The following is a 57,671-nucleotide window of genomic DNA, read 5'->3' as shown; positions in this document are numbered from 1 at the left end:
CCCTGCTGCTGGATTCCGGCTAATGACACCATCATCATAGGCATCACGTAAGCAGGCTCTAAGATGATTTAAGTCTTTGCGGGTAGTTTCTTTAGCATATGCAAGATCATTCAAGTAGGTTTGGATTTTGTCACGGGTTAAACTTTCCATCTTAACATGGCCTAACCCATGCTCCTTAAAATGCCGCCAACTATTATGGTATGAATCAAGTGTAGGTGGACTAACGACAGATGCTTTATATAAGCGATACCATTCCTGAAAATAATCCACAAATAACATTTGGGACTTCGCATATGTCTCACCGTTAATAAAATTAGTTTCCATCTGCTTTAACCAAAGTTGCGCGTCCTTAGATGACACAAAACTTTTAATTTTACGGATCCGACCTCTGCCAGATCCATTAGTATATGTCGCTTGATATGGTTTGGCATGCGAGGGAAAGTTCTTAACTACACTCACAACTGCATCAACTCAGTCAACCGTTCTTCATTAATTTCTAATAACGACCATCTTTCATTTCTAATAGCTAATGGGTGAACTCGCTTATGTTGTCCATTAGTTAACTCGTATATTCTGCCAAGCAGTCCGACATTTTTTACTTGTTTTAGCAAAATTTTTAAACGGTCAGTTGCAACTTGGAAACGATTTGCCAGCGAGCCGATCGCTAGGATAACGATCTCAGATTCATTACAGACCTTGATCAGTTCTTCCATGCCATCGTCCAGAAATGCCTCGGCTAAAGTTCGTTCGTTAACTGTCTGTAATGGCTTTGTAAACAGGTTGGCAATGATCACACCGCCATACTTGCTCATCTCTATCACGGCATTCTTGACTAGCATAGAAGTTAGGTTGTCCTGGTATAGTTCTTCCTGGCCAGGATAGTTGCAAATAACCATCGCCATTGGCTGTTTAGCGTCCCAGACATATTTCTTCCAATAGATGTGCTCATCTTTTAGCCGTATCTCGATCTGTAAAGTGCCTTTATCTGTCCTTTTCTTTGCTGTTGTCATAATCACTTATCCCCCTCAATTTCTTTCAAAATTTGACTGCTGACAGTCAACACTACCTCCACTAAGACCTTAACCCAATCCATCTACTTTTCTGCTCCCTTGTCTTGATTTTCAAAAATTTCAGTCCTTAAGATCTCATCCTTTTCATTGAGCACGCCAAGTAACAAGACATGTTCTTGCTTGGCATCCAACATGATAAATCCTGTATATTTACCAAAACCATAAAAATAGACCATTACCCAATCTGGCAATGGCCCTCGCAAATCTAATTTTAAGAAATCAATTTCATCTTTGGCTAACAAATATGCCTCAGTTGAAATGTCTTCAAGATTTGTTTTCTGCTTTGCTTCGTTAGAAAGCATCTCATACAGCCTTGTTTCTTGCTCTTTTCTATCAATCAAATAAAAATCTCCTCTCGTTGCTCTCTTAAAGAAATGAACTTTCCACTTGAACCAATAATTAAATGATCAAAGAAACGAATTCTCATATACTCACATGCTTGCTTGAGTTCTTTTGTAAAATTGATGTCTTGCTTTGAAGGTGTCGGATCTCCGCTAGGATGATTATGAGCGATGATTACACTGGTTGAATTTGATAACAATGCATTCCTAATTACACTTCTAGCAAAAACTTGTGCTTCTGTTACTGAACCAATACTTATAATTGAAACGTTAACTGGTTCAGACTTTGTATTTAAACATGCCACTATTAGATGCTCATCTGGCTTATCTTCGATAATCTTTGCAAATAAATCATATGCACTAAGAGAAGTATCACATACTCGATCTTTGTACAAGAATCCTCCTTCCTTAACCAACTTAACCGATACACATGAGACTCTTTTCGCCATCTTTTTCACGTAAATCACTCCCTACATCATTTAGTATTCTTCTGGTAACATCATCACAATCCTTTCACTATCGTCAATCACCCAAATTTTTAAATACTTTATCGCTCCACCTCTAAAGCTATATTCATCGATAAATAATGGTCGCTCTTGGCGATAAATAATTTTGTTATTGTCTTTTTCTTGAAAGAACTCAAAAATTTGTAAATAATCTAATTTAATTCCGCTTTCATTTTTTTGCTCAATTAAATTCCAACATACCAGTTGTTGGAACATAGAAACTTTTTCTTTAATACCTCCTGTAATATATTTATTTTTCTCCAATTCAAACACTATGACACAACCTTCCGACAAAATAAAAAGCCCAATCATGATTGACTAGACTTGAATTATTTATTTTTGCTTTATTTTGGATTCTTTTTACCTTTGATAAACTTATTGACTTTTTCTTAAATGTCAAACTTGAAGAAAACTGCAGCTCCACCAATTTACCCGTGTTGGCAAGTTGTTCTTTCAAAGTAGTCCAAACTTAGCAAGCCCTCATATTGTTTTAGGCTTTGAATTCGACCAACTACTAAAATAGCTGCAGAAATTACAATAAATATTGTTCCTAGAAGGTACTCACTATTAAGAATTAATTTATATCCTGGATACGAAATACTGTACATATAGCCTCCACCGCATAGAAGTTACCCACAAATAATGAAACAATCATAATTAGGACACCAACCACATCCAAGTTACGTAGTACCTTAGTCAAAAATTAATTTTTATTTTGCGCTTAACTTTTCCCCGCTATTTTCCTTTTTTTCAACATAGCCGTTAGCTATTAATTGATTCTTAAACCATGTATCATACATCAAGCCAAACCAAGCACCCTCGGCTAAGTTAACAATAATTCCCAATGCTGATCTCTCTAAAATAACATTAACTACAATCGATATTACGAATGGAACTGCAACTTTTTTAACGAAGCCTTCGGTTTTGTATACATTACTAAACAAAGCATAAAACAATGTGAAGATACCACCCAGCCAATTGAAACCGTTTTTTACTTCTCGTACATCCATCTTGCCATTTATTTCTTTTTCAAAAACCATGTTTTCTTTTACACGACCACTAAAATCAAATAAATCTGATAAATCCATAACCCTTATCCCCTTATTATTCTATTTTTTTGTTATCTTTGATTGACTTTTTAACCCACTTCTCAGAATAGCCATACTTCCGAGCCAAAGCCATGGAATTATTACCATCATATTGCTTGGCAACCGTTCTAGCAGCTCTTTTACGATCATATAAATGAGTTGGTATAGTCAGCTGAGAACCACGATATTGTTCATAAATTTTTAGCATTGGCTCAACACCCACGAGATTCGTTAACTCCAAATAAAATTCCTGTAGAGCGTCCGTATCGACCTGCGTAACATCATGATTATTTATCACTCCTATTCCCGACAAGATTAGCCTCCTCTCCCACGCATATAACAATCACAATATCAATAATAGTCAATTGATATACCGTTCGGTACTTAACAAGTAACTTATCTTAGTAAGTATCTTTTGCACTGAACTAGTATTAATTTCCCCTCCCTCCCAAAAATGTACGTTAAAAAAGCGCTAGGAAGTTTTCTCACCTAGCGCTACAAATTTATAATATATATTTCTAATTTAAGTCCTTAACAGTCAAGCTTTTGTAAGAGTTCACGACGTTTCTCTAAAGCATTGTCAGGAACGAGTCCCAAATAATATTTACTCGTGATGCTGGTATTTGCATGTCCCAACAGCTTGGAAATCTGGACCATATCAGCACCTTTTTCTAGTAATAATGATGCCAGCGTATGCCGAACAGTATGGATTGAATAGGCTCCAGTTATACAAAGCTTATGCTGTAGCTGTTTGTAGCACGCCGTAATGCTGCTAGGTCGTGGTAATTTTCCATTTTTGTTTCTAAAGAAAAGGGCCTGTTCATTTACCAGCTGGTGTTCAGTATAATAGGCATTACGTAAATTACACCAGCGCCTTAATTGTTGCATCACTGTAGCAGATACAGGAATAACTCGTTCTGCGTTCTTAGTTTTTGTTGGCCCTACCCTGCCCTGGCTCCACGCTTGGGTGATAGTGATTGTATGTGCAGTAAAGTCAACACTATGACATGACAACCCCAAGACTTCTCCTACGCGAATACCGGTATGCATGATCAACAAAACGATCAAACGGTTAACATCCTTCAATTGGTATTCATAGTCTTCTAGAAATGAACGTAGCGCTTGAAAGTCAGCTGCCCTCATAACTTTTCCGCTCGCATCTTTTTTCTGATGTAAGTCAGTGCCGCCAATTACCACGTCATCCATTGGATTATAATTTGTGTCACCAACTCTGACCGCATAACGAAACATAGCTCGGAGGTGGTTCGCGTCTTTCCTTAAGGTCTCGTGGCTATACATTTGACCCAGTTGATTGAAACCGGCCTGTAACAGCGGCTGTTTTACATCCTTGAGTTTTAACTTAGGAAAGACTTTACGAATGTGTGCCATAGAGCTGAGGTAGGTGTTCTGCGTCCCCTGCCTTACGTTCTTTTTTTGAATCTTGACCCAAAAATCAAAGTAATTAGCAAGAGTTAATTGTTGACGGTAAAGAACATGACTGTCTCCATAGCTTAGAGCCAATTCCGCTAAATATGCGGTAGCTTCTGCTTTTGTTTTAAAGCGACGCGTATATCTAACACGATTTAAACCAGATCCTCTGCTATAAGAAGCAATAAATTGCCCACCTTTTTTCTCAATTTTACTGATAACGTTTCTATCCTTTCATCAAAAACCAGCTAAAAAGTTCAACATAGCTGGTTCTTTTTTATTCTAAAAATAAGAAGCCCAGTTTCGACTTCGATTTCTTAAATACTTTTGCAGATCCGAATTCAAGATTCGTGGTTGCTGTGACTTACCGACATATAAGCGTGGCAAAGCTGGATCTAACAACCATTCTTGTACTGTGTTACGATTTACTTTTAGCAAGCGCATAACACCTGGTACTGTTAAGAGTTCATCATTCAATGGCTGCATCATCATCACTCCTATTCTCAGCTAGGCCAACCACGTAGTTCGTCCCATTACTCTTGACAATCGTTGGTCGAGCCACTTTAAAAATCGATTGCCAAACTCTTGCGGCATGAGTCCAGAAGCCTTTACTAGTTTGAACAGTTTGCGCGTCAATTTCTTTTTTTAATGTCTAAGCTACAAACTTCTTAAAGAAATCTGACTTCTTTAGTCGATTGCCCGCCTGAAGATGATACCTATCTTGCAGAAAAAGTTGAACAACGTCGCGATACTGATCAAAGTATTCTTTCTTAGCTCGATCCATCTCAGAGGTAGTTGACAGTGCATAATCGTTTTGGCGCAGCTCCTTTAAAGCTGGATAGCAGCAAAAGCAATGTGTGGTATTTCTTGCTGTAGTCGCTCAGTTAAATGGATATCTGCCTGCTTGCCTAAAAAGGAGTTCGGGAATGGTAACAGATAAACCCTACGCTCAAAACCTAGCGTCCGTTCCGGAACAGGCAGCTGGTTAAAGCCTATCGTGATTTTTGCTGTTAAGTTCACTTCGACAGGTTGCTTGTACTTGCGAGCGACCATCTGGCTATTTCCACTGATCAGTGCCTTAACTCTATTGTATGGAAAAGAGCCGTCGCTTTCATCAGAAATTAAACTAATTTTTTTTAATAACGGCTCTAAGCCGAAGGTTCCTCCAAGTTCGCTTAAAGCAGGACTAGCCACATTTTCTGCTCCAACTAGATTTCTAATTATCGACATGAATACACTCTTTCCAGATGCACCTGGAGAAATGCACCATAACATGGCTGCAGCTTCTTTACTTTCAATATCAAATTGTAAGCCAAACCACTGTAGAACGAACGACCTAACACCTTCAAATTGATCATCATTAAAAGTTGTACTCAAGAAACCGTCTAATCTAGGAGTTTGACCATCTAGCGGCTGATAACCAATCTTTATTGTACAGTTTTGTGATGGATCAAACGCTACAAACTCCAGCTTCTTTAAGTCTAATGCCTGTTCTTTAAACGCTAAAAAATGGTGATCAAAATCTATCCCGTCCTTCTTATCCACCGTCCGAACAAGCAAATCAACTACTTTTGATTCCAGATAGCTGTTCCAGGCGTTTACATCGATACAACTAATGATTAAAGCAAGTATACGCTTTAATGGGAAAACTGCATCTACATATATCCCGTCATATTTATTATAAAGAAGCAAACTTTTTTCGTTCGTGACGTAAACCATACGCATAGTAGTCGATAAAAACTGAATGATTAACCTAAGTCTAGCGGAGCGTCCGCTTTTGGACGAAGAAGGGAGTTAAAGTAGTCAGAGATTTCTTGATCTAAGTCAGCAGTATCAACAGGTGTTTTCATAGCAGTCTTCTTTGGCACACCTACCACGATATTTGCGAGGGGGTGTTCCCCGTGCATCGCAGCCTGCTCCAATGCCGTAATATTGAAGTTAACATTTTTTACGAGAAAGGAATGAATCAAAAAATCCTTCATCTCAATTTCAAGCGCAGTGAAGCTGGCAATTTTTGAGCAATTAATATCAGTCATTATTTTTATCCTCCAGGCTTTCCTTATGTGTTTGAGCAAAAGTGCTTGCATTGATCCAGTCCTGTGGAATCAAAAATATGTCGCGTACATTCTGATAAACTAATTCAGTACTATGATTCGTATATTGTTGGGTAGTAAAAAGAGTCCATCTGCCGATCAATGCCGATAGCTTCAACTCCATATCGACGTCCTTACCATCTTTTTGCCCATTAAATCCAACCTGATTAAATAATGATGAAAACAACATCGAAACGTCATAGCGGTTTTGCAAATTTAGCGTAAAGGCCATTATCTGATTGTTAAAATCTGTTGTCTTCAAAATAAGCTTTTGGTCCGAAGACCGGTAAATTTCATCGATGCGTAGAATTGCCCTCACATACGGTTCTGATGGCGTATTTAAAAATTTGAAAATGTTGTCAATTGTATTGTTCATAAGATGCCCTCCTGCATTTTTTTGTGATTTAGATTAGTAGTTATCCGTGATCCAGTCGAACTTAGTGAGTGTATCGAACCCGCGTCGATTCGAATAAAGATGCACTCTAGCTTGATACTTTCTTAGGATCTTAAAGCCATTAATTTCACTTGAGTTAAAGCCAAAAGCGCGCCATGAACTCATTGATCATATCCATCGAGCCATCTCTGAGCACAAACGAAAGATGGTCGAAGTTTCGCGTATACCCTTGTTCGTCTTTTAAAATTCCCCGAACAATTAAGACTTTGCTCGATCCTTTATAACTCCAGTAAACGTCGCCAACTGTGAAGACTAAACTGTCAGTCGTATTAAACATTTTTAAATCGGTTCTTTCTAAGACATCGTTGCCATACTTAATGGATAGGGCCCTATCACTATTACATCCAATGGCTACAACTAGATTAACACTGGCAGTTGTCACCAAAATCGTGTTCTTTTTTTTTTTGAAACATTCATTACTGACAAAATTTCACAGCAAGTTTTGCTTGCTTAATTTTTTGTAAAGTAAGCATCCACCAGCATAGCTGGTGGCTTTTTTATAACCCTAAAAGGCTTGGGCCAACGCAAATAGCCCCTTTAAGGGGCCCAACAAAACACTACCAACCGCTAACTCATTTATTTACTTTTTCTTTGATCTTTTAAATGGATCTATATACTCTCTTTTGCTAATACTATCATTGAGTTGATTCTCTGCTTCTTGCTCTCAAATATATTTTTGAATTGTTTTTTGATTTAAACCAACTGTACTAACATAATAACCACGCGCCCAAAAGCTTCGATTACCATAGTTATATTTTAAATTTGCATGTCTCTCATGAATAATAACTGCGCTTCTACCTTTCAAACATCCCATAAAACTTGAAACACTCATCTTAGGTGGAATACGCACTAACATATGAATATGGTCTGGCATTGCATGAGCCTCTATAATTTCAACATCTTTTAATTCACACAATCGACGTAGAATTCGGTCAATATCTTTCTTTAACTCACCATAAACATTTTTCCGTCGATATTTTGGTGTAAAAACAATGTGATACTTACAATTCCATCTTGTACGTGATAAGCTATTACCATCTTGTAGCAAGATAAAAACTCCCTTTCGATATAGTTTTGGTTGGTAGCCAAACTATATCGAAAGGGAGTTTTTTACGCTAAAGCTTTTTTCACCCCCACAAGTAAAACTTGTGGTTTATTCGCATGTATTAATAATAAACGTAAAAGCTTTGCTTTACGTTTACTATTCTATATCAAATTCTTGTTTAAATTTTTCTATTCTCTGATTGGCTTCCTCAACTAATTTTATATGCTCTTTAATTACATTGAGCTCCTGAATTATCTCAAGGGGCTTTTCCCCATTATTTTCGGATAGGTCAACTCTATTTTTTACTTTTAGCTTTTGCCTTACGGCTATAATCTCACCGGGAATCTTATCCACTAAGTCATTGATTTCATCAGACAACTCTTTAATGCGTGGCGTTTCATACGTTGGAAAAAAAGTTTCGCCAAGAATTTTACCTACTATTCTTGGATTAGCTCGCTTCAAAAGGCAATGTAACTCTGGTCTCCTATTTTTTTCATTACACATACGTCTTTTCCAAGCTCTTGTAACATTCACCTTTGCATCCTCATAAACTTCGCTATAATCAATTGCATATTCTCCCTTTATTCCTAGGTATCTTCTGGCCATTTATAGTTGTGTAGCTTCTGCCCTGCAGCATCCTTCACACAGTGAATCATCCAAGTAAGTAATATGCTTCTATACAAATAATTAACCGGCTTTTCTTGAAATGGTCTTACTTTCTTAATATAATCAACTTTTTTGTCTACCAATCCACCCGCTTTTTGTATTTCTGTAACTTCTTTAACAAAACTCTTGGCACCAGATAAATTTCTATGTTTCATTAGCTCATCTGCTTGATCTTCATCTATGTTAATATTTACAACATTTGCCAATACATTTTTAATTACTTTTTTTAGATCATCATCAGGAAGTTCATTAAGCCAAGTCAATGAAGGTAAGCCCCTTGGATTCTTAGCAATCTTTTGTGGATCCTTAATAAGATAATAATTATTAAAGGCCACAACAAATGACATCACACAATTTGGATCAACTAAATCAAATTTCTTGAAATCTAAATCAGTCTCTCTTTTTTTAGTTCTCTCTACAAATGTCTTAGACATTTGTAGGATGTTCCAACAGTCAAGGGCGGCCTGTTTACCATGTCTAGAAATGCTCCAAAAATAATCTCTAATATCTGGATTGTCCTTTTTGGGAGTATATTTTTTGGGGATACATTCTAAAATGCTTGCAATTTTCAAAAACAAAACCTCCTTACAAAAATACTTTATTTTTATTGTACCATTTCGAGATGCTACCGAAAATAAACAGAAATACCACATATCAAGAGAAGGTCTTCAAAAAACGATTATATAAAAGATCGTCCATATCACCAATGATTATTATCAAGCTCTTAGCAGAGATTTTCTATATACATTTATCATTACCATTAGTTATTGACCTGTACTACAAAAAACACACATGATTCTAAGGTTTCATAATTTTCAGGGCATCTGGGGTTGGTAGGGTATCAATTAAAAAAAGTAATTTGATTAGAACAAAAGCCAGTTATTTAAACACGATAAAAACTAGAAAATATCTAATTTCAAACAATAATAAATCTCTAAATAAGACAACAACACCTAAATCATTCACTCATAGACGCTAAACACGACTTCCTGCCTCAAACAGGAAGAAGTATTTAGCGAAAAAAAGGTCCGGTCCTAAGCGTTAGTGTACTTCACCAAATTTTACTTTGATAAGTCAAAATAATGCCACCTAAATTTTGAAGTTGTTTGTCATTATTTGTCAATTTCACATCACGATAAGTTACGATAAACTAAGTTAGCTTTTTCCAAAAAAGCATAAAAAATCCCTGACTCCGCAAAAGAGTCAGGGATTTTCCTAATATTTTAAATTAAAGTTTTTCTTTTTTAACAACGTTCAACTTGTCATCCAAATCATAAACAACTGGTTGACCTGTTGCCATTTCAACACCCATGATATCTTCATCTGAGATACCTTCGATGTATTTTGTGAGGGCACGAAGTGAGTTACCATGTGCTGCAATGATAACGTTCTTGCCATCTAATAATGTAGGAGCAATCTTGTCTTCCCAGAATGGGATAACACGTTCCAAAGTAACCTTTAAGTTTTCACCACCAGGAATAGCACGTGGGTCTAAGTCTGCGTAGCGACGATCTTGTGCTGCGGAACCTTCATCATCAGCACTCAATAATGGAGGAAGGACATCGTATGAACGACGCCAGATATGAACTTGTTCTTCACCATATTTTTCAGCAGCTTTTGCCTTATTCTTACCTTGTAATGCACCGTAATGGCGTTCGTTCAAGCGCCATGTTTTTTCTTCTGGTACCCATAATTGACCAGATTCTTCTAAAGCAAAATGCAAAGTCTTGATAGCACGAGTCAAAACTGAAGTATATGCTTGATCGAATTCGATTCCTGCTTCTTTGAGCTTGCGGCCTGCTTCTTTAGCTTCTTTTTCACCTTGTTCACTTAAGTTAACGTCTACCCAACCAGTGAAAAGGTTCTTCAAGTTCCATTCACTTTGTCCGTGACGAATAAATACTAATTTTGTCATAACTAGCGAAAACCTCTTTCATTTTTGATTTGATTACAATTCACATTTTACACTGAAACACCGAAAATTCATAGTGCAAACGCTATTCAATCGTGAAAATAATCATTAGTGCTGGAGTTGCTCCACTAGAGCCTCTGTTGCAAGTTTAATATTAGCTGGAGTCGTTGCCAAGTTAAGACGAATAAACCCCTTCCCCGCCTCTCCAAATGCCGAACCGAAACTGACCGCCAGATGCGCCTTCTTCTTGATAATGTATTCCAAGTGCTCCGGTTCTATCACCGCAGAAAGATCGATCCATGCAAGATAGGTTCCCTCGAGATCATACACAACTGCTTTGGGGCAGCTCTTGTGCAAAGTGTCTTTCACATATTCATAGTTGTTTCTGACAACATTCAGCATTCCATCCAACCAAGCGGCACCATTTTTATAAGCTGCCTCACCCGCAATTTTACCGATAATATTGCCAGCAGGAGCTGCAAGACGTTCCATGTAGTGATCATAACGTTCACGAAATTGCGGATTAGGCATCACAACATGACTATTTTGCAAAGCCGCCAAATTGAATGTTTTAGATGCAGAATCAACCACTACCGTGTTGTCACGATAGAATCCATTTTTGACTGCCAAAGCTGATGTAAAAGGTTTTTTACCAACTAGCAAATCATGATGGATCTCATCAGAAACGAAAAGTACTTTTTCTTGCCGGCATAACTCCAACAAATCTTCGAGTTCTTTACTACTCCAGACACGCCCAATCGGATTATGCGGTGAACAATTTATAAATAATTTTACGTGTTCTTTTTTGATTTTCTGTTGAATGTCATTCAGGTCCATGTCATAGCTGGTTGCTTTTTGTTTTAGATTTGATGTGACAAGCCGACGATCATTTCTTTTGATTACATTCATAAATGGATAGTATACCGGTTGCAGAATCATGATGGCATCGCCCGGTTGAGTCAACATGTTAATCAGTGTGCTCAAAGATTGGACAACTCCTGTGCTGAATCTGATCCAATCACGCTGCACTTCTATGTTATGCCGCTCACTTTGCCATTTACAATAAGCCTCGTAGTAACTAGCCGGGGTTTTCGAATAGCCGTACACACCATGTTCAATTCTTTTTTTGAGTGCAGCTGTTACTTCTTCTGAAACCTTGAAATCTGCGTCCGCTACCCATAATGGCAGTAGATTATCTGTTCCAAACACCTCATCCGTTGCATCCCACTTAACTGAATCTGTATTACGGCGGTCGACCGCATAACGCTTTACAAATTCTTCAACACTCATCAATTCTTTCCATCCTCTCTCAAATTACGATCTTTTTTTAATTTCAATTTACGTTTCTTACTTCTGATCGGTTTTACACCTATTATGTCCAATACAAAGGTAAAAATAGGTATTCCCACGATCAGTCCCCACATTCCTAAAAAATGTTCCGATACAAACAAAACTGCAAAAGTATAAAAAATAGGCAATTCAGTCTTATTAGACATCAGTTTTGGATTCAGTACATATGACTCGATCGAATGGATCACAAGTAGCATGATAATAATATAAATCACGTAATTCGTGCCACCAACTGAATATCCAATGAAACTCATTGGAATTGCTGAGATAATCACTCCCGCAACTGGTATCAGGCTCATTAAAAAGATAAGCAATGACAAACTGAATAGCTGCGGCATATTCATTACTGCCAAGCAGATTGTTGTCAAAGTTGTGTTAACAAGCGCAATGATGAATTGTGTTTCAAGTACAATTCCAAAAGTGTTGACGAATTTTTCAGCAAAAAAATAAATATCCTGAAAGAACCATGCAAATGGTCCCTTCAAAAAGCTCCTCGAAAAATGATACATCTCTTTTTTTTCAAGTGTGAAAAAGAAACTCAGCATCAATGACACTACAAAGGTGAATCCCATCGAACCAACGCTGGTCAAATACTTAAAAATCAGTGTTACACCATTCTTCATCTGCGCCGTTATCTCAGAATTACTGATATAATCATTGACATACCTCATTACCGCATTGGTATCAGTGTCCGGATTCTGGTAAAAGTTAATCACGTACTTAGCCATTGCCTCAGTCTGTGTGAATAATTTAGGCAGATAAATCGTCACCGCAAAATAAAGCAAGCTGATAATTAATAGGTAGACCGCAATTATAATCAGGCGCGATGGAATTTTAACATGACGTCTTATGGTTTTATTAAGGCTAAGCACCAAGAAAGTGAAAATAAACGTTAATAAAATAAGACTCATCATACTTTTCATCAAATACAACACCAAAATGATAACTAGCAGAACAACTGTCCTGCGCAACTTAACATTTGCTAAAAATTTCTCCCACACACCCAATAACATCACTCCTCATAATCACTGCAGCTTCTAACTCTAATTGTACCCAAACTAACAGCAAAAATCTGCCTTTGGCAAAACAAAAACACAATCTTTAAGAATTTTCTTGTTTTGACACACCTAAAACGGCGCGGACCTAGTTTTTTACTAGCCGCACCGCTTATTTTTGTAAAATGTTCACTTAACTTGCTGTAAACCCAATTGATATTGAGCTAGTCTTGTGTCCCGTGAATTTTTCCGTGTCAAAAATCAAATTATCGGCACTCTTTTCACTATCTGTATTCAGACAGCAAGTTTCGAAGAAGCTGTAATTTTTCCTTTATCTCACGTCCTGTGTCAGTGTCAGCCACTGTTTGCCGCTTCAGCTCCTGATTCACTACCCTTTTTGTTGAAAGAATGTCGCGGCCATTTTTGATCGCATCTTCTTTTGAAGTGAATGGATGATGTGTCACTAACTGCAGACCATACGAATTGTATAGCAGAGTATACCCGCCAATACCAGTTGTTGGCTGATAGGCCTTCGAATACCCACCATCAATGACGATCATTTTCTTGTTAGCCATAATCGGCTGATGTCCCTTTTTAACGGGAGTGTGTCCATTGATAATATGCCCTTGATCCGCATTCAGACCAAATTCCTGCAGTAATTTGCGACAGAACCATTCTTCTTTGCGTAAACTGTAGTAGGCATTCTTTTTTTCCAAATGCGTATCTTTATCCGCAACAAAGTAACGGGCAAAAGTAGTCATTGCATGCTTACCAAACAAGGGTGATAAGGGTCCTTGCCACAAATACCACAGCATGTCAGTTGCAAGATCATCGGTTATGTCCGGTTCCCCATAAGCCTTGCGCAATTTCTTTTCAAAAAAATCAAGCAGTGACTTGCCTTCATAGGTTTTGCCATTGAACTTAAACACACGGAATGAACCATCCTTCTCAACAGGAATGCATCCGTGAAAAAGGAGATTGCCGTTATAGCATTTATACATGCTGCCCTTGTCCATCATAAAATCTAAATGTTTGTGCAGTTTAGGAGCATTTTTGAAGGAATCAAGCAGTGAACGTGTGATCTTCTCTTCTTCTGCAGTTAATTTGTATGGATCTTTCGGATCGACCGTCGCGAAACATTCACAAGCCAGCGGATATTTTTTGTTATCAATTATAACTTCGCCCTTCGCATAATCTATTTTGTCCAACAAAGCAACATTCTCCGTGTCAAATTCCGGCCGCCGTTTGCATATTTGACCTTCTAATTTGAACTGGATCATTGCCACCGCTTGGTGGATCTGCGTTATCTGCTTTCTTTCATCTGGTCTAATGACTTCGCTGTCCTCTACTGTCTTAGGCCTGAATGCTTGCACATCCGTATAATTCTGTTCCGCAAACATCGACAAATGCCGCAAATTAATTCCATATGCATCTTCAATAATTGACAGATTGTTATAGCGGGCACAGATGCGCAACAAGTTCATAATACATAGAGCAGACCCAGAAACAGCACCAAGCCAAATGATATCATGATTCCCCCATTGAATATCAACTGAATGATAGTTCATCAATGTATCCATAATCTTATCTGGCGCTGGACCGCGATCATAGATATCGCCAATAACATGCAGATGATCAACCACAAGCCGCTGGATAGTGTAGCAAGTTACGGTGATAAATTCATCGGCTTGATGAAGTGCCACCAAATTATGCAAGATCTGATTATAGTAGTTGCGTTTATCCAATTCCTGCCGATCGTTATACAGCAGTTCTTCCGTTATATAAACATAATTTGGATCCATTGCTTTTCTGACTTTAGAGCGTGTGTATTTGGTGGCAGTGATCTTTAAAACTTCAATCAAACGTGCAATCGTATTCAGATACCATTGGTCCAGTTCATCCTGAGTTGCAACATGTTTTTTGCGATAAACAAGTTTGTCTTCAGGATAATAGATCAAAGTAGCGAATTCTTGGATATTTCTCGGTGTTAATCGTCCACCAAAGTTCTCAATAATTTTTTGTTTTACATTGCCGGAACCATTACGCAAAGTGTGGTCAAATGCATTGTATTCACCGTGAACATCGCTCACAAAATGCTCTGTGGCCTTTGGCAGATTTAAAATTGCCTCTAAATTAGTGATTTCGGTGACAACATCCTGTTTCGCAGGAAACTTTTCACGCAGCAATTCTTCTGTATACGACATTTTTGAATTCTCCTCAGCTTTGATTTTCGCATATCATTGTTACCGATAACATACAATTAGTATACCCAATAATATACACCATATTAGGGTAAATACCAATATTATCTCGGTCTTCTACAAAGCCTTACCAAGGCTTAAATAAGCGTACAAACAATTAACAATACCAATTTCCAAAGGCACAGCAATTAAGTTGCAAAAAAGTGCTTTTAATGATAAAGTGAACCCATCTAATGTAAGGGGATTCATAAGGAGGAATTTTTAATGGTCAACACAAAAATCGAAAGAACCGAAGCCCGTGTGGAAAAAAATACAGAATGGCGTTTGTCTAACGAAGAAAATGCTCATTTTTTGAATGTTATTTTTTCAAAAGAACTTGAAAACGCAATGAAGGACAATCGTAATTTTTCCTTTAGCCGTTTTGAATCCGAACAGCTGAACTATCTGCGTCCCCTAGTTGAAAAATTGGACAGCGATTACGAATTAACCCTTGATAAAAGTGTCATCGGTTCTGACTTTTTACCACTCTCTTCCAAAGATGCCGTTCATTTGCTCAAAAAGGTCAGTGCTTAACACTGTTAAGTTAATTGTAAGCTAAGTTCAAAGAAAGCGATGGACCAATAATTGTTAACATTGAGTATTAATTTGCATAATTCAATTTAAAAGAGGGGCTGTGCCAAAAGTTAACTTTTGGCACAGTTCCTCTTTTATTCCGTGTAAACGCGTTCCTACGTTCAGTCAGGATCAACCTTACCTTTGGCTCTGGAAAAACTGACGCCTAGTGGGCAAGACTTGAAGCTACAAAAACCGTGTCTCCAAGTCCTGGCTTCAGATTGGGAACTTGAGCTTCTTCAGCACCGTCCTCACAGCTAAAACGGTGTAAATAAAACAGTGTTTTCCGCAGATTAAAAATGCCACCGTGAGGCTGCTAGAATCAAATCATTTTGCTGCTAGGTGGCACAATTACTTTCTCTCATTGCGACATCAATTCCAATAATGTCATGTTTTTCCAAACAAACATCACCTAAGTTATTTGGTAGAACTATTCTAATCTTCTAAACACAGACTCAAAGTTCAAGAGAGCATGCACGTTCTTTAGCTCCACATATTCCATTACAATTCAAAAAAGCTCTGCAAAACCGATCTTGCTTTACAGAGCTAATCTTATTATGTTTATTTGTGCTAAAAGTCCTTTTAATATATCCCGCCTTTTTTCATAGTCAGGACAGAATCATCTTTCAAAAAACAAACTTTTTAAGAAAACATCTTCTTTGCTGCTTTAGCTAGTGTCAATGGATCTTTATCATAACGCGGCGTTTTTACCAGCTTATCCATTGAAACACCTGCAAAATGAAAAGCAGCAATCTCACCTGAACGCACAGCACTCTGCTCGGTAAAGATCATTTGATACGGCTGTTCAACAAATTCGCCGGTAAATGCCAGATTTGTCGAATGATCTGGAATAACCTTTGGGCGATCAACCTTGGCCCGGTTGTTGAATAAAGCCGAAGCGTATGGCATATAGACAGGAATACAATTAATAACACTTTCTAGAATTTCTTTCTCCTTAGCCATAATACTGCGCGGTCCTGGGTCAACTTTTGCTAACTGTCCCAGTAACTCTAAAACCATTTCTTTACCATTCATCTTAATATACTGTTTATCAACAAATTCTCCATTACGCCGCGGATACAGAAAGTATCCCCAAATAACGGTTTCGTTCGGCTTCTGTGTTGTAAAATGCGGTTGATGATGAACCACGATCGACATATTAACATCTTTATGTCCCAATGGTGTAATCGGAGTCGTTGAGATAAACGAATTCAGAGCATTTCCCGGCAATTGTGTCGTAATGCGCGTTATTTCATTCAGCAGTAAATGATTTTTGGTCGTTAATGTAAAACTGACCCATTCGCTCGCATTGCGGTCAGCAAAGAATTTATCTGGATTGCCCAAATTATAGAAATGTTCTGTTGCTTTTTTCCAGAGACTCGCCGCTGCCCCATAATCGTTATTTTCAACAGCTGGTGTTGTATAATCACCCAAAGTCGCAGAATCCGTAATAGAACCATTAGTAAAGATAACGGCTGTCTGCTCATCGACTGCAATATCCTCTTTTTCCCCTGTCACAGTATTCTCAATTGTTATTCCTGTCACAGTTATTTCATCTTGCATGGCTGTATTCTTAAATTTCCAATCTATAACACGACGATTTAAAATAATCTTGCATTCCTGTTCTTTCAAATAATTTATCAACGGCAGCATTATGCTTTCATATTGATTGTATCTTGTCCGGTTAACACCCACTAAATGTTCGATTTGAGTGAATTCGTAAATCATTTGATGCATATAGCGCCGCAGTTCTTGTGCCGAGCTCTGTGTTCTAAATGCAAAAGTTGTTTCCCACATGAACCAGAAATTAGTCTTAAATAAATGGGGATCATTCTTAAAATAATCAGCAATAGAAACATTGTCGAGTTTCTCTTCTTGGGAATCAGGCATCGTGATTAGTTTAGTCAATAAGTATCTATCCTTTGTATCCAGACCCAGTTTGCCTGCATCACGAATTCCTTTGTTTCCCTCAAGTAAACGTGCCTTATCAAAAGTTCGATGATGTGCGTCAAAGTCACGCGTATCTTCAGCTGCCGTCATCCCTGGTTCTGTTGCCGATGGAATTCTGCTTAGCAGGTCCATTAAATCAACATATGTGCGGTAGTTAAGCATCCGGCCGCCGCGTGCGACATACCCTTGGCGATTTTCCAAGGATGATTCTTATTCCAGTATTCATCGGTTACATTTGCTGTCTCAGCACCATCATTCGAACCATGATCGTCCAAAGAATAAAAAGTAATCTGTGAGCCCTTCCAATGTCCTTCTTGTATCAAATAAACTGCAGCTGCCATGTTTGCTAAACCTGCTCCAACCATAATTGCTTTATTTTTCATCATACTATTCCGCCCCTCCCACTTGTTATCGCTTTCACTTGCTATTATAGACTCATAGATATAAATAATCCACGTTTAAGATGTTCGGAGTACTCAACACCAAAAAAGGGCACAGACAGCGGCCATTCAGCCATTATCCATGAACCCTTTATCTAGAATACTATTTTTTAATGCATTCTTATTCTTCAGGTGAAACCAAGATTTTTACCTGTTCTTTGTCAACAGCTAATGTCTTAATTCCTTCTTGAACAACATTGCTCAAACCAATCTTTTTCGTGATAATCTTCTCAAACAATTCTTGATGATTCTTCAACATCCCTAGAACAGCTGAAAAAGAATTATTGTAAGCCAGTGTCGTCACGATCCTGATCCCATTCATTATTAAATCATTGGTCAAGTCAATCGTCACCGGCCGACCAAAAAGTGCAACAATTTGAAAAGTTCCATTTCTTCTAGTCAGTTTCAACCCAGAATCAAATGTTGCTTGAACCCCTGCAGCTTCAAAAGTAACATCCACACCATTCGGACAATCTTTTCTAACCTCTTCTACCACATCTACTTTCAATGGATTCAATGTCTTCTTGATTCCCAATTCCCGTGCCTTGCTCAAACGCGACGTGGAAACATCAATAATATAAACATTATCGGCACCCGCTATTTTGGCCAGTAATGCCGTCAGCAAGCCGATTGGTCCAGCGCCCAGAACAGCCACATTCTGTCCTTCGCGCAAACCGCTTCGTTTAATAGCTTCAAAAACGACAGCTGTCGGTTCCGCTAAGGCTCCTAACTCATAGCTCATCCCAGTTGGCATTTTGTGCGCGAAAATCTCTTTAACATTAGCATACTGCGCAAAACCACCATCATCAGAAAAGCCAAGAAAGTTGCCTGCTCCATCCGGTGCAAAAACCCGATTACAAAAATTGTAATCACCTCTGCGGCAATTATCACACTTGCCACATGTGATCAAAGGTTCAACTGCAACAGCGTCCCCTTCTTTCAAGGTGGTCACTGCGGCGCCAACTTTGACAACTTCTCCTGAAAACTCATGTCCCAAAGTTATTGGTAGTGTCCTCTCAGTAAGTGGATGGGGTTCAGTCGGCAATCCCCATGCTTCTAAATACGCATGCAAGTCACTGCCGCAGATACCACAGTACTTGACTTTGATCTGAACTTGATTATCTTTAGGATCAGCTATCGGAATATTTTCAACCCGAACATCCTTCTTACCATAAATTCTTGCAGCCTTCATAAATAACCATCCTCCCTTAGTTGCAGCGATGCACTAAAGTTGGCTATATAATTTGCCTGCCGTGGTACTTCATCAGTCCGATCATTTAAACTCAACGAAGCATTTTCACAATTTCGATTTTACAAGCCCAGTAGACAAGTATGTATAGGGCATTAGTGGAATCGTTTTCTTTTTCACCTCGAATTCTAGTCCTTTTTTCAAATTTTTTCAACTTAAATATTCGTTTTTTAAAATGGTATAATTCGCAATAACTAATATTAATTCCACACTATAACCTTTATTTGATGGATTTCAGAAGAACATACTAATTATAAACTTAAGAATATATTTTTTAAAATTTAGCAGCATTATTTAAATTTGTTAATATGAGAGCGCAAAAAAACACTGAAGACGAGTCTGGGGCAAAAGTTTAACTTTGATCTAATGTTCCATAAGTCAAAATTATCTGGCTAACTTAGAATTACTCATAGCAAAAAATCAGCTATTTCACTATCTAAAGCTAGTGCTCAAATTTATTGACTTATGTCACACTCCCATCTTCAATGTTTTAGTAACAACTTTTTATTCATTTAAAATTGAAAATAACTAACTAAAATTTTTTCAGTAGTCTTAGCGATCTGCGTAACCGTTGGGATGCGTCTGATGCCATTTCCAAGCTGTTTCAATGATTTTATGAATGTCATCAAACTCCGGCTTCCAGCCCAAAACTTTGCGTGCCTTATCCGAAGCAGCAATCAAGGTGTCAGGGTCTCCGCCTCTTCTTGGTGCCGTAACTGCTGGAATCGGCTTCCCTGTGACTTCACGTGCTGCTTTTAAGATTTCCATATTCGAGAATCCCGTTGAAGATCCTAAGTTAAAAGCATTGCTTTCGTTACCATCACGCAAATAGTTTACAGCTAAAATATGTGCATCTGCTAGGTCAAATGGGTGAACATAATCCCGCACGTTCGTGCCATCAGGTGTATTGTAATCATCACCAAAGATCTGTAGCTTTTCGCGGGTTCCCGCGGCAACCTGTAGCACTATCGGCAGCAAATGTGTCTCAGGGTTATGGTCTTCTCCAATACTGCCATCAGGTTTTGCACCTGCAACATTAAAGTAACGCAGTGCAACGAATTTGATTCCGTTAGCTAAGTCAGTCCAGTGCATGATTTTCTCCATTGCCAACTTGCTTTCACCATAAGGATTAATTGGTTTCTGCGGATCAGTTTCTTTAATAGGCATTGTCTCAGGAATACCGTAAGTTGCAGCCGTTGAAGAAAAGACGATTCGTTTGACCCCGACTTCATTCATAACCTCTAACAAACTGATCATTCCAGCTGTATTATTGTCAAAATATTTCAGCGGTTTTTTCATTGACTCTGCGACAAGTGAAAAGGCTGCAAAATGAATAACTGCATCAATTGCTGGATTTTCCGCAAAGACTTTTCTCATAAAAGTTTTGTCAGCAATATCGCCTTGATAGAATTTTGCATTATCATTAACAGCTGCTCGATGTCCCGTAACCAGGCTATCAACGACAACAACCTCATCACCCTTTTCAACCAAACGATCAACTGTATGGGAGCCGATATACCCAGCTCCCCCTAAAACTAAAACTGCCATTAGGCATTTCCTCCTTGGAGCGTACGCATCGGTTTCGCAATCCGTTAAAGCTGCTACGTACGTTTGCTTTTGTTTAATAAGAAGCAATTTTTTTACGGACACATTCGCAATCAGTTTCCATTCATTTTTTGATTACAAATCTATCCGCTAATATTCTACCAGTTATCGACAGCTTTTTGTTAGATTAAATAAAAATTTACAATTAATATGCGGTCGGTACTTCAGGGAGCAGTACTTGTCGTTTGTAGTTTCTTGTGGTTAACTAGAGATTAGAAATCGATATAAGGGGAAAAAATATGGCTGAGTTGGTCTACAAACAAATCATTACTGATCTTAAACAAAAGATTTTTGCAGGAACTTATCCTGAACTGAAACTGCCTGATGAGCGTTCCTTAAGTTCGCTTTATGGAGTCAGCCGCAGTACTATCAAAAGAGCTTTGGGTCGAATGGCAAGTGATGGCATTATTTTTAAAAAACGCGGTGCTGGAACCTTCATTAACCCCTTATACTTGAAAAATGAATCTGTCTTCAATTATGAAGAAGGTTCAAATCTGGGTGTGACCGATAATTTCAAGATGGATGGCAAAAAACCGCAGGTTAAGGTTCTTTCTTTTGAAGTGACCAAGCCGACACGCGAATTGCAGCGAGATCTTTTTTTAAAAAGTGATGACTTCGTCTATAAAATAGTCCGTTTACGGCTGTTTGACGAACAGCCCTTCATGATAGAAACTGGTTATATCCCAATTAAAATCATCCCTGAGTTATCTCATGATATTATTCAGGGATCAATCTTTAACTATGTTCAGCAAGAACACCACCAAGCGGTTACAAAATCATTTCTTTCAGTTTTTGCAGAACCTTCAACCCCACATGACCAGCAACTATTGCAATTATCAGAAAAAGAGCCGACAGGTATCATGGAAGGAATCTTTTTTTTAGATAATGGGACCCCTTTTGAATTCTCGCATATGCGTTTTCATTATAAGTACTTAAAATTTAACACTTTCGTATCTGTTAATTAAAACAGGCACATTATATCTTTTGCCATCGTTCTTCTCGGTTGTCTTACTATTATTAATTGTCTTCAATTTGAGAGTTGAGAATCGGTTCAAACCATTTTTTTAATTCCGTGATTTTAAGCGGATAAAAAGCTGGTTCTCCGATTTTTTTTATATACACCAAAATTATCTGGTCACCCTTGATTTTCTTGTCATGAAGCATTGCACGGTAAAAAGCGGCGGATCCAAGTTGGTTTGCCACAAGCGGTAACCCCACTTGTGCCAGTCGCGCAGTTATTTCGGCAGTTGTTCCGGCTGCAGTCATTCCTTTTTTCTCAAAAGCAGCCGTTATATATGCCATGCCAACTGCAACAGCTTCACCATGCATAAGCTGTCCATCCTCAATCAGCTCTAGTGCATGTCCCAAGGTATGCCCAAAATTCAGTAATTTGCGCAAACCGTTTTCCTTTTCATCACGCATCACGACACTTGCTTTAAATGCAATACTAGCATGGATTAAACTCTCAGCTTGCAAAATAATATCCGCAGGTTGATGCACTTTCTGCACGATCTCCCAAAAACTACCACCGACAAGGGCTGCACATTTAACTATTTCACCGTATCCCTCGACCAACATTCGCTTAGGCAGTGTCTGAATAGTACTGGGATCAATCAAGACTAAGTTTGGCTGGTAAAAACTGCCCACCATATTTTTACCAGCATTCAAGTCAATCGCAGTTTTTCCACCGACCGAACTGTCAACCTGCGCCAACAACGATGTTGGAATTTGAATCAGCGAAATACCACGCATATAGATAGAAGCAACAAATCCTGCTAAATCGCCGACAACTCCACCACCTAAAGCGACGATACCATCAGACCGTACAAAGTTATTCTGTGCCAGTGAATCTATCAATACTTGCACCTGTTCCCAAGACTTGCTGGTTTCACCAGCAGGAACAGTCAATATAACAACACGATGTCCCATTTCAATAAGCTGTGCTTCAACCTTGTCAACATACAGAGGCCCCACATTATCATCTGTGATCACTGCGATCTTCTTTGGTTGCCATAGTGGCTTAATGAATTCCGCTAAATGCTGCAGCAGACCATCTTGAATCTTCACTTGATAATTCTTAAGTGTTATTTCATTTTTTTCTTCTGACATCTTGTTTCACCTACTTATTGTTTATTACTTGGTGAACTTCAAAGACCTTTTGAGCCATTTTTAGGTAAGTTTTTGGCTTCAATGCTTGTGGGCCATCTGATAACGCCTTGTCTGGCTCATCATGGATCTCAACGATCATCCCGGACGCTCCTGAAGCTGTTCCGGCCAATGCCATAGGTGTTACAAGGTCCCATTCTCCAACCGCATGACTCGGATCAACTATAACAGGGTAATGTGTCAGCTTCTGCAAGACTGGAACCGCTCCTAAATCGAAAGTATTGCGTGTGTACTTGTTATCAAAGGTTCTTATACCTCGTTCTAAGAGCATAATCTGCCGGTTCCCCTCTGAAGCAATGTATTCTGCAGCATTCAGCAAATCATCGATCGTCGCAGACATTCCGCGCTTCAAAGCAACTGGAATGTTCGTTTTACCAACTGTTTTTAGCAGTGAAAAATTCTGCATATTGCGCGCGCCTATCTGAAAAATGTCCGTGTACTTAGCGACCATTTCAACATGCTCATCATCCATAACTTCGGTAATCATATCCATTTCGTTCTCGTCTGCAGCCTCGCGCAAGTATTTAAGTCCTTCTTCACCTAAACCTTGGAAAGAATAAGGTGAGGTTCGAGGCTTGAACGCACCACCGCGAACGATCTTCGCACCACCCTTCTTAGCGACCCGAGCCATCTTTTTCACATGTTCTTCACTCTCAACTGAGCAAGGGCCGGCCATCATAACGAACTCATTCCCGCCAATCACAGCATGCGGCGTATGGATAACTGTATCTTGCGGATGAAATAGCCGACTTCCTTGGACCGCCGCTGGCACATTAGTAATGACTTCTTCAACTGTCTCTAAAATATTGGTCGGCAACTCATTTTCATCTGCTCCTTGAACAGCGACACGATTGTTATTAACAAATATCTGTTTTTGCCCGTTAAATTTCTTCCTTAATTCTGCAATTCCTTCTTCTGCTTTGTTTTTATTAAAAACGATAATCATAGTTGTTTCCTCCTTGTGTTAATATAATATTTTTTTTACTTCTTCAACCGGCATTTTTTTACCTGTCCAAAACTCAAAGGCCAGTGCTCCTTGCCACAAGAGCATTCCAAAACCATTGCATACCTGACAACCATGCTCCTTTGCCCTTTTTAGAAGTACTGTCTCAGCAGGTTGGTAGATAATATCGTAAACAAGCTGTCTGGCTGAGAGGCTTTCCAACATATCTTCTTCGAATGGCAACTTCTGCTCTGTCATCCCGACATTCGTTGCGTTAATCAAAATATCACTTTGTTTCAAGACAGCTCGCATTCTCTTACTATCACTATATGGATAGACATTAAACTCAGTCTTTGATTTTGCTGCCACTGCTGCTACCCATTCCTGCAAACGGGTATAAGTGGCATTCGGACGTTTAAAAATATTTACTTTTGAAACACCATACTTAGATGCCGCTGCAATAATCGAACGTCCGGCCCCCCCAGCGCCGAGAATAGTTACTTTTTTCCCTTTCAGATTCCAGCCGTGCGCCTGCAAGTCTTCAAAAAGTCCTGCTCCATCTGTCGTTTCACCAATCAAACGCCCATTCTCATTTTTTACCGTGTTCACCGCTTTGACCAGCTGGGCTTCTGGCGTGATTCCGTCAAGAAATGGAATAATTTCTTTCTTAAACGGCATTGATAAGTTAATCCCTCTGATGCCTAGACTCTTAATACCTAAGACTGCATCACTTAATTTATCTGGTGCGACTTCAAAGGCAAGGTAACACGCATTCATATCATAGTATCTAAAACTACAGTTATACATTGCTGGCGAGTGGCTATGCTTAGCAGGATAAGCAATAAAACCATATAACTCAGTGTGCCCATCAATTTCCATTGATCCTTCCTCCAGTCCTTCTACCCAATCACAGATAATCTGACTTCGTTGCGTGAATGCGTTTGTTGGTAGACCTGTACGATTCGCTCAACTGTGAAGTTATTTGCTGCAAGGACTTCATCTGCTGCACCGCTCGCTCCGAAATGATCGATCCCAATCACGGAACCATCCAAACCAACAAATTTCTGCCAGCCTAAGGTCGTTCCCATTTCAATTGCAACCCTTCTGCGCACATCAGAAGGAAGGACTTGCTCTTGATATTTAGTCGATTGCTTTTCAAACAACTCCATTGAGGGCATTGAAACTACGCTAACATCTTGCCCTAATTGTGCTAATTTCTGCTGTACCTTAACTGCCAGATGAACTTCTGAGCCCGTCGCTATTAAAATCCCAGCCGGCCGCAAACCTCTTTGTGTAGAGATTACATATCCGCCGCATGCTACTCCGTTTGAAGCCAGTTTATTTGAGCCTGGCAAAACTGGTAATTTTTGTCTTGTCAAAACCAATGCTGTCGGATGATCGAGAGCGGTCACAGCCTGTTTCCAAGCAGCAATCGTTTCATTAGGATCAGCTGGACGTAAAACCACCACATTGGGAATAGATCTTAGACTCATCAGCTGCTCTACGGGTTGATGCGTCGGGCCGTCCTCACCGACTGCAATTGAATCATGTGTAAAAACGTATGTTACCGGCAATTTCTGCAGAGCTGCGAGTCTGATTGCCCCACGCATGTAGTCGGAGAAGACAAGGAAGGTTCCTCCAAAAACACGCATTCCTCCATGAAGTGCCATTCCATTTAGCATCGTTCCTTGAGCAAATTCTCGGACTCCAAAGGCAATGTTTCGTCCGCTTCTATCTTGCGCACTCATCAGAGAACTGTTTTCGATCGTCGTCTTATTCGAGGATGCCAAATCAGCCGATCCACCGACAAACTCATCCATCCGTGCTGCAATATTCTGAATAACCTTATGACTTGTATCACGTGAAGCCTCAGCTCCATTATCATACTTGGCAATGCCATCAGTTACATCTGGTGCTGCTTGTTCTTCCATTGCCGCTTTTAGCTTCTTTAATAGTGCAGGATTGTTATTTTGCAATTCCAGAATTTTCTTGTTCCACTTTTTTTCAGCGTCTCGACCTCGTTGAATGATCGTCTGCTGCGCATAGTCTTCGACCTCTGGTAAAACTGTGAATTCATCAGCTGTCCAGTCCAGATTTTCTCGCAGCTTCGCAAGATTATTCTCTCCTAATGGATTACCGTGAACACGATTAGTTCCAGCATCGGGTGTTCCAAAACCGATCGTCGTTTTCACCTCAATCAATGCGGGTTTATCTGTCTGCTTAGCAGCAATAATTGCTTGGTCGATTGCTTCAACATCGTTCCCATCCATAACCAAAAATGTAGCCCAGCCATAACTCTCAAAGCGTTGTCTGACATTCGTTTTGAATGAGCGGCTTGTCGGCCCATCCAGTGAAATATCGTTTGAATCATACAACACAATCAGCTTCTCCAATTTTTGGTTACCAGCAAAACTGGCTGCTTCATGTGAAACTCCTTCCATCAAGTCGCCATCACTTGCTAAGACATACGTGTGATGATCGATTACCTTAGTATTTTTATTAAATTTTTCTGCCAGATGTGCTTCTGCTAACGCCATCCCGACCGCCATACCCAATCCTTGGCCTAGCGGTCCTGTTGTTGCTTCCACCCCTGGAACCAAACCATATTCCGGATGGCCGGGCGTTTTGCTGCCAAATTGTCGAAAGTGTTTAAGATCGTCGATCGTGATGTCAAAACCGCTTAAATGCAGCAAACTATACAGCAAGGCTGAGCCATGACCCGCAGACAAAACAAAGCGGTCACGATCAAACCACTTCGGATCATGAGCATTAAGCCGCAAGTGCCGGCTCCACAAGGCCCATGCCATAGGGGCAGCACCTAAAGGCAAACCCGGATGTCCTGAATTAGCCCTTTGTACCATCTCAACACTAAGCATCCGCAAATTATTTATCGCAACTTCGTCTCTTTCATTCGACTTTTTTTCCATTTTTTATTCCTCCTGATTCTTTCGTGGCAACGAAAAAAGCTCTCACGGTCTGCACCGTGAGAGCTTCTTCACTCCGAATCACACTAGAATCGATCCCTGATAAAAATAGGAGTCCTATTGCGATTTAGAAAAAAGCCACACAGTGCTTGGTAAATTGCATCCATGTGACTTTCAATAATATTCAACATACGAAAATTACTGGTCACATCCAATGCGGAACGTAATGTCCACATCAGATGCGATGTCGACATTACTGAATAAACCAGTAATAATAAAATCGATTTGTTTGTTTAGCCAATAATTTTTGCATAATTAGATTCTCCTAAAAAATAAAAATTCAATTAGAAACAAGTTGTTACTAAGGAGCATAAAGGGTTGTTTTATAAAAGTCAACCTTTTTGGAAAAGTTTTTTTAAAAATAATAGTAGTCAAGAATTTCTTCATTAGATTCCATTTTAAAAAAATTTCATAATTGGAGCGGTCCAATAATTTAAAAAGTTGACTTTAGCTTAAAATCCAGTATTATTATAGGTGAATAATAAGTTGAACTGCCACAATTTGGATTTTAAATAAAGGAGCTTATTTTATGACTTCAGAAGACTTTTCATCACCACAATATTTAAAAAAACTTGATGCTTATTGGCGTGCTGCAAATTATATTTCAGTTGGTCAATTATACCTAAAAGACAATCCTTTGCTTAAACACCCTTTGGAAGCAAAGGATGTTAAAGTCAAACCCATCGGCCATTGGGGCACAATTGCTGGTCAGAATTTCATTTATGCACATCTGAACCGAGTTATCAACAAATACGATCTGAATATGTTCTACGTTGAAGGTCCTGGTCATGGTGGACAGGTCATGGTTTCCAACTCCTATCTTGATGGCAGCTACACAGAAATATACTCTGATATAACACAAGACGAAAAAGGCATGAAAAAACTTTTCAAACGTTTTTCTTTTCCTGGCGGAGTTGCTTCTCATGCTGCGCCGGAAACTCCCGGTTCTATTCATGAAGGCGGTGAATTAGGCTATTCGATCTCTCACGCAACCGGTGCGATTTTCGACAACCCAGATCTGATCGCCGCCGCAGTTGTCGGCGATGGCGAAGCCGAGACAGGCCCGTTGGCGACCTCATGGCAATCAAATAAATTCATTAACCCAATCAATGATGGTGCTCTTTTGCCTATTCTTGATCTGAATGGCTTTAAGATTTCAAATCCAACGCTGCTCTCGCGTCAGAGTAACGCGGATTTGCAGAAGTATTTTGAAGGGCTTGGTTGGCATCCAATCATTGTTGAAGGCAGTGATCCTGCTAAAGTTCACCCCGTAATGGCTAAAGCAATGGATGAAGCGATCGAAGAGATAAAAGCTATTCAGAAAAAAGCACGCGCTAACAACGATCCCTCACTACCTACGTGGCCAATGATCATCTTCCGTGCACCTAAGGGATGGACCGGTCCAAAGTTTTGGGATAATGAGCCGATCGAAAACTCTTTCCGTGCACATCAGATCCCGATTCCTGTTGATCAAAATGACATGCAGCATGCCGATGCCCTTGTCGAATGGCTCAAGAGCTATCGCCCTGAGGAGCTTTTCAATGAAGACGGCAGCTTGAAAGAAGAACTTGCCGCAATTGCACCTAAGGGAGCCAAACGAATGGCTGCTAATCCGCACACCAACCCTGGAAAATTGATCAAGGACCTCATCTTACCAGATTATCGCAACTATGCTGTTGATAACTCTGTCAAGGGTAAGGTAGTTGCGCAAGATATGACTGTTCTTGGGAAATATTTGCGTGACGTCTTTGAAGAAAATGCTCAAAACAGTAATTTTCGTTTGTTCGGGCCTGATGAGACAATGTCCAACCGCCTTGCACCTATCTTTGAAGCAACTAAACGTCAATGGCTTGAAACTATCAAAGAACCTAATGACGAATTTTTAGCGCCGGCAGGTCGGGTAATAGACTCCCAGCTTTCTGAACATCAAGCCGAAGGTTGGCTTGAAGGTTATGTTCTGACTGGTCGTCATGGTATTTTTGCCAGCTATGAAGCTTTCTTACGCGTTGTTGATTCAATGCTGACACAACATTTTAAATGGTTGCGCAAAGCAACTGACCAATCTTGGCGCAGCGATGTCCCTTCCTTAAACGTTGTGGCAACATCAACTGTTTTCCAACAGGATCACAATGGTTATACACATCAAGACCCTGGTATTTTAGGACATTTGGCTGATAAGAAACCTGAATTTATCCGTGAATATCTTCCAGCAGATGCCAACTCTCTCTTGGCAGTTTTTGATAAAGTTCTCAATGATCGACAGAAGATCAACTTGATCGTTTCTTCTAAGCATCCGCGTCCACAATTCTATTCAGTTGCTGAAGCTAAAGAACTAGTTGACCGTGGTCTTAAGATTATTGATTGGGCTTCCACGGATCAAAATGCTGAACCAGATATTATTTTTGCAGCAGCTGGGACAGAACCAAACTTAGAAACGTTGGCGGCTATCTCGATTCTTCATGAAAAAGCACCTGAACTTAAAGTTCGTTTCATCAATATTGTTGATCTACTTAAACTGCGCAGCCAAAAATTAGATCCGCGTGGGCTAAGCGACGCTGAATTTGATGCCTACTTTACGAAAGACAAACCAGTTATCTTTGCTTTTCATGGCTATGAAGGCTTGATTAGAGATATTTTCTTTGACCGTCATAACCATAATCTGCATGTGCACGGTTATCGTGAAAATGGTGATATCACAACTCCTTTTGACATGCGTGTACTGAATCAGATGGATCGTTTTGATCTCGTTAAATCGGCACTTTTAAGCCTACAAACTGCTGATAAATACGCTCAAATCGTGGCTGAGATGAATAGCACTATTGAAAAACATCATCAGTTTATCCGTGATGAAGGAACTGATCTGCCTGAAGTTGAAAATTGGACATGGAAAGAATTAAAATAACGCACCCTGAAAAAAACTGAATTGACAATAAATAATGGGTTACAATTTATACCTTAATCTCAAGCCTTACTTATTCGTATAAATTATCCCGTAAGTCAAAAATCGGAATAAGCGCTAATTACGAATATAATATAATTTAATTGTAATTAGTTCGTACTTAAGCAGCTAAATACCTTTGAAGAACATATTAGTACGGGTATAGCATGCTTGGTTTGATAATATACAGTATTTCAGGTTGCATTATCAAAATTAATAAATTACAATAGCAAGTAAACGACGAGAGGGACACATATCTGAATAAAACTTTTTTAAGAGAGACTGCGTTTGGTGAAAGCAGTTAAAAGTGTTTTGATATACTACCCTTGAGTAGTGGTACGAGTAAACTCTTTAGTTGAAAATATCGCCGGTTATGTCCGTTATTCTGAATCAGAGTGTAATTAATTCTATTAATTAAAATTGGGTGGTACCGCGCCAAAAGCGCCCCTTGAATATTTTAGATATTCAAGGGGCGCTTTTTATTTTGAACAAGAACACCTAAAAACTTTGCTTAAGAAAAATACAAAGCTGTCTAACTGGGAACAAAAAGGAGATCAAAATGGAAAACAAAGGACATTTAAAAAGGGATCTGTCGTCCCGTCAAATGCAAATGATCGCACTGGGAGGCACAATCGGTGTTGGCCTCTTCATGGGGTCTTCCGCAACTATTAAATGGACTGGTCCTTCCGTCCTGTTGGCTTACGGCCTAGCAGGCTTGGTTTTATACATCGTTATGCGTGCTTTAGGAGAAATGCTCTATGTTGATCCTTCAACCGGATCTTTCGCCAAATATGGGACTGAATATATTCATCCACTGGCTGGTTACTTGACCGCATGGAGTAATGTTTTTCAATACTTGGTAGTCGGCATTAGCGAGGTAATTGCGGTTGGACAATATTTAAATTATTGGTGGCCTGGACTTCCCGGGTGGATCTCCGGCTCGTTAATCGTGATCACGCTTTGCATTGCCAACTTAGTTTCGGTAAAAGCATATGGTGAACTAGAATTTTGGTTTGCCCTGATCAAAGTTGTTACTATTATTTTTATGCTGATTTTAGGTGCCTTAGTTATTTTGCTTGGATTTGGAAACAATTGGCACCCACTTGGTTTCTCAAACCTTTGGTCACATGGCGGTTTTTTCACCGGCGGTTTCAAGGGGTTCGTCTTCGCCCTTTCGATCGTAATTGCTTCATATCAAGGAATTGAGGTTATTGGAATCACTGCTGGTGAAGCCAAAAATCCTCAAGTGACCGTTGTCAAATCTATCAAATCAATCGTAACACGCATTCTTCTCTTCTATATCGGCTCTATTTTTGTGATTGTTACAATCTATCCTTGGAACCAATTAGATCAGGTCGGCTCGCCCTTTGTTGAAACTTTCTCTCGTGTTGGAATTACCGCGGCTGCCAGCATTATTAATTTTGTATTAGTTACAGCTGCGATGTCTGGCTGTAATTCTGGAATTTTCAGTTCTAGCCGCATGTTGTATACTCTAGGACTCAAAAAAGAAATTTCTGACAAATTTGTCAAGCTTTCTAAGCACGGTGTTCCAACATTACCTGTCATTACTATCTCTGCCGGTATCTTTCTTGGAATGATCATTAATGAATTTTTACCGCATTTTGTTAAGGGCAGCTCTAATATTTTTGTCCTTGTTTACAGTTCAAGTGTACTGCCCGGTATGGTTCCATGGTTTATCATCCTTATCAGCCAAATAAGATTCAGAAAAGCTCATGCAGCAAAAATGGCAGACCATCCATTCAAACTGCCACTCTATCCTTTGAGCAATTACTTTGCGATCATCGCCTTGCTATTTACATTGGGATTTATGTTTGTTAATCCGGAAACGCGTATCTCTGTTATCATTGGTTTTATCTTTTTATTTATCGTCTCACTGATATTCTTGCTGACTCAACGCAAAAGAACTTAAAAAAACACTTTGTATATGCTTATAACGGCTGCAGCAGTAAGTGAAAGCAATTAAGTACGGCACAAGTCATAAATCGATAAAATTTTAATAATTCGAGTTGGACGGAGAATTTTGAATTCTGGAACACGTTTATACAGAATAAATAAAAGAGAGTGGGTTAAAATTTAACTTTGATCCACTCTCTTTTTGTTTACGCTAAAACTAAAGTTAGGATTATCCATATAGTGCTTGCATCCATAGTCTCTGACACAAGAAGAAGCAAAGAAACTGCAAGAATCAAGGACTGAGTTGAAATTGCAAACATAGCTAGTTCTTTGCTATGGCTCGACGAAAAACTTTGCTGCGCCTTCCCTCTCTCTTTTCTCAGCTTAAAAAAGCATCAGCTATCTTTTTTCTCGCTTCCTTTTGCGCCACCCTTTGTAACGCCTATGCAGATTACTGATGATCATCAGAACAACAACAACCAATGTTATTATATAGCCCCATACTCCAAGATTATAAACAAAAGGATGGGCCGAACTAGCCTGAACTAATAGAGAAGACCCTACAATGGTTGCCGCTAAAATAATTGCTGTCACGACTTTATTTAGCATGCTTTCAATTCTCTTTAACAGTGTTTCTTGATTTTTGTAATTGAAACGTACTTGGGCTCGCCCTTGTGTTAAAACATCCAGCAACTTATTCACTTTAACTGGAATTTGCGGGGTTGCAACAAAAGCTCTCCAAAAATTATAAGCACTGTTTTCAATTTCATTTTGCAAGTTAAACTTGCGCACCATATATTCCCTTGCAAATGGTCGGGCGACATCGAGCATTGAAATATCTGGATCAAGCTGAACAACTAAGCTCTCTATCAAACCAAAAGCCTTAATTAAAAGCGTTACTTCGGACTTAATGCGTAAATTATTGTCACGGCACAACTGAATCATGCGAAAAAGCAGCGCCGGAAAATCAATGTCTCCTAATCCGCTCTGTAAATAAGGAGTCAAAAAAACCGCTAATTGAGCATAGAATTCCTCTTCATCGACAATTTCCGCTCGATCGCAGATTGCGAGCAGCGCCTGTCCGATATCGCGCATATCCTTTGTATTGATTGCAATTACGACATTCGCGATTCCATCAGCCAAATTGGGCGATAAGCGGCCCATCATTCCAAAGTCCAGATACGTTAGTCGGTACGGTGGGAGTTGCTTCATTTCGCTAACAGAAAACTGTGTTTTGCCTATTTTCTTAGCAAATTTCTGCCTAATCTCTTTTTCTTGGGTAACTTCATTATCCGTGGCTAAGCGTGTAAATAAAATATTTCCTGGGTGTGGATCAGCATGAAAAAAATGATCGGTAAAAACTTGTTTGATAAAGTTCTGAATCAAAGACTGCGCTAAAAAGCTTCGTTCTTCTTTTTGCTTCTGAGCAAGTTCCTTGTCATCTTGGCTGATAGATTCATTGAGCAATTTTTTAATGCTTTTTCCCGGCATGTATTCAGAAACCAAAATTCCCTGAGTTGACAACTCTGCGTAAAAACGTGGCTGCGAATTATTCCTTGCCCATTGTTTAAACGATAGAATTCGTTTCCATTTTTGACCTCAGTCACTGTATCTATTTCATCCAACAAAGCCCTTTTTATCTCGAACAGTGTCTTGCGCATATCAATTACACTTGAATCAGGAGCAAATTTCAGGATCGTCAACGCTTGTTCAAAGAGTGCCAGATCAGTTTCAACCGTTTCTTTAACATTCTTATGCTGAATTTTGACAGCCACCTGTGTTCCGTTTGGCAACTCAGCCAAATGAGTTTGACCAATTGATGCTGATGCAAGCGGTTGTTCTGAAAAGCTTCTAAACAGCTCGTCCACTGAATGTCCAGTCTGCTTTGCGATTGCTTCCTTTACAACAGTAAAATCATCAACTGTAACATTATCTTGCAACTTCTTGAATTCTTCAATGAATTCGGGTGACACAAGGTCCGCACGCGTTGAGAGCATTTGTCCGATCTTAATAAATGTCACACCCAACTCTTCAAAGGCAGTCCTTACTTTCTGCGGATGCCGCTGCCTGACAAAATTAAACAAAACGTCGTATTTTTGAAAAACTTTAATAATTTCTAATAGTCGAGTACGTCGATCTTTTTTTGAAACAGCAGCAACTTTTTTCTCAGTCATTCACACACCTGCTTCTCCTTAAACTCTTTCTCTTACGATAACATTTTTTAGTTAAAAAAACACTCACAGAGCCATTCGTGAGTTCAATTCTTTTTGCATTTTGCCGAAAAAATGTATATGCTTTGAGTAACACACTATTCAACTACTATGAGGAGGTCATGATGACTACTTTATATATCGTGCGTCACGGGCAAAGTGAGGCAAATAAAGCAGGAATCCTGCAAGGAAGTAAGATCGATACCCCACTGACGGCAAAAGGCCGCAAACAAGCACATACAGTTCAACAACAGTTACAAACACTGAATTTTGCTAAAGTATACGCGAGCCCATTACTTCGTGCAGCACAAACTGCCCACATAATCGCGGGTGAAACAACAACAACCTATGACTGGCGTTTAAAAGAATATGATTATGGTGCATGGGATGGTCAGCTATTGAAAGACATTCACCAAAAATATGCCCGTTTCTTTGACAGTCAGCAGAACCTTCTGCCTAATTCCGACAAAGTCTCCCATGGAGAAACCTTTACTGAAGTAACCGAGCGCTTACAGGCTTTCTTCAAAGAACTCGCTGTCAAGCACAATAATGAAAAAATTCTAGTTGTCAGCCATGGTTTTACAATCAAATTGATGCTCGATGCTGTTTTGGGTATCAAGAATCTTGTTAACTTGAATGAACCTTCAAATGCAGGTGTTACCAAAATCGAATTGACACCTGAATCAATGACATTGTTGTATTTCAACCAAGAGTTCTCTTGATCCCATGTTACATTATTTAAATATTCTAAAAACAGGAAGTTCGGGTCTCAGTATTTTGACCCAAATTTCCTGTTTTAACTCTATATTGCGTGTATTATTGTATCTTGATAGGCAGTCTTTCCAGCTTAACCGTATCTTTTCGCTTAGCTTGGGAGTTTACTTGAACTCGCGTGCTACTTCCTTGACCGTCATCTGATTATTTCTAGCCCTTTGAATTACTTCCTTGACATCATGATCCCTAAATGCCGCCACGTCAATTCCTTGACTCGCAATGTCGCGGCGAGCCCTTTTGATCTGTTCTTTCGTAATCGGTCTATCATTAATACTGCTTTGATCACCTGGCCCGCTAGATTGAGGGGGGCCATTAGTTTCATCAGACGGCAAAATGGGTTTTTCATAACTCGAACTATCAGTGGCCGTTGCCGTTCGATAGCCCAGACTAGCAATATGCGATTATTATACGCTTCCAGTTTAACTGCTTTCCTATAAACTTCATCGTAGTATGGCTTATCAATATTACCATACCCTAAAATAGTTGCCAATTTCATGTTAGACGCGGTATATTCATAGTTGCTCGACAAAATGCGTGCTTTTTTATAGTTTTTCTGAAAGATTTTCAGCTCACGCATAGCTTCACCAAGCTCTGTTTCCTTCGCGGAAGCACGCCGTACTAATATTGGCGAGCCATTTTCACTTCCAGCAGCTTCGTTGAATGCTGCTTTCGCATCATCGTATCTTCCCTGCTTAGAAGCCTGGAGGCCAGCCCTGTACTGTTGAATCTGTTTAACATAATCACTGGCTATATCACTGTTTGCTTTCCTCTTCTGTGCGTTTCGAAAATGCTCCTCTGCAGCTCTATACTTTGCTGCCTTGATTGCGCGTTCACCTTGCTGAAACGAGTTACGGTAATATTGTGCTGTTTCAATATGCTTAGTGTATCCGTATCCCACAAAAATAATAGCTATCACCAATGCTGCAATAAGCCACATCCATCTTCTCAAATTCCGCACCTCCCTGCATTGACAATTAGCTATTTCAGTATAACATTTTTTTATGCTAACGCTAAAATGTTCGCAACTTTCTTTCGTTATATTTGACCAACTCTATTCAAAAAAGTTACAATTATTAAAATTTAGTTTTTAGGAGAGTTGCATGAACACATCAGTTTTAATCGACGTTATAAATCAATATGGCTACTTTGGAATTGCGTTTTTAATTGCAATTGAGAATATCTTTCCACCGATCCCATCCGAAGTCATTTTGGCTTTTACTGGTTTTATTACCCTTTCCAGCAAGTTAAGCATTGGGGGAAGTATCATTGCGGCCACTATCGGAGCTATCATTGGTGCGGCTGTCCTATACGCTGTCGGCCGCTTCTTATCTGTTGAACGGCTGCAGAAGATGCTTGCAGGACGTTTAGGGAAAATACTCCGTTTAAAACCAGCAGATATTGAAAAAGCCGCGGCTTTTTTTAACCGCCATGGAAGTGCAGCTGTTTTCTTCGGCCGTTTTGTACCGGTTGTCCGCAGTTTGATATCAATCCCAGCTGGAATGTCAGGTTATCCTTTTGGGCGCTTCGTTGCTTTTTCAACTGCCGGAGCATTGATTTGGAATACTGTTTTGATCTTTGTGGGTCGGTTGTCGGGCCACGCGTGGCCGCACATTGTTGCTTTAATTGAGACTTATGGCAAAATGGCTCTCTTGCTGCTCATCATCGTTGCACTTGTTTGTTTTTTTATCTGGCACAAAAAGAAAAAGTCCAAAAACTAATAATTCTATGCGAAACCAACATCGTGATAGTAAATTACGCAAAGCTAAAACACGTTAATATGGAAACTGCAAGAAAGTATAAACATACTAAAATTAGGGTCTGTGCCAAGATTTAACTTTTGGCACAGACCCTCTTTTTATTCCGTATAAACGTGTTCCATAAGTCAAAATTCTCCGTCTAATTTCGAATTACTCATAGTAAGGTACTCACTATGTTCGTAATTTCGAGTTAGTACTCAAATTTTCCCGACCTTGTACTGCCTTTTTTGAATTATAGTAGGGCATGTGGAGCTAAGAGCGCATACTCTCTTGAACTTCAAGTTGAAATATATAAATTAACGTGTTTCACGTATTGTCCTACCAATATTTTAAAACTAGTAAACATACACTTTTGACTCGTATGGACGAAACTTAGTGCCCAAGTCATCATCGTAGTTGCTGAGCAGTAATGTTTTCTTAGTTTCACTATCATACGAGCGCGTTACATCCTTCGCAGTGAAATTACTGATAACAAGCAAGGTTTTTCCCTCATAGTGACGCTTGTAAGCAAATACCTCCTCGTCTTCTGGATCTAGCTCACGATAATCTCCATACACAATCAGATCACTCTTATGCCTTAGATCGATCAATTTTTTGTAAAAATAGAAAACTGAATCCTCATCCTGCAGCTCCTTGGCCGCATTTATCTCACGGTAATTTTTATTCAATTCTAACCATGGTGTACCAGCTGTAAAACCTGCATTGACTGAGTCATCCCATTGCATTGGAGTTCGTGCATTATCTCTTGATTCAGTTGCCAGATAACGCATCATGGTAGCATGATCCGTCAATTTTTCTTTTTCAACGATTTGATGATACGACTCCAATGATTCGATATCCTGATATTGCTTTAAGTCAGTGAAATGTGCATTGGTCATACCTAACTCCTCGCCTTGGTAAATATATGGTGTCCCTTGCATCATATGAAGGGTCGTTGCCAACATTTTTGCTGACCGTTCACGATATTCAGGGCTGTCATTACCAAAGCGTGAAACTGCGCGTGCACGATCATGATTGTTCCAGTACAAGCTATTCCAACCCTTCCCGTCTAGAGCAAGCTGCCAGCGTGACAGAGCCCTTTTCAAATCAACTAAGTTCACAGGCTTATCATTCCATTTGCCTAAACGCGGATCATCATTAAAAGCTAATGTAACATGATCAAATTGGAAAACCATGTTTAACTCTCCAGCGTCCAAACCTGTGTACTGAACCGCATCTTCTGGTTTAGAACTCGGCATCTCCCCAACACTCATCACATCATACTTCGATAAAACCTTATCGTTCATTTCTCGCAAATAATCGTTCAGTTTAGCCCCATCTGCCACCATGGTTCAACATCACCGTATTCAGCATTCTCTGGATTAGGCGCATCAGGCAGACCTTCCGGCTTAGAAATGAAGTTAATAACATCCATACGGAATCCATCGATCCCTTTATCTAACCAAAAGCGCATCAACTCCCATACTTGCTCACGAACTTCTGGATTTTCCCAGTTTAAATCTGGTTGCCCTTCTGCAAATAGATGCAAGTAATACTGTTTAGTGGCTTCATCGTATTTCCAAGTTGAACCTCCAAAATACGAACCCCAATTATTCGGTGCTTGTCCATCTTGTCCATCACGCCAAATGTAAAAATCACGGTAAGGATTATCAATTGACTTACGGCTTTCTTTAAACCATTCATGCTGATCAGATGTATGATTAACAACTAGATCCATTACTACCTTCAAACCTAGACGGTGTGCTTCACTCAAAAGCTTATCAAAAATTTTCATATCACCAAATTTAGGCTGAATATCACGGTAATCACTAATATCGTACCCATTGTCCTTGTCTGGTGATTTGTAGACCGGATTAAGCCAAATAACGTCAACACCCAATTTTTTAATATAGGGAAGGCGCTGCAAGACGCCAGCTAAATCACCAATCCCATCTCCATTACTGTCCTGAAAGCTGCGCGGATATACCTGATATACAACTGCTTTTTGCCACCATTTTTTCTTCATTGTTAATTCTCTCCCTCAAAAATATTTTTTAAATTTTTATTTCTTATTTTTTACTTGCAAATCCAGTCTGTGGTGTATCTTCCTTTATCACTCCAACAGCAAACACACCTAGCAACATTACTATTCCGGCTACTAATATCATCCCTGGCATTGATTTGTTGATAAGCGGGAAAATAATGAAGCTTGCAAGTGAAGCAATAATTTGCGGTAAGCAGATCCCACAATTGAATAGTCCCATGTATGCCCCTTCATTTTTGCCATCCAACGAAGAAGTAAATATTGAAAAAGCTTCAGTCTGCATTGTCAAATAAGAGATACCTATCAAACAAAATGGAAGGATCAGCAGATATTGATTATGCGTGAAGAAAACACCGATAAACCCTAGAGCTCCACTGAACAAACCAATTCTAAACCAGAACTTTCTTTTAAAGGGACTTGTTTTAGAGAGAACTAGGAAGCCCCAAGCAACTGCTGCTACTGATTGAACACAGGTTAGAATTCCATACCAGTTTCCGGCAGCTTGATATCCTGCTGATGCTGTGTCAGCCGTATTCCACACATTTTTAGCAATTGCTCCAGTTGCATAGGTCCATAGATATTGAAATGCAAACCAATCAAACAGTTGAACGAATGAGACCTCCCAGAATGAACGAGGTGCTTTTTTTACTAATGTCCATAAAGAAGGTTTTTCTTGATGGATACTGGTATCAATATGATGATATTTTGCATAGGAATCAGGATCATATTCCCTAACCTTTATAATCGTGTAAATAGATGTCGCTAATAAGATAGCAGCTCCAATATAAAATGACAGTCTGACGGAAAGCGGCACTTCACCTTGTTTTGCAACATTAGCAACTCCCAACATTGTCAGCAAAAAAGGAAAGATCGTCGCGATAACACCACCTAGATTACTGAATGACTGCTGCCACGACCAAGCTAGATCTTTTTGGTCCTCGTTTACCATATCTCCAATAATCATTTTAAAGGGCTGCATGCAGACATTGCTTGACAGATCCATAAATAGAATTGCAATTGCGCCGAAGGTCAAAGCTGCAATTGAAGCATATCCGAAACCAAATGATCCTGCATTAGGTAATAGGACCATTACTAAGGCCGCGATCGGAGCTCCGATCATCAAATATGGCATTCTACGTCCAAACTTATTCGACCACGTTAAATCTGAATATTTTCCAACTAGCGGCTGAACTACCATTCCAGCCAATGGAGGCAAAATGAAGAAAAAGCCCAACTTAGTCGGATCAGCTCCTATTGTTTGAAAGATCCTTCCCATCTGTGAAGACTGTAACGAAAATGCCATGTTGACCCCGAAAAAACCAAAAGTCATCGCAAAAATAGTTTTCAAAGACAATGAAGGCAGCGAGTTTGTTATCTGAGTACCACTCTTGGATGGAACACTTTTCTTTTTTATTGTTGTTGAAGGCCTTACCTTGCTTTCCATATCTATCCACTCCTATTCATGTAATTTAATGGAACTGCTTTCAATAAGAACTATATCACTTACAGTAAACGTTTACAATAGTTTTTAAAAAATAAAGTAAACGTTTGCTTAAAATTAATTTTATGCTTGAAGTTTTTCATTTTAATTTCAGGCTGCAAGCGGTAGAATTAAGATATATCTATAATTTAAGGGGAAAAGCATATGGGGGTAACTATTAAAGACATCGCAAAAGAAACTGGGTTCTCGGTCGCCACTGTCTCACGGGTCCTTTCAAATAAAGTGGGATTTTTCAGCCAAGACACAGCAGCTGTTGTCAACGCTGCCGCAACAAAACTAGGCTACAAAAAGAATATGGCTGCCACAGAACTTGTTACACAAAAAAGCAGCGTCATTGCTGTTATTGTAAATTCCACTAAAACTAATTTTTCCGATCCGATCATTGAAGGAATTCAACAAAAAGCCGCTGAAAGCGATAAAAGGGTCATTATCCTCTATGCAGGCGATCACGATGCAACATCACAAAGAAGAGCTCTTTCCACTGCTTTAGAACGGCCAATCGCCGGTGTCTTGCTGCTCTCAGTTGATTTATTCGAGGAAAACCTGCAATTATTAAAAACAGCACAGGTTCCCTTCCGCTTTATCTCTATCTCATTCAAAGATTCAGCACTCAACTACGTAGCATCGGATGACCAGCAGATAGGTTACCTAGCAACCAAATATTTAATCAAGATGGGGCACCGCTGTATCGGTTTAGCCGGAATTGATATTGAATCCAGTGCTCATACTGGAAAGATGCGCTTAGCAGGCTATAAGCGGGCGTTGGCAGAAAATAATATTCCTCTCCAAAAAAATTGGATTCAAACGGGGAACTACAGCTATGAAGCAGGACTGCTTGCAATGCAGAACTATAGCAACCAAAAATGCATAAGTGCTGTTATCACTGGTAGTGACCTTGTTGGAATCGGCCTTTTGAACCAGGCTGCCAAACTGCATCTCTCTATTCCAGATGATTTATCGCTTATCACGATTGATGGGACCTATCTCTGTAGAATCGTTCAGCCACAATTAACAAGTGTCACCCAGGATTTCTATCACATGGGCTACCTAGGAGCAGAATACTTGATTAGTGACCAACAACAAAACGCCTTCACAGATGTCAAAATTTCTGAACGTGAAAGCGTTAAAAAATTGACACTTTAAAAGAGCATTTCTGCAAAGTTTGTCTTACCATTAAAAAGAACCGGCAGCATCAAAATGTGCCATACCACAAAAGTTAAATTATAATCTAGCTTCGTTAGTTACTCCATAAATCAAAATCTACGTCTACCTCAAATTACTCATAACAAAGTACTTGCTATATACGTAGTTTTACAAGAGTCGCTATCTAAGAAAAGAATCCAACCGCATAATATGCCGAAACAGAGTGGGCGGGTCAAAAGTTTTTTGACCCCGCCCACTCTGTTTTTTAGTTGAAATATACGCATTAATGTACTTCAACGGTTAGTCTTTTACACTAACCGCGTGATTGCTCGTAATCTGTAGTTAATACTCAAAAGGCTATGGTTACTTCGCCGCTTATTTATTTGTAAATATAATTGCGCGTCTTAGGTAGTGTCCTACCGCTAGGGCCCTTTGAAATCAGGTATTGAATGCAATCAATGTTACCTGATTCAAATGAAGCCGCACAAGCTTGCAAGTACAAGTCCCACATGCGCACAAACCTTTCATCAGCCTTCTCAGTAATAATATCTATATTCTCGTGGAAATTTTTATCCCATATTTCAAGAGTTCGCTGATAATGGCGCCGCAAAGTTTCCATATCAAAAATCTGCATTCCAGCGTCAACAACATGCTGTAAATTCTCTGTCATACCAGGAATGTATCCACCGGGGAAAATATATTGGTTGATCCAACCGTTGAAGGCACCTCCTTGTTGACGAGTAATCCCATGTATTAGTGCAACCCCATCGTCGCTGAGGTAGTCTGCAACTGTTTGAAAATAGGTTCCCAGATTCTCTTTGCCCACATGCTCAAACATTCCGACACTCGTAATGTAATCAAAGGGGCCTTCTTGCAATTCACGATAATCTTCAAGATAAACATGTGCGCGGTCTTCAAGTCCTTCTTCTTTGATTTTCTTTTGAACAAATGTATATTGTTCCTCACTTAAAGTGATTCCCGAAACATCCAGATCATATTCTTTTGCGGCAGTCAGCATCAACGTTCCCCAACCACACCCAATATCAAGCAGCTTTTTGCCTGGTTGCGGATCTAACTTTTTGATAATATGGTGCACTTTGTTCAATTGGGCTTGCTCAAGTGTATCATCATCATTTTCAAAATATGCGCAAGAGTACGTCATTGACGGATCAAGCCATAAACGATAAAAATCGTTACCAAGATCATAATGACTTTGGATATCTGTCTTACTATGTTTCTCTGAATGTGACTGTTTGGGTAGAAAGCGTTTTAACTTGCTGTTATAAAAGAAACTTTCTGCAGACTCATAAGCCGATTTGACCAATGCTTGAATCGACCCATCAATCTGTATGCGTCCATCCATGTAAGCCTCACCTAAAGCAATAGAGGCGTTGCGCATCAATTCCTTAATCGGTACAGCTTCCTTAAAGGTAATCGTCACTTCAGGTGTCCCTTCACCATATTGCTCACTATCACCATCCCAATAATTTACTCGAACCGGAATGCTGAAGGATTTGCTCAACATTTTCTTGTAGAACATCTTATCGATCATAACTTCATCTAACCTCCGCTTTTTACTCAATTACTAACTAAACAATAGTATTTTATCACTTTTCACAATTTTTTTCAGAATTCCGAAGTTATACTTCTAAAATCAGGCCATTACAAAAATTAAATTTTGCTTTCTTACTATACAAAAAAAGAGCAGCTGCCCTGACACACCAAGCAACCCCTCAAGTTAATTATCTTTTACTGTCAAACCGTAAAAACCATTGCTAACAGCGTAACTGCTATCAAACCCAGTACAACTGAAAGCCCCATCGAACGTGATCGATACGCTACTGCTATGACAATTAACGAGGCGATGATTTTTGCCATATTATGTATACCTGTAAAAACGTATCCTGCGCCAGTATCAATAAAAACATCTTTGACAACAAGTGCCGTGAATAAAGAAACTGGCACGTATTTCATCCATTCATTGAACCATTTTGGAATATCACGCGTTGAAAAAATTCGCAAGGGAATAAAACGCGGACCAAATGCGACCAACATAGATAAAATGATCAAAAGCAAATGTTCCATAGTTTTTTCTGTCATAATCAATTATCCCCCGACTTGCTGATTACTCGCCGACTAGCTTTAGGCTTTATTTTTTTCAAAAGAAAACCCCTCTTTTTCCCATGCTTGACTAAGTAATCTTCAGTAGCAAAACCCACAAAAGATGCTAGCAGGGTCGAGACGACCAGCCCCATTGTACTCTTAAGCACAACCATCGAAATAATCGCAAAAACAGCTGCAACAAAACTGACAACAATCGTCAGTTTATTCGCAACCTGCATCACAATCATATATATGAATAAGGCCGTCAATGCGTAATCAACAATTGCAAGGTCAACCGATAAGAGGTTCCCGATCAGACTGCCAACAATGTTGGCAAAAGTCCAGAAAAGAAGTGAGTAATGCTCGACCATCAGCGCGTCCTTAGGTGTCCAACTTTTATCTGTTGCAAACTTCAAATAATTAACAGCATAATTCTCATCATTCAAGGAAACAGCGAAAATATACAGAAACTTCTTGCTTGTGTTCCGTAAATACTGTGAAATACTGGAGCCTAACAGCGCATAGCGTAATTCTAGGAAAAAAAGCATGATCAGTACCGTGTGCATTGGTGCATTTGCTGTCAGCATTGAAGCCAGCAGAAATTGTGCACCGCCTGAGAATACTAAGATCGAAACCAGACCTGTCAAAATCACGTTGAATCCCGCTACATTCAACAAGATGCCGCAAGCAAGACCGATCGGAATGTAACTTAAACATAATGGCAGAGCTATCTTCAATACCTCTAGCAACGTGGTTCCTCTTTTTTCACGAATAAGCCTCCAAAAATAAAAGTCCTCGCAGCTCCGATTATAACATATGATTATTAACGTTCGGGTAAAAATTTCAATCAATGAGAAGATTCTAAGCACAGAGCGTCACAAAATTACCCAATAATTACTTTTTCAGTTGGAAAACGATAGCTTAGATCCTTCTTTCGCTTAGAAACAAAGAGCATCAACATGTAAAGCATTCCTACTCGACCAATAAACATTAAAATAATGATCACCCATTTTCCTACTATACTTAGTGAACCTGTTATTCCCAAAGAAAGTCCGGTCGTTCCAAAAGCTGAAGCTACTTCCAAGATCAAAGCCGTCAACGGCTGCTTTTCAGTTGCTGATAGAATCAAAACAGCCGTTCCGCATAACAAAAGAGACAAATTCACGACTACAACCGCCTTTTGAATATCATCCTGACCTATTTGCCGTCCAAAAACATTCACATTGCGTTTCCCTCGAATGAAGGAGTACATATAAAGTATTAAAATGCCGATCGTTGTCGTTCGCACCCCACCTCCGACTGAGCTAGGGCTTGCACCGATAAACATTAGCAACGAAAAAATCAAAAGAGTTGTTGAATTGAAAGCATTTAACGAATCCAACTGCAATCCTGCATTACGTGTTGACGCACTATAAAACATCGCGGTCATTAATTTATCCATCAAACTTCGATGTGCAAAAGCGCCTTTAGACTCAGAGAATAAGATGAGGACTGTTCCGATTACAAAAAACAAGACCGCAAAGAAAACAGCTAATTTTACAAACAGTGAGAATCTGAATTGCCTTTTATCTTGCCTGCGCAACTTAATTCCTGCCCACTCACGTAACTCAGTCAGTACAGGGAAACCAATTCCACCGATCGCGATTAAGAAGATAATTGTCATCAAGAACAAATAATCATGACGAAATGGCATAATAGATGTACCGGTAATATCAAAACCCGCGTTAGTCACAGCTGAGATCGAAATATAAAAACCCTCGAAAAAAGCCTTGCTTAATTGATGATACCCCTGTGCAAAATACAAATACAGAGAAAACAGAAGCCCAAATAAAAGCTGCAGCACCATCATCAAGCCAAAAACCGAGTAGGCCAAACGAACAGTTCCGCTCAACCGCGGCTGATTCATATCAATCTGAATCAACTGCCTTTGATGAAGTGTAATTCTCTTGCGTGCCAGTACCAAACCGACTGTCGCCAGCATCGTAATCCCTAAACCACCGATTTGAAAAAGAACTTCTAACAAAATAACACCATAATTGTTATATACTTCATGCAGGGGAAAAGTCGATAATCCGGTCACACTAACGGTAGAAACAGCCATAAAAAAAGTATCCAGTGGAGATACACTTGCTCCTTCTCTTCGAAAAAACGGCAAACACAACAAAAAAAAGGCAAGTACAATCATTAGAAAGTAAGAGATAACTATCAATTGGATCGGGGTCGTGTTCTCGCGAACCTTAACTAACAAATAATTAATCTTACTCAATGATCTGTACCTGCCTTCCTAACTATTCAATCAATTTTAAACCAATTTCATTTTGGAATAACTGATAACGACCTTTTGCTTCAATTCTAGTGCAGTTGAAGATTCCTTATAGTCGCTGTCAAAATCAATGATAGCAGAATTTCGCAGTTGTTTCTTGATTTTCCCCTTAAAATGGTGCCGATGGAAGACAAATGCAACATGTGTATTTTTAACAAAAGGTGTCCCGAGTTCGCTTACCTCGATTACCTGTTCGTCCCTATTGTTTCTGGATTTTCGTTTTTCACTCATACTTCTTCCTCCTCAACGGTAAATCCGACTATCCACTTCAAAATAAAACCGATCCTTGTTTCATTATCTGAAAAGCTAGAACCGTCCTCCTGCTTGCTATCGCGTATTACTATTATACCGCTAATAATGAAGGAAAGCTAACTTGAACAAATAACATCAGTTTCTCCCCCTCCAATGGGAGTCACAGGCTACACGCTGTTTCGTTGCTTTCACCATCGATTACTTTTTATAGATTGTTATTTACAAGAAAAAACAGCCGCCAAGTAACTGCAAGATTTACTTTTTATTTTTTTTCTGCTAGACTTACACTGTATTATGTGAGCTGGGGTGCCTTTTGGCTGAGAAATACCCATGATACCTGATCTGGATAATGCCAGCGTAGGGAGCTTAATTCGAATTTTTTTGCTTGATGAATGAAAGCGTCTACCGGCATACTTTTTTGAGTGTGGCGGTTATTTTTTTATCTGAAATGTACTCTATCTCGCATTACTTTACCATAAGAAGGAGTGTTTCAAATGCAAAACATGAGTCAAAAGCCCAAGCGCGGCTGGTCTTTGCGCGATGTTATTTTTTTAGCAATAATTGGTATTTTTTTCGGTGTTATCTATCAGGTTTGGAGTTATGCATATTATTTAATCGCAGCCACACCACTAAAACCTTACGCCAATGATCTAACCTTAGGGGTCTGGATTATGGCTGGTCCACTTGCGGGCGTCTTACTCCAAAAGGCCGGGGCAACTATTATTGGCGAATTACTTGCTGCTGCGGTCGAGATGCTGCTATTTTCAAGCTGGGGAGCTGCCAATCTTATTTCTGGTTTTATCCAAGGCCTTGGGAACGAACTTGGTTTTGCTTGTACAGGCTATAAAAACTGGTCAAAATTAGGCTTGTTATTTTCGACCATTGGCGCGACTATTCTCACCTTTGTATGGGATTGGTTCCAAAGTGGTTACAGTGAATACCATTTTGGCCTGCTGCTGACGCTGTTGATCATCCGCTTTATCTCAATCGGTTTCTTCGCCGGCGTTCTAGTTTACTGGATCAAAAAACTTGTTCTAAAAACGGGCATAAACAAGTAAGATGACTACCCTGTCCGTTTCCAATTTAACTTTTGCCTATGACCCGTCGCGTCCGCCTATTCTCCAACAACTTAATCTAAGTCTTGAACCCGGCTCGTTCAATTTATTGATTGGCCCATCTGGAAGTGGAAAATCTACCTTATTCAAACTATTAGCCGGTCTTTACCCAGAATATGGCGGCACGATCTCCGCAGGAACGGTCAAATTGAATAATCAAGAAGTCAGCACTCTTGTTCCTTTTGAACGTGCTCGGCATATTGCGTTGCTCTTTCAAAACCCTACGCGGCAATTTGCAATGCGGACGGTTGAAGAACAGATGACTTTTGCTTTAGAGAACCTGCAACTGACTCCTCAGCGAATCGCCGAACTTGTGGCCGCGACACTCAAGCAGCTCGGACTAGAGAGTTTTAGAAGGCGCCAACTATTGGAGCTGTCAGGTGGTGAACAACAGCGGATCGCACTTGCAACCATTTTGGCTATGGGCAGTGACATTATCCTGCTTGATGAGCCCTTCGCCAATGTCGATCAAGCTGGTCGCAAAACTCTTCTAGCTGACTTGAAAGCAATGCAAATCCAAGAGAGCAAGTCTATCTTTATTACAGATCATGATTTGACTGGATATCGGCAGCTAGTCGACCATCTTTATGAAGTGAATACTGATCAAAAAAACATTCATGAAATATCCCGTCAACGTTTGGATCTTACGGCTGCAGAGACTCCCGTTCAAAATCGAATGAACAAGGTTTCAATATTCGGGTGGCATGATCTTAGCTTTCAAGCTGGCTCACGAACATTACTCAAACCACATTCTTTCAAATTACCCGAAGGCAAGTTGGACTTTTATCTGGAGCGAATGGAGCGGGAAAATCCACCTTATTTTCAGCACTTTCTCATCAACTGAACTATCATGGTCAGGTTCTATATAAGAACAAAAAATCGGAGAAGATGCGTATAAAAAAATGGGCACGCATTGTTGGAGTCGTTTTCCAAAACAGTACTGATCAATTCATCAAGCTGGAAGCACAAGATGAGATTGCCTTATCACAGCAAAACAGCCTGCAGCCTTATTACTGGACAGAGCGGCGAATAACCGCAGCCATTAACCAATTAAATCTCGCTGAGGTCCTAAATCACGTCAGCTATCAGCTTTCCGGCGGACAGCAGAAAAAGCTCCAGGTTTTAAGTATGCTCATCATGTCGCAGCCTATCTTATTATTTGATGAACCGTTAGCTGGGCTTGATGCTGTTTCGCTCAAAAATGTGATGCAACTGATCAAAAAAACTGTGACTGACTTGAAAATAAGCAGTTTGCTTATTTCACATCAACGAGTTGGTGTAACTGAATTTGTTGATTATGAACTCAAACTTGCAGATAAATCCTTAACGATTGAAGGGGAGGTAAAAGAACATAATGGGCAAGCGTAAAAAGCATTTGAACGCAACTATTTTGACAATCATTATGCTTGGCATTGGATTCCAAATTGCCTTTTCGCGAAGTGTTATCCTCAATGTTGTCGTTACATTTATCTGCTTATTGTATTTGCTGTACTGCCAAGTTCTCTTACGAAAAGTTCTGATCATGCTGCTATTGGCTTTTCCACTTGCTTTTGGGAGTTGGTGGTCTTTTATTATGTTTGGAACCGGCGATACATGGCATAGTGCCTGGATCTATGGCTCGCGTGTCTATGCTTACCTGCTACTGGGTTCCATGCTAACACTGACTGTTCCAGTCAAAGAAATCCTGATAAGTCTCTCCATTCACATCAAGCTCTCTGAAACCTTTGTCTATGGTCTCCTAGCATCTTTCAACCTGCTTCCGCGTATTCGACAGCAATTCAAACTCATTCAATACTCTGCTCAGATGCGAGGGAAGAGTTATCGGCCTTGGCAGCCAGCGTTGTATCTGCGTATTATTATCGTTGCGTTGCATTGGTCAGAAGACCTCGCTGAGGCCATGTCGTCGCAAGGGTTCTCAGAAGGCTTCCCTCGAACGAGGACATTTAACGATCCGCTTCCTCGATGGCAGTGGGGATTTGCCATTATTGTGATAATGTTATATTTTAGTGCTGCCTTCCTTGTCAGTCCATGGTGACTTGTTGTCTTCATTCAGCATAATTAAGAAACTCTTACATTTAGTTGCATACAAATAAATTATGACATAAGTCGGTAAAACTTGAATATTACAATATTAGGCAAGGCTTTTTGACTTATGGAGCACACTTACACCTTTACAGAATAAACATGGAGCGGGTCAAAGACATCTTTGACCCGCTCCATGTTGTTTTCGTTAAAATATGTGCATGTCGTGTTTCAATCGTCAGTTTTCCGCCTAACCCAAGATTGCTCTTCTAGTCAAAATAAGACGACTACATTCGTAATTACAGTTAATAAACTAACAACTATTAGCGTACTCCCCCTAAGTTTAGTCACGGGCAGATTGTGAAAAGGGTTCACCTTACCGGTTGTTTCTGGAAAGTCTGGACCATAGTGGCGTTAATTGAAGCCCTCTCCAAATCTGGTCATCCACTAAACTAATAGCTCTGTTTTATCTCATTAAGCTTGTTTGGCAGCATCCTTGCCTTCGTCTGTTTCAACGTAAGTAATTGCGCCGCTTCGTCTGAGACGAACCATTGTAAACCATAAGAGTAGCAATGAAACTACGATGAAGATCAGCATTACCAGCATTGAAGTTACGAATTGCCCGGTCCCCAACCCTGAGGTAAGAGCTTCACGGAAGCCTAGGATTGAATAGGTCATCGGCAGGAATGGATTGACTGCTTGGAAAAAGCCATTCATTCCATTAGTGATCTCGATTGGGAACGACCCACCGGAACCGCCTAGTTGAATGACCAGCAAGATCATAGCCGCAAAGCGCCCAGGATTGCCACCAGCCATCGACATTAGCATAATCAGATACATCGCCGTCATTGAGAAGAAGATTGCATTCAGTATCATCTGTACTGGATGGTCTGGGACAAGCCCCGCTGCTATCATCAACAACGTTTCTACAACTGCAGTCCCTACTGCAACCATCGTTCCTACCGAAACCTTACTCAAGAACCAATCTGTTCCTGACCCATCCGGCGTTGAAAGGCGGCGGATCGGATAAACCAGATTAAATACTAAAGCTCCGACGTATAAAGCTACAGAAAGCATGTATGGGGCTAATGCATACCCATAGTTTGGAACTTTACTGTAATTTTCATGTTTCAAATTAGATGGAGCTGCAAACATATCCGCTGTTTTATTTGAAGTCTTGACTGCGTTTATTTGATTTGCTCCCTTGCTCAGTCCATTAGCTAGCTGTTTGTTACCCTTGTGTAATTTGCCGGCTCCATCGGTTAGTTTTCCTGAATTGGCAGCTAATTGCTTCGTTCCGCCAGCTAATTTATCTACACCTGCAGCAAGCGTTGGGACTTTGGAATTTAATTGTTGGGTACCATCTGCCAGCTGTGCCGCACCATTATTTAACTTAGCACTATTATTGTCCAACTGTTGAGTACCATTTGCTAACTGTGAGACTCCGTTTGTTAATGCTGGAACCTTGCTATTCAATGTCCCCAATCCGCCAGACAGCTGCGCAGCACCACTATTTAGGGCGCCGTTATTGGCAGCAAGCTGCCCAGTACCGCTTGCTAACTGTGAGACTCCATTTGTTAATGCTGGAACTTTGCTATTCAACGTTCCCAGACCAGAAGCTAATTGAGCCGTTCCATTCACCAGTGATGTAGAATTTTGATTCAGCTTATTTGATCCGTCAAATAACTGTGAAACTCCGTTTGTTAATGCTGGGATCTTGTTGTTTAAAAGTGACAGGTTGCTGCTTAAACTATTTGCTCCCTGAGTCAAAGCCGTTGAATTCTGCGCTAATTCATTAGATCCCGCAGCGGCTTTCCCAACACCAGCCGTATAAGCATTAATTCCATCAATCAATTGGTTAATCTGTGTCCCATTTGTATTTGCAGCAACAGCACTTTGAACTTGTCCCTCTGCGCCTGCCCCCGCACTTAAAATACTGTTAACATCAACCTTACTGCTATTGCCTACACTTTGATTAAGCTTTTCCGCGATTCCTTGTGATTTGCTCGCCATCGTGCTTAAATCAGCGACGCTCGTAGACAGTTTACTCAAACTTGCAGAAGTATTATTAAGCTGGTTTAACTTCTCCTGTGATAGGCTTGCGTTTTTCATAATACCCTGAAAACTGTTAAGTGCATCATTGATTGCCGTGATCTGCGCAGATGAGACACCTGATTTTTGCAGTTCCTGCAACTGGGTCAAATTGGCTTGATTGGCAGTTAAGATAGCTTGCACTTTCTGCTTGTCCTCTTCTTTCAAATTCACGGATTTTTGCAGTTCCTGTGCATTTTGTTCAATTGTCAGACTATTCTGCCCAACTTTCTGCAACGCCGCATTCACGGTCTGCAGATTTGCAGTCAGTGCTCCCATGTTAGACAAAGTACTGCTGTATTGGTTATAAAAAGTCGCTAAACTCTTCAACATTGCCAGCGCGCTTGTTAAATCTTGGGTGCTTTTTAGGCCTGTATCGATCTGCTGTAGTCCACCTGCAATGACCGCATTGGTGACATACAGTGCTGAAGCAGCTTGCGGCAGCTCTTTCAAGCCATCCGCTCCCGCTTTCAATTGACTGGATTTGCTTGAAAGTTCTCCTAATCCGCTATTGAGCTTCGTCACACCAGATGTATAGTTCTGCACACCAGATGATAGTTTCGCAGATCCTGCCGTCAACTGTGTCACACCGGATGATAGTGATCCTGTCTGACTGTTTAATTCGCCTAATCCATTATTGACTTTAGCAACACCGGATGTATACTGATTAACTCCGCTATTCAAGGTATTCGAACCATTCGCAAGCTGACCAACCCCATTAGCTAGTTGCCCGGTACTTCCGTTTAATGTCTGAACACCATTATTAACCTTAGTTACACCAGATGTATAAGAATAAATACCTGTCGCCAGTGAATTGGAACCCGTGGCTAATTTACCAACACCGTTTGCAAGCTGACCTGTACTCCCGTTTAATTTCTGAGTTCCTTCATTTACCTTGGAAACACCAGTGGTATACTGATTAACTCCGCCCTTAAGCGCTGTTGCACCAGTAGTCAATTTCAACACACCCTGACTCAAAGGTACCACACCCGTTTGCAGAGTAATTACCCCATTATTGACTTTTTCAACACCGGCCGTATATGTGTTGATTCCGTCGGACAATGTGTTCGACCCAGTACTTAGTTTAGCTGCTCCTTTAGAAGCCGTGGTAAAACCCTTGCCTACAGTTTTAATCGTCGAGAACATTGTTTTGGCATATGCATCAGTTACTGAAGAGCGAACCTTAGTATTCAGTTGCTTAGCCCCTTCTTCACTAATAACCTTACCAATATAGTTCAACGAATCATTCGTCTTGTATACCAACCGCATCTTTTGGGGATTCTTGTCCAGAACCGTTGTTGCATTTTCCGAAAAATCCTTTGGGATCGTGATAATCGTATAATATTTCTTGTGTTTTAATCCATCAAGTGCCTTTGCAGATGAAACAAAATGCCACTGCAAACTGTCATTTTTCTTCAGTTTTTTGACAAGATCGTTTCCAACTGCCATTTTCTTCCCTTGATACTCAACGGCACGATCCTCATTGACAACTGCAACAGGTAATTCACCCGCGTTGCCATATGGATCCCAAACCGATTTTAAGAAGAATACAGCATACAAAAACGGGATAAACATAATTGCCGAAATTGTTGCAATCAACAATTTGTGCTTACCTATGTTTTTGAACTCTTCTTTTATCATTCTCAACTCTCTCACCTCTACCCTAAATTTGATGCTTAAGTTTCATCATCTACTTTGACAATCTATAATATACACTCCATATCCACGTAAAACAAGATACGACTTTCAACAAAAAACTTAATATTTGCTCAACAACTTCTGGAAGATAAGTATTCGCGGTCTGAAAAAGCAAAGCTGGGTGACATAGAAAGATTTTATTGCTCCACAAAAAAAGATCTGCAACAAAAGCTACGTCTTGTCACAGATCCTAATTGGAGCAAATTCTTAATTGCTTGAGTTTGACTCATCGTTAGTTCTTTATTGGAACAATTTAAAAAAGATTAGTGAAGAAATTCTTGATCGCTCGACCCATGATAACAAAAACATTGGCCTTTTTCACAGCTTGAGTATTAACTGCAGGAAGTTCTAACCTGCTGTCTCCATTTAAATATGCCAACTGCTGACCTTTTGTATTTAACTTTAAAGTACCGACAGTCCTGTTCTTAGCCAGAGGTGCTTCAAGCCCCCGTTTTTTGTATAACTTTTTATTTCCACTCAGTTTAGCCTGCAAGTCACTGGCAGAACTTCCTCTTTTCAGCCAGACGTCCGTTGAATTTTTTGTTGCCACTGGGGTCGTTAACTTCTTGCCATGATATACCGGCAGCTTAGATGCACCGTTAAACTTGGTCTGTGCCTTGATGGTCGTATAGGTATAGTTATTATAAACATACGACATCAGCTTCTGTGTTTGTTCAAAACGCGAAGTATCCGCATCATTATCATGTTTGGCACCTAGAACAATTGTAATAATCCGTTTTCCGTCTTTGTTGACAGTTCCTGCAAAATTAGCACCTGCACTGTCCGAAGTTCCTGTTTTCAGACCGTCTACTGGCAGATCGGAATATGATTTTGCCAGGCCTTTCAGCATCCAATTCCAGTTCTCCATCTCAGTTTCGCTAGTTCCATTATTGAACTTCATCCGTGCAATACTAGTCGTCTTTAAAACTTCAGGATAATCATGCAGCAACTTTTGTGAGATCAGTGCCATGTCTTTAGCCGATAATTTATTTTCTGCTTTCGCAGGTGCACCTGGGTATTTGCCAGAACCGATCTCGTCATTGCCAAGCCCTGAGGTGGTATAAAGTTCCGCATCCTTAATATTCCAACTTCTTAATAATTGCTTCATTTTATTCACGAAAGCTTGCTGTGATCCTGCGACCGCATTAGCTAAAGTCATAACAGCCCCGTTTGCTGAATAGATTAAACTAGCCTGGTACAATTGCCGGACGGTATATTTCGTATCCTTTTTCAGTGGAACATTCGACATCTTTGTGTCTTGACTTACTTGAAAAGAAGCGTCATCTACTGGCACTTTTTGATCCCATGATAATTTTCCCTCTTTAACTGCCTGCATTACTAAATAAATCGACAGCAGCTTAGTCATTGACGCCACTGGCAAAGTCTGATCACTGTTTTTGCTATAAATAATTTGCCCCGTTTTTGCATCAACCGCTATGGCAGCCTTAACATCCAGCTGCAGTGTTTTATCTGTCGAAACAGTATCAGCCTTGGCGCTTTCATTCAGCATAATCCCACTTGCAGCTGAAGCAAAGGTCGTCACGGCGATCATCAGACCTAACATCAGCTGCTTTGTTTTCTTAAAAATCAACATTTTTGTCTATCCCCTCATCTAATCAAGTCTACTCTAGAATAACCAAAAAAGACTAGCCTGACAACGACTAATCCTATTTTTTAATTATTTTGCTTTTTTTCTATTTTATAAATCTGTTTTACCGGAAGGTGTATGACAAAACTTGTCAATTCTTCATCTGATAGGGCATAAATATACCGTTGTGCCGCCCAATGATGCTCTGAGCAATCGCTAACCCTAAACCGCTGCCGCCTGTCTCCTTGGAACGCGAACTTTCAACTCTATAAAACCGGTCAAATAGCTGTTTCAACGCTTCTGCGGGGATTTTTGGACCATCATTGGATACTTCAACAACTATCTCTCTTTTGTTGGCATAGAAAACCTTCAAAAAGATGTGCTTACCGTCACTGCCATATTTCAGCGCATTCGACAGCAAGTTATTGAAGACCCGTGCTAATTTTTCAGCATCAGCATCCATCATGATGTGCTTCTCAGAAATTTCGGTAGTAATCTTCATTCCTTTTTTACTTGCTTCAAGTTCAAAACTAGCTGCTAATTGTTCTATCATCTGCCCAACATCAAGCTGTGTCAGATTCAATGGAGCATCAGTCTGCCGCACTTTCGTATACTCAAACAAGTCTTCCACTAAAACTTTCATTTCTTTAGCCTTTAAAAAAGCTGTATGTGTGTACTTCAAGACATCCTCGTACGAGTGATACTGTTTATCTTCAATCAATCCTAGGTAACCTATAATCGAAGTCAATGGTGTTCGAATATCATGGCTAACATTGGTAATAAGTTCGTCCTTTGAGCGTTCGATCTGCCGCTCTTCCTCCATTGACTTGATTGTACTATCGACCAAAGCATTGATACTCTGGACGACCCGCTGCATATCACCTTGGAGTTGGAAAGGAATCCGATGATCAAAGTGGCCCTCGGCAATATAGTGAAGTTCAGAAATGACATGATGCAGCTGCATCTGGCGATAACGTCTAAGCAGACGCCAGTATACTATGAAGACATCTGCAACCAGCATAATGCTGACAAACAAACCACCCCAGCTCCAAAATTGGATGTGATAGGGACCCGGTCCAAAAGAAAGAGACATTTTTATTTGGAAAATACCGTCTGCCAAAGCTGGATTCGACTTAATCATCTGATCAAGCAGTACATAGATCGATAAATTTAGCAATAACAGTAAAATAACCGTCACGATGCCTTCCCCGAACAATTCACTTTTTTCACGCGCGGTGAGTTTCACTTAAGAATCATCTCCGTTTCTGGGTTAATGTGCCTCAATCTTATAACCGACACCCCAGACAGTTTGAATAACTTTTTCACCATTAGTAGCTTCTTCAATCTTATCTCGCAAATGGCTAACATGAACCATCACTGTTTTAGCTGAGACAACAGATTCCTGTTGCCAAACACGTTCAAAGATATCATCTGCAGAAAAAACACGGTTAGGGTGGCTAGCAAGCAGATGTAAAATGCCAAACTCCAAGGCAGTTAGCTGGATCGACTTACCATCAACTGTTTCAACTTCATGCGAATCTTTTTTGATAATCAACGGTCCCACTTCGAGTACATCTGGAACATCATTGGTCACTGCATGCTGTGATCGCCGCAATAACGACTTGACCCGTGCCATTACTTCAAGTGGGTTGAACGGCTTGGTTACGTAGTCATCGGCCCCTTGAATAAGTCCTTGGATCTTGTCAAGATCACCCGTTTTAGCTGATAACATCAGCACTGGGATCTGTGAATCCTTTCTAACTTCCTTAATAACTTCAATCCCATCCATGTGCGGCATCATAATATCAAGTATCATAAGTGCAACATCGGGGTTGGTATTGAGTTTTGTTATTGCTTCTTTTCCGTCATATGCTTTCTCAACTTCATAGCCTTCGTTTTTAATGTAAATACTTAATAGCTCAACAATATCCTTATCATCATCAACAACTAGAATTTTCATATCTATTAGCTCCTTAGATTTACGTTTGCATTTTATGTGCTCTGTTTTCAACTTGTAAATTTCAGAAAAACAGCCTATCTTTTCCTTGTATTAGCACTTTATACTTTTAATTGTAACAAAATACAGTTTCATCGTATCTAAAGAATTGTTTAAAATCAAGCTAAGTAACCACTTCCACTCTTTCCTATGTTTAGTCATAGGCAGATTGTGAAGAACATTCGCCTTACCGCTTGGTCCGGAAGAGGCTGCGACATAGAGGTAGGTTAAAATTCAACTTTTGCCCCCGTCCTCTGATTTTAGTGTATTTTGTTTACTACCGCCGTTAGCACTATCCAGAGTCAAGCTTAATTCTGATTTTTAGTTTTTTTAATGCTGAAGTTCCTTCATATCGTTTGACCGTCTTTGTATGTTATTATTTAAAATGTTGAGAACAACATAAATCACAAATTAAAAGGTATTTTTAAAGTATCACATCAATTAGGAGGAATAATAATGAAACAAAACAATGTTCTTTATCAGCACGGAACGCTTGCGCTGCTAGTCCCTGGACTTCTAGCAGGAACCATCACAATGAAAGAACTCTTACAGCACGGTGATACAGGCATCGGAACTGGTGAAGGCTTGAACGGCGAGTTAATAATTCTAGACGGAGTGCCTTATCAAGCGGATAGTTTTGGAAACGTTCATGTTGTTAAAGATGATTTCACAATGCCCTTCGCCAATATTAACTTTGCAGCCTTCAAGTTTCTGACAACTCTTGAGAATGCTGGTCCGGAAGAATTCGCCGCGGCTGCTTTACGTGGAAAAACAAACGCCAATACTTTTTTTGCTGTTCGAGTCAAGGGCCGCTTCTCTTATGTCAGAACACGTGCCGTTGTTAAATCTGAACCGCCGTTTGACACACTTGAGGAAACGGCCAAGAAACAAAGTATTTTTGAAGCCCATGACGTTGAGGGGACACTTCTCAGCTACTACTCGCCTACGCTCTTCCATGGTGCCGCCGTTGCTGGTTTCCATAACCATTTTCTAACAAATGACCATTCAATGGGCGGACATGTGCTTGATTTTAAACTTGCCTCTGGCGAATTGGCTATCCAAACCTTCGATACATTAGAGCAGCACCTTCCCGTCAATAACAGCGAATTCATGGAACATGACTTT

Annotated in this window: 49 protein-coding genes, 4 pseudogenes, 1 riboswitch and 1 other annotated feature (2 of these 55 running past the window's edge); of the genes and pseudogenes, 12 read left to right on the top strand and 41 right to left on the bottom strand. The window is 39.9% G+C overall.

Annotated elements, in window-relative coordinates; genetic code table 11:
• From JCM15457_RS06510 to JCM15457_RS06410, 20 genes and pseudogenes are all read right to left on the bottom strand, one after another.
• On the bottom strand, nucleotides 1-459 hold the 5' portion of the coding sequence (locus tag JCM15457_RS06510; RefSeq protein WP_034988554.1) for a tyrosine-type recombinase/integrase. 678 nt of this gene lie to the left of the window's left edge; only the first 459 of its 1,137 coding nucleotides appear in the window; its start codon is at nucleotides 457-459; its stop codon lies beyond the left edge, outside the window.
• Nucleotides 456-1,010, bottom strand: a complete 555-nt coding sequence (locus JCM15457_RS06505) for a DUF1643 domain-containing protein (protein ID WP_034988553.1) — start codon at nucleotides 1,008-1,010, stop codon at nucleotides 456-458. The genes JCM15457_RS06510 and JCM15457_RS06505 overlap by 4 nt, the downstream gene beginning before the upstream one ends.
• A gap of 83 nt (nucleotides 1,011-1,093) precedes the next feature.
• On the bottom strand, nucleotides 1,094-1,411 hold the full coding sequence (locus JCM15457_RS06500; RefSeq protein WP_034988552.1) for a hypothetical protein: 318 nt from the start codon (nucleotides 1,409-1,411) through the stop codon (nucleotides 1,094-1,096).
• Nucleotides 1,408-1,860: a JAB domain-containing protein gene (locus JCM15457_RS06495; protein ID WP_034988798.1), complete on the bottom strand. Its 453-nt coding sequence runs from the start codon at nucleotides 1,858-1,860 to the stop codon at nucleotides 1,408-1,410. The genes JCM15457_RS06500 and JCM15457_RS06495 overlap by 4 nt, the downstream gene beginning before the upstream one ends.
• Nucleotides 1,861-1,890: 30 nt before the next feature.
• Nucleotides 1,891-2,190 carry a DUF960 family protein gene (locus tag JCM15457_RS06490; RefSeq protein ID WP_034988551.1) on the bottom strand — a complete coding sequence of 100 codons (300 nt, stop codon included), beginning with the start codon at nucleotides 2,188-2,190 and terminating at the stop codon, nucleotides 1,891-1,893.
• Nucleotides 2,191-2,627: 437 nt separating this feature from the next.
• Complete coding sequence (locus tag JCM15457_RS06480) at nucleotides 2,628-3,005, bottom strand: hypothetical protein (RefSeq protein WP_051993320.1); 378 nt, start codon at nucleotides 3,003-3,005, stop codon at nucleotides 2,628-2,630.
• A 16-nt stretch (nucleotides 3,006-3,021) separates the two neighbouring features.
• Nucleotides 3,022-3,318: a Mor transcription activator family protein gene (locus tag JCM15457_RS06475; protein WP_235725607.1), complete on the bottom strand. Its 297-nt coding sequence runs from the start codon at nucleotides 3,316-3,318 to the stop codon at nucleotides 3,022-3,024.
• Between the two features lie 218 nt (nucleotides 3,319-3,536).
• Complete coding sequence (locus JCM15457_RS06470) at nucleotides 3,537-4,526, bottom strand: tyrosine-type recombinase/integrase (protein WP_034988548.1); 990 nt, start codon at nucleotides 4,524-4,526, stop codon at nucleotides 3,537-3,539.
• Nucleotides 4,527-4,715: 189 nt separating this feature from the next.
• The gene (locus JCM15457_RS06465; protein ID WP_034988546.1) at nucleotides 4,716-4,919 is read right to left on the bottom strand and encodes a helix-turn-helix domain-containing protein; all 204 of its coding nucleotides are present in this window, start codon (nucleotides 4,917-4,919) and stop codon (nucleotides 4,716-4,718) included.
• A gap of 342 nt (nucleotides 4,920-5,261) precedes the next feature.
• Nucleotides 5,262-6,152 (bottom strand): DUF5906 domain-containing protein, encoded by an 891-nt coding sequence (locus tag JCM15457_RS06460; RefSeq protein WP_152537286.1) that lies wholly within the window; start codon nucleotides 6,150-6,152, stop codon nucleotides 5,262-5,264.
• Between the two features lie 29 nt (nucleotides 6,153-6,181).
• Nucleotides 6,182-6,469, bottom strand: coding sequence for a hypothetical protein (locus tag JCM15457_RS06455; RefSeq protein ID WP_034988541.1), 288 nt, complete (start codon nucleotides 6,467-6,469; stop codon nucleotides 6,182-6,184).
• Nucleotides 6,462-6,902, bottom strand: coding sequence for a hypothetical protein (locus tag JCM15457_RS06450; RefSeq protein ID WP_034988538.1), 441 nt, complete (start codon nucleotides 6,900-6,902; stop codon nucleotides 6,462-6,464). Before JCM15457_RS06450 ends, JCM15457_RS06455 begins: the two co-directional genes overlap by 8 nt.
• Before the next feature lie 154 nt (nucleotides 6,903-7,056).
• Nucleotides 7,057-7,362: a hypothetical protein gene (locus JCM15457_RS06445; RefSeq protein ID WP_152537285.1), complete on the bottom strand. Its 306-nt coding sequence runs from the start codon at nucleotides 7,360-7,362 to the stop codon at nucleotides 7,057-7,059.
• A gap of 198 nt (nucleotides 7,363-7,560) precedes the next feature.
• Nucleotides 7,561-8,028: pseudogene (gene tnpA, locus JCM15457_RS06440) on the bottom strand (IS200/IS605 family transposase).
• Nucleotides 8,029-8,181: 153 nt separating this feature from the next.
• Nucleotides 8,182-8,631 carry a hypothetical protein gene (locus JCM15457_RS06435; protein WP_034988532.1) on the bottom strand — a complete coding sequence of 150 codons (450 nt, stop codon included), beginning with the start codon at nucleotides 8,629-8,631 and terminating at the stop codon, nucleotides 8,182-8,184.
• A complete protein-coding gene (locus JCM15457_RS06430; RefSeq protein ID WP_034988531.1) occupies nucleotides 8,613-9,263 on the bottom strand; it encodes a hypothetical protein in 651 nt (216 codons plus the stop codon). Before JCM15457_RS06430 ends, JCM15457_RS06435 begins: the two co-directional genes overlap by 19 nt.
• Nucleotides 9,264-9,919: 656 nt before the next feature.
• The gene (locus tag JCM15457_RS06425; protein WP_034988528.1) at nucleotides 9,920-10,606 is read right to left on the bottom strand and encodes a 2,3-diphosphoglycerate-dependent phosphoglycerate mutase; all 687 of its coding nucleotides are present in this window, start codon (nucleotides 10,604-10,606) and stop codon (nucleotides 9,920-9,922) included.
• A gap of 105 nt (nucleotides 10,607-10,711) precedes the next feature.
• Complete coding sequence (locus JCM15457_RS06420) at nucleotides 10,712-11,893, bottom strand: MalY/PatB family protein (protein WP_034988526.1); 1,182 nt, start codon at nucleotides 11,891-11,893, stop codon at nucleotides 10,712-10,714.
• Nucleotides 11,893-12,960 carry an AI-2E family transporter gene (locus tag JCM15457_RS06415; RefSeq protein ID WP_034988523.1) on the bottom strand — a complete coding sequence of 356 codons (1,068 nt, stop codon included), beginning with the start codon at nucleotides 12,958-12,960 and terminating at the stop codon, nucleotides 11,893-11,895. Before JCM15457_RS06415 ends, JCM15457_RS06420 begins: the two co-directional genes overlap by 1 nt.
• A gap of 272 nt (nucleotides 12,961-13,232) precedes the next feature.
• Nucleotides 13,233-15,152, bottom strand: coding sequence for a fructose-1,6-bisphosphatase (locus JCM15457_RS06410; RefSeq protein WP_034988521.1), 1,920 nt, complete (start codon nucleotides 15,150-15,152; stop codon nucleotides 13,233-13,235).
• 261 nt (nucleotides 15,153-15,413) lie between these two features.
• Here JCM15457_RS06410 and JCM15457_RS06405 point away from each other — a divergent pair, with 261 nt between their 5' ends.
• Nucleotides 15,414-15,722, top strand: a complete 309-nt coding sequence (locus JCM15457_RS06405; RefSeq protein WP_034988516.1) for a hypothetical protein — start codon at nucleotides 15,414-15,416, stop codon at nucleotides 15,720-15,722.
• A gap of 681 nt (nucleotides 15,723-16,403) precedes the next feature.
• Here the strand turns inward: JCM15457_RS06405 and JCM15457_RS06400 are convergent.
• The 3 genes and pseudogenes from JCM15457_RS06400 to galE form a co-directional block, all read right to left on the bottom strand.
• Nucleotides 16,404-18,097: pseudogene (locus tag JCM15457_RS06400) on the bottom strand (oleate hydratase).
• Nucleotides 18,098-18,272: 175 nt separating this feature from the next.
• A complete protein-coding gene (locus tag JCM15457_RS06395; RefSeq protein WP_034988515.1) occupies nucleotides 18,273-19,343 on the bottom strand; it encodes a 2,3-butanediol dehydrogenase in 1,071 nt (356 codons plus the stop codon).
• A 609-nt stretch (nucleotides 19,344-19,952) separates the two neighbouring features.
• Nucleotides 19,953-20,948 carry a UDP-glucose 4-epimerase GalE gene (gene galE / locus JCM15457_RS06390; protein ID WP_034988514.1) on the bottom strand — a complete coding sequence of 332 codons (996 nt, stop codon included), beginning with the start codon at nucleotides 20,946-20,948 and terminating at the stop codon, nucleotides 19,953-19,955.
• 296 nt (nucleotides 20,949-21,244) lie between these two features.
• Between galE and JCM15457_RS06385 the strand changes: the two genes are divergently transcribed.
• Nucleotides 21,245-21,970 carry a GntR family transcriptional regulator gene (locus JCM15457_RS06385; RefSeq protein ID WP_034988513.1) on the top strand — a complete coding sequence of 242 codons (726 nt, stop codon included), beginning with the start codon at nucleotides 21,245-21,247 and terminating at the stop codon, nucleotides 21,968-21,970.
• Nucleotides 21,971-22,022: 52 nt separating this feature from the next.
• On the opposite strand, the gene aroB is transcribed toward JCM15457_RS06385, so the two are convergent.
• The 4 genes from aroB to tkt are packed head-to-tail and all read right to left on the bottom strand — an operon-like array spanning nucleotide 22,023 to nucleotide 27,041.
• Nucleotides 22,023-23,114 (bottom strand): 3-dehydroquinate synthase, encoded by a 1,092-nt coding sequence (aroB, locus tag JCM15457_RS06380; protein ID WP_034988512.1) that lies wholly within the window; start codon nucleotides 23,112-23,114, stop codon nucleotides 22,023-22,025.
• 10 nt (nucleotides 23,115-23,124) lie between these two features.
• The gene (gene aroF / locus JCM15457_RS06375; protein WP_034988510.1) at nucleotides 23,125-24,117 is read right to left on the bottom strand and encodes a 3-deoxy-7-phosphoheptulonate synthase; all 993 of its coding nucleotides are present in this window, start codon (nucleotides 24,115-24,117) and stop codon (nucleotides 23,125-23,127) included.
• An 18-nt stretch (nucleotides 24,118-24,135) separates the two neighbouring features.
• Entirely contained in the window at nucleotides 24,136-24,993 is an 858-nt protein-coding gene (aroE, locus tag JCM15457_RS06370; RefSeq protein ID WP_034988509.1) for a shikimate dehydrogenase, read from the bottom strand.
• Nucleotides 24,994-25,013: 20 nt separating this feature from the next.
• Nucleotides 25,014-27,041: a transketolase gene (gene tkt, locus JCM15457_RS06365; RefSeq protein ID WP_034988508.1), complete on the bottom strand. Its 2,028-nt coding sequence runs from the start codon at nucleotides 27,039-27,041 to the stop codon at nucleotides 25,014-25,016.
• Nucleotides 27,042-27,627: 586 nt separating this feature from the next.
• Between tkt and JCM15457_RS06360 the strand changes: the two genes are divergently transcribed.
• On the top strand, nucleotides 27,628-30,000 hold the full coding sequence (locus tag JCM15457_RS06360; RefSeq protein ID WP_034988507.1) for a phosphoketolase family protein: 2,373 nt from the start codon (nucleotides 27,628-27,630) through the stop codon (nucleotides 29,998-30,000).
• Between the two features lie 267 nt (nucleotides 30,001-30,267).
• Nucleotides 30,268-30,488, top strand: a binding site (T-box leader).
• A 107-nt stretch (nucleotides 30,489-30,595) separates the two neighbouring features.
• Nucleotides 30,596-31,966, top strand: a complete 1,371-nt coding sequence (locus JCM15457_RS06355) for an amino acid permease (protein ID WP_034988506.1) — start codon at nucleotides 30,596-30,598, stop codon at nucleotides 31,964-31,966.
• Between the two features lie 383 nt (nucleotides 31,967-32,349).
• Here JCM15457_RS06355 and JCM15457_RS12645 read toward each other — a convergent pair whose 3' ends face one another.
• Nucleotides 32,350-33,441, bottom strand: a complete 1,092-nt coding sequence (locus tag JCM15457_RS12645; protein ID WP_369384619.1) for an AarF/UbiB family protein — start codon at nucleotides 33,439-33,441, stop codon at nucleotides 32,350-32,352.
• Entirely contained in the window at nucleotides 33,345-34,124 is a 780-nt protein-coding gene (locus tag JCM15457_RS12640) for an AarF/UbiB family protein (protein ID WP_369384618.1), read from the bottom strand. The genes JCM15457_RS12645 and JCM15457_RS12640 overlap by 97 nt, the downstream gene beginning before the upstream one ends.
• A 161-nt stretch (nucleotides 34,125-34,285) precedes the next feature.
• Between JCM15457_RS12640 and JCM15457_RS06345 the strand changes: the two genes are divergently transcribed.
• Nucleotides 34,286-34,882 (top strand): histidine phosphatase family protein, encoded by a 597-nt coding sequence (locus JCM15457_RS06345; protein WP_034988505.1) that lies wholly within the window; start codon nucleotides 34,286-34,288, stop codon nucleotides 34,880-34,882.
• Between the two features lie 215 nt (nucleotides 34,883-35,097).
• On the opposite strand, the gene JCM15457_RS06340 is transcribed toward JCM15457_RS06345, so the two are convergent.
• Nucleotides 35,098-35,883 carry a hypothetical protein gene (locus JCM15457_RS06340; RefSeq protein WP_051993319.1) on the bottom strand — a complete coding sequence of 262 codons (786 nt, stop codon included), beginning with the start codon at nucleotides 35,881-35,883 and terminating at the stop codon, nucleotides 35,098-35,100.
• 151 nt (nucleotides 35,884-36,034) lie between these two features.
• On the opposite strand from JCM15457_RS06340, the gene JCM15457_RS06335 reads away from it, so the two are divergent.
• Nucleotides 36,035-36,652 carry a DedA family protein gene (locus tag JCM15457_RS06335; protein WP_034988504.1) on the top strand — a complete coding sequence of 206 codons (618 nt, stop codon included), beginning with the start codon at nucleotides 36,035-36,037 and terminating at the stop codon, nucleotides 36,650-36,652.
• Nucleotides 36,653-37,026: 374 nt separating this feature from the next.
• On the opposite strand, the pseudogene JCM15457_RS06330 reads toward JCM15457_RS06335, so the two are convergent.
• Both JCM15457_RS06330 and JCM15457_RS06325 read right to left on the bottom strand, forming a co-directional pair.
• Nucleotides 37,027-38,696: pseudogene (locus JCM15457_RS06330) on the bottom strand (glycoside hydrolase family 13 protein).
• A gap of 43 nt (nucleotides 38,697-38,739) precedes the next feature.
• Nucleotides 38,740-40,044, bottom strand: coding sequence for an SLC45 family MFS transporter (locus JCM15457_RS06325; RefSeq protein WP_235725623.1), 1,305 nt, complete (start codon nucleotides 40,042-40,044; stop codon nucleotides 38,740-38,742).
• A gap of 315 nt (nucleotides 40,045-40,359) precedes the next feature.
• Here JCM15457_RS06325 and JCM15457_RS06320 point away from each other — a divergent pair, with 315 nt between their 5' ends.
• On the top strand, nucleotides 40,360-41,358 hold the full coding sequence (locus JCM15457_RS06320) for a LacI family DNA-binding transcriptional regulator (RefSeq protein ID WP_034988502.1): 999 nt from the start codon (nucleotides 40,360-40,362) through the stop codon (nucleotides 41,356-41,358).
• A 379-nt stretch (nucleotides 41,359-41,737) separates the two neighbouring features.
• On the opposite strand, the gene JCM15457_RS06315 is transcribed toward JCM15457_RS06320, so the two are convergent.
• The 5 genes from JCM15457_RS06315 to JCM15457_RS06295 form a co-directional block, all read right to left on the bottom strand.
• Nucleotides 41,738-42,910 carry an SAM-dependent methyltransferase gene (locus JCM15457_RS06315; protein ID WP_034988501.1) on the bottom strand — a complete coding sequence of 391 codons (1,173 nt, stop codon included), beginning with the start codon at nucleotides 42,908-42,910 and terminating at the stop codon, nucleotides 41,738-41,740.
• A gap of 203 nt (nucleotides 42,911-43,113) precedes the next feature.
• A complete protein-coding gene (locus JCM15457_RS06310; RefSeq protein WP_034988500.1) occupies nucleotides 43,114-43,458 on the bottom strand; it encodes an AzlD domain-containing protein in 345 nt (114 codons plus the stop codon).
• 2 nt (nucleotides 43,459-43,460) lie between these two features.
• The gene (locus JCM15457_RS06305) at nucleotides 43,461-44,210 is read right to left on the bottom strand and encodes an AzlC family ABC transporter permease (RefSeq protein WP_034988499.1); all 750 of its coding nucleotides are present in this window, start codon (nucleotides 44,208-44,210) and stop codon (nucleotides 43,461-43,463) included.
• Between the two features lie 134 nt (nucleotides 44,211-44,344).
• Nucleotides 44,345-45,727, bottom strand: a complete 1,383-nt coding sequence (locus tag JCM15457_RS06300; RefSeq protein WP_235725606.1) for a TrkH family potassium uptake protein — start codon at nucleotides 45,725-45,727, stop codon at nucleotides 44,345-44,347.
• 36 nt (nucleotides 45,728-45,763) lie between these two features.
• Nucleotides 45,764-46,015, bottom strand: coding sequence for a hypothetical protein (locus tag JCM15457_RS06295; RefSeq protein ID WP_034988498.1), 252 nt, complete (start codon nucleotides 46,013-46,015; stop codon nucleotides 45,764-45,766).
• Nucleotides 46,016-46,328: 313 nt separating this feature from the next.
• A riboswitch (TPP riboswitch) is annotated at nucleotides 46,329-46,417 on the top strand.
• A gap of 113 nt (nucleotides 46,418-46,530) precedes the next feature.
• Between JCM15457_RS06295 and JCM15457_RS06290 the strand changes: the two genes are divergently transcribed.
• The 4 genes from JCM15457_RS06290 to JCM15457_RS06280 are packed head-to-tail and all read left to right on the top strand — an operon-like array spanning nucleotide 46,531 to nucleotide 49,186.
• Nucleotides 46,531-47,094 carry an ECF transporter S component gene (locus JCM15457_RS06290; protein ID WP_034988497.1) on the top strand — a complete coding sequence of 188 codons (564 nt, stop codon included), beginning with the start codon at nucleotides 46,531-46,533 and terminating at the stop codon, nucleotides 47,092-47,094.
• A 1-nt stretch (nucleotide 47,095) separates the two neighbouring features.
• Nucleotides 47,096-47,995 (top strand): ABC transporter ATP-binding protein, encoded by a 900-nt coding sequence (locus JCM15457_RS12390; RefSeq protein WP_235725605.1) that lies wholly within the window; start codon nucleotides 47,096-47,098, stop codon nucleotides 47,993-47,995.
• Nucleotides 47,887-48,519: an ABC transporter ATP-binding protein gene (locus JCM15457_RS12385; RefSeq protein ID WP_369384622.1), complete on the top strand. Its 633-nt coding sequence runs from the start codon at nucleotides 47,887-47,889 to the stop codon at nucleotides 48,517-48,519. The genes JCM15457_RS12390 and JCM15457_RS12385 overlap by 109 nt, the downstream gene beginning before the upstream one ends.
• Nucleotides 48,506-49,186 carry an energy-coupling factor transporter transmembrane component T family protein gene (locus JCM15457_RS06280; RefSeq protein WP_034988496.1) on the top strand — a complete coding sequence of 227 codons (681 nt, stop codon included), beginning with the start codon at nucleotides 48,506-48,508 and terminating at the stop codon, nucleotides 49,184-49,186. Before JCM15457_RS12385 ends, JCM15457_RS06280 begins: the two co-directional genes overlap by 14 nt.
• Nucleotides 49,187-49,647: 461 nt before the next feature.
• Here the strand turns inward: JCM15457_RS06280 and JCM15457_RS06275 are convergent, their stop codons facing one another.
• The 4 genes and pseudogenes from JCM15457_RS06275 to croR all read right to left on the bottom strand — a co-directional run bounded on the left by JCM15457_RS06275 (nucleotide 49,648) and on the right by croR (nucleotide 56,510).
• Nucleotides 49,648-52,905: a YhgE/Pip domain-containing protein gene (locus JCM15457_RS06275; RefSeq protein WP_051993318.1), complete on the bottom strand. Its 3,258-nt coding sequence runs from the start codon at nucleotides 52,903-52,905 to the stop codon at nucleotides 49,648-49,650.
• 310 nt (nucleotides 52,906-53,215) lie between these two features.
• Nucleotides 53,216-54,556, bottom strand: a complete 1,341-nt coding sequence (locus tag JCM15457_RS06270; RefSeq protein ID WP_034988494.1) for a serine hydrolase — start codon at nucleotides 54,554-54,556, stop codon at nucleotides 53,216-53,218.
• An 80-nt stretch (nucleotides 54,557-54,636) separates the two neighbouring features.
• Nucleotides 54,637-55,796 (bottom strand): annotated as a pseudogene (locus JCM15457_RS06265) (sensor histidine kinase).
• 24 nt (nucleotides 55,797-55,820) lie between these two features.
• Nucleotides 55,821-56,510 carry a response regulator transcription factor CroR gene (gene croR, locus JCM15457_RS06260; RefSeq protein ID WP_034988493.1) on the bottom strand — a complete coding sequence of 230 codons (690 nt, stop codon included), beginning with the start codon at nucleotides 56,508-56,510 and terminating at the stop codon, nucleotides 55,821-55,823.
• A gap of 492 nt (nucleotides 56,511-57,002) precedes the next feature.
• On the opposite strand from croR, the gene budA reads away from it, so the two are divergent.
• Nucleotides 57,003-57,671: the 5' portion of an acetolactate decarboxylase gene (budA, locus tag JCM15457_RS06255; protein WP_034988492.1), read on the top strand. 42 nt of this gene lie beyond the right edge of the window; 669 of the gene's 711 nt are visible here — the first part of the coding sequence; it begins with the start codon at nucleotides 57,003-57,005; its stop codon lies beyond the right edge, outside the window.

The organism is Liquorilactobacillus sucicola DSM 21376 = JCM 15457 (assembly GCF_000612445.1).
GTDB classification, from domain to species: Bacteria; Bacillota; Bacilli; order Lactobacillales; family Lactobacillaceae; genus Liquorilactobacillus; species Liquorilactobacillus sucicola.
Note: the sequence above shows the minus strand (reverse complement) of the source record. Positions and strands in the feature narration are given on the sequence as shown.

Coding starts and splice junctions, on each gene's coding strand:
- JCM15457_RS06505 (WP_034988553.1), bottom strand. CDS start 1,010: ATGACAACAGCAAAGAAAAGGACAGATAAAGGCACTTTACAGATCGAG.
- JCM15457_RS06495 (WP_034988798.1), bottom strand. CDS start 1,860: ATGGCGAAAAGAGTCTCATGTGTATCGGTTAAGTTGGTTAAGGAAGGA.
- JCM15457_RS06480 (WP_051993320.1), bottom strand. CDS start 3,005: ATGGATTTATCAGATTTATTTGATTTTAGTGGTCGTGTAAAAGAAAAC.
- JCM15457_RS06465 (WP_034988546.1), bottom strand. CDS start 4,919: ATGCAGCCATTGAATGATGAACTCTTAACAGTACCAGGTGTTATGCGC.
- JCM15457_RS06460 (WP_152537286.1), bottom strand. CDS start 6,152: ATGGTTTACGTCACGAACGAAAAAAGTTTGCTTCTTTATAATAAATAT.
- JCM15457_RS06455 (WP_034988541.1), bottom strand. CDS start 6,469: ATGACTGATATTAATTGCTCAAAAATTGCCAGCTTCACTGCGCTTGAA.
- JCM15457_RS06450 (WP_034988538.1), bottom strand. CDS start 6,902: ATGAACAATACAATTGACAACATTTTCAAATTTTTAAATACGCCATCA.
- JCM15457_RS06435 (WP_034988532.1), bottom strand. CDS start 8,631: ATGGCCAGAAGATACCTAGGAATAAAGGGAGAATATGCAATTGATTAT.
- JCM15457_RS06425 (WP_034988528.1), bottom strand. CDS start 10,606: ATGACAAAATTAGTATTTATTCGTCACGGACAAAGTGAATGGAACTTG.
- JCM15457_RS06420 (WP_034988526.1), bottom strand. CDS start 11,893: ATGAGTGTTGAAGAATTTGTAAAGCGTTATGCGGTCGACCGCCGTAAT.
- JCM15457_RS06410 (WP_034988521.1), bottom strand. CDS start 15,152: ATGTCGTATACAGAAGAATTGCTGCGTGAAAAGTTTCCTGCGAAACAG.
- JCM15457_RS06405 (WP_034988516.1), top strand. CDS start 15,414: ATGGTCAACACAAAAATCGAAAGAACCGAAGCCCGTGTGGAAAAAAAT.
- JCM15457_RS06395 (WP_034988515.1), bottom strand. CDS start 19,343: ATGAAGGCTGCAAGAATTTATGGTAAGAAGGATGTTCGGGTTGAAAAT.
- galE (WP_034988514.1), bottom strand. CDS start 20,948: ATGGCAGTTTTAGTTTTAGGGGGAGCTGGGTATATCGGCTCCCATACA.
- JCM15457_RS06385 (WP_034988513.1), top strand. CDS start 21,245: ATGGCTGAGTTGGTCTACAAACAAATCATTACTGATCTTAAACAAAAG.
- aroB (WP_034988512.1), bottom strand. CDS start 23,114: ATGTCAGAAGAAAAAAATGAAATAACACTTAAGAATTATCAAGTGAAG.
- aroF (WP_034988510.1), bottom strand. CDS start 24,117: ATGATTATCGTTTTTAATAAAAACAAAGCAGAAGAAGGAATTGCAGAA.
- aroE (WP_034988509.1), bottom strand. CDS start 24,993: ATGGAAATTGATGGGCACACTGAGTTATATGGTTTTATTGCTTATCCT.
- tkt (WP_034988508.1), bottom strand. CDS start 27,041: ATGGAAAAAAAGTCGAATGAAAGAGACGAAGTTGCGATAAATAATTTG.
- JCM15457_RS06360 (WP_034988507.1), top strand. CDS start 27,628: ATGACTTCAGAAGACTTTTCATCACCACAATATTTAAAAAAACTTGAT.
- JCM15457_RS06355 (WP_034988506.1), top strand. CDS start 30,596: ATGGAAAACAAAGGACATTTAAAAAGGGATCTGTCGTCCCGTCAAATG.
- JCM15457_RS12645 (WP_369384619.1), bottom strand. CDS start 33,441: ATGCCGGGAAAAAGCATTAAAAAATTGCTCAATGAATCTATCAGCCAA.
- JCM15457_RS12640 (WP_369384618.1), bottom strand. CDS start 34,124: ATGACTGAGAAAAAAGTTGCTGCTGTTTCAAAAAAAGATCGACGTACT.
- JCM15457_RS06345 (WP_034988505.1), top strand. CDS start 34,286: ATGACTACTTTATATATCGTGCGTCACGGGCAAAGTGAGGCAAATAAA.
- JCM15457_RS06335 (WP_034988504.1), top strand. CDS start 36,035: ATGAACACATCAGTTTTAATCGACGTTATAAATCAATATGGCTACTTT.
- JCM15457_RS06325 (WP_235725623.1), bottom strand. CDS start 40,044: ATGACTTTTGGTTTTTTCGGGGTCAACATGGCATTTTCGTTACAGTCT.
- JCM15457_RS06320 (WP_034988502.1), top strand. CDS start 40,360: ATGGGGGTAACTATTAAAGACATCGCAAAAGAAACTGGGTTCTCGGTC.
- JCM15457_RS06315 (WP_034988501.1), bottom strand. CDS start 42,910: ATGATCGATAAGATGTTCTACAAGAAAATGTTGAGCAAATCCTTCAGC.
- JCM15457_RS06310 (WP_034988500.1), bottom strand. CDS start 43,458: ATGACAGAAAAAACTATGGAACATTTGCTTTTGATCATTTTATCTATG.
- JCM15457_RS06295 (WP_034988498.1), bottom strand. CDS start 46,015: ATGAGTGAAAAACGAAAATCCAGAAACAATAGGGACGAACAGGTAATC.
- JCM15457_RS06290 (WP_034988497.1), top strand. CDS start 46,531: ATGCAAAACATGAGTCAAAAGCCCAAGCGCGGCTGGTCTTTGCGCGAT.
- JCM15457_RS12390 (WP_235725605.1), top strand. CDS start 47,096: ATGACTACCCTGTCCGTTTCCAATTTAACTTTTGCCTATGACCCGTCG.
- JCM15457_RS06280 (WP_034988496.1), top strand. CDS start 48,506: ATGGGCAAGCGTAAAAAGCATTTGAACGCAACTATTTTGACAATCATT.
- JCM15457_RS06275 (WP_051993318.1), bottom strand. CDS start 52,905: ATGATAAAAGAAGAGTTCAAAAACATAGGTAAGCACAAATTGTTGATT.
- JCM15457_RS06270 (WP_034988494.1), bottom strand. CDS start 54,556: ATGTTGATTTTTAAGAAAACAAAGCAGCTGATGTTAGGTCTGATGATC.
- croR (WP_034988493.1), bottom strand. CDS start 56,510: ATGAAAATTCTAGTTGTTGATGATGATAAGGATATTGTTGAGCTATTA.